This is a genomic window from Natronobiforma cellulositropha, from assembly GCF_025629245.1.
GTDB lineage: Archaea > Halobacteriota > Halobacteria > Halobacteriales > Natrialbaceae > Natronobiforma > Natronobiforma cellulositropha.
On record NZ_JANZXN010000017.1, the window covers coordinates 1 to 56631 of the forward strand.

The window sequence follows — 56631 nt, forward strand, 5'->3', positions numbered from 1 at the left end:
CGACGAACAGGTCCTCGAGGTCGACCCACCACTCGAGCGCGAGCCGGACACCACGCTCCAGCTCGTGGCGTTACCCTCCGGCTCGCTCGAGGTGTTCCGTCGGCTGCTGGTCCACCACCTCGGCTGTCAGATCCGCGATTGTTATCTCGAGATGGGTGTCGAACCACCTGAAGCCTTCCGCCTCCTGGGCCACGGCTTCTACGACTCCGCCCAGCGCTACCGTCTGCTCGAGCGCTACGAACCCTACTTCGACTTCGAGGCGGACATTCCCGGCTACCGAACGGTCGACATCGGCCAACCGCGATAACCCGTGGCGAGCAGCGAACACTCGAGAAACCAGTGAGGGTACGACACATCCAGGTCCGGTACTTGAGCGCGAGGCCGACGAGGTGTAAAACAAGGCGTTCAGGTCGGACGATAGGTGCGCTCTCGAGTGCGCTACTCGGCGAGGAAGTCTGGCGCGCTGCGTTTCTCGTCGCGCTCTGCCTCGAGATGAGCACGGAACGCGTCGACCTCGACGTCGTACTCCTGCTGTTCGAAGCGGTCGCGCACGGAGATGTTGCCGGCCTCTTCCTCGTTGTCGCCGACGATGATCTGGTAGGGGACGCGGTCGTCGTGGGCGGCGCGGATCTTGCGCTCGAGGGTGGCGTCGCGGCCGTCGACCTCGACGCGGAAGTCGTCGAACTCGTTGGCGACGCGGTGGGCGTAGCCCAGCGAGGCGTCGGAGATGGGGAGGACGCGCACCTGTTCGGGGGCCAGCCAGAACGGGAAGTTGCCCTCGTAGTGCTCGATGAGCATCATGAAGAAGCGCTCGTAGCTGCCGTAGAGCGCCCGGTGGATCATCACCGGCCGGTGGTCCTCGTTGTCCTCGCCGACGTACGAGAGGTCGAAGCGCTCGGGCATGTTGAAGTCGAGCTGGACGGTCGGGCCGTCCCAGCTCCGCCCGATGGCGTCTTTGAACGCGAAGTCGATCTTCGGGCCGTAGAACGCGCCGTCGCCCGCCTCCAGGTCGTACTCGTAGCCGCGTTTCTCGAGGACGGACTCGAGCTGTTCTTCGGCTCGCTCCCAGATCTCGTCGCTCCCGACGCTCTTCTCGGGGCGGGTGGCGAGTGCCATCTCGTACTCTAAGTCGAACGTCTCTAAGACGTCGACGATCATGTCCATGATCTGTTCGACCTCGCGTTCGATCTGGTCGGCGCGGACGAAGAGGTGGCCGTCGTCGATGGTGAACGCCCAGACCCGCGAGAGACCGGAGAGTTCGCCGCGCTGTTCTTTCCGGTACACCTTGCCGTTCTCGGCGTAGCGGATCGGCAGGTCGCGGTAGGACCAGGAGTGGTCCTGGAAGATGGCGGCGTGGCCGGGGCAGTTCATCGGCTTCAGGCCGAACTCGTCGTCGCCGACGTCGAAGATGAACATGTCGTCGGCGTAGTTCTCGTAGTGGCCCGAGCGGTGCCAGAGATCGGTCTTGAAGACGTGGGGCGTCTCGACGTAGTCGTAGTCGGCCGCCACGTTGAGGTCCTCGACGAAGCGCTCGAGTTCGCGCAGGATGGTCTTCCCCGGTGGGTGATACAGCGGCAGTCCGGGACCGGTCACGTCCTGGATCGAGAAGAGATCCATCTCGCGGCCGATCTTGCGGTGGTCGCGTTCTGCGGCCTGTTCCCGGCGCTCGAGGAACTCCTCGAGGTCGGACTCGCTCTCGAAGGCGGTGCCGTAGATGCGCGTCTGCATCGGGTTCTCCTCGTCACCGCGCCAGTAGGCACCGGCGATGTCGAGGAGGTCGACGACGCCGATCTCGCCGGTCGATTCGACGTGGGGGCCCGCACAGAGGTCCTCCCACTCGCCCTGTTTGTAGAAGGTGACGGTCTCGCCCGCCTCGGCGAGTTCCTCGAGTAACTCGAGTTTGTAGGGTTCGTCGGCGAGACGCTCGCGGGCGTCTTCGATCGAGACCTCCTCGCGGACGATGTCGTAGTCGGCTTCGAGGATGTCCTCGATCTCGCGCTCGAGCGTTTTCAGGTCGCTCTCGTCGATCTCGAGGTCGTCGAAGTCGTAGTAGAAGCCGTCGTCGGTCGGTGGCCCGATGGCGAGTTTGGCGTCCTCGAAGTGGCGCTCGACCGCCTGGGCGAGACAGTGGGCGGCGGAGTGGCGCATCACGTCGAGGTACTCCGCCGACCCGTCGGTGACGATCTCGAGGCTGACGCCGTCGTAGACGGGCTGTTCTTTCGCGACGAGGTCGCCGTCGAGTTTGCCGGCGACCGTGTCGCGGCCGAGACCGGGACCGATCTCGTAGGCGCAGTCTTCGACCGTTGCACCCGCGTCGACCGCGAGTTCCGAGCCGTCGGGGAGGACGACCGTCAGGTGTGGCTGTGAGTCTGATTCTGACATAGCTATGAGTGTGGTGGCTGTGAACCGTCCGGTGGGGTGTCCATCACGGATACCGTCCGCTGGTCGGATGTGAGCGACACAGCGTACGGTAGGTGTGAATTAGAAGCGGGCGAGCGGCCCTGTAAAGTAGACACCTACCATCGTGGTACGTGGTAATCTCGAGTGGGATAAAAGCATTGTGATGGCCTGCCGTCGGGTGGTCGGCTGTGAGTACACCGTCGCCGCTCAGGCGACGTAACTGTCGACCCACTCCTGGAGTCCGACGGCGAGGACGAACAACAGCGCCAGGAACTCGGCCGATTTCGCCACCAGCGCGGCGCTGTCCTCCCGGAACGCCTCGCCGAGCTGTTCGATCAGCGCCGGACTGTGGTCGTGGTGGCCGTGGTCGCCGTGGTCGTGGCTGTGCTCGAGACCGAGGTACTCGAGCGGCAGCAGTGACTCGGTGTAGCCGAGGAAGTGCCAGTCGACGTAGAACGCGAGCGCGAGGAAGGTGAGACCGCCCGCGAGCGCCATGGCGTACTGGCGGGCGAGGTAGCCGGTCGCGAAGCCGCCGACGACGAGGTAGGCGGCGAGGGCGAAGGCGACGAACGCGAGTGAGAGCGCCGCTCCCTCGAGTCCAGAACGCAGTGCCTCGAGTAGCCCGGCCGCGCCGAGGGCGAGGTGGACGGTCGCAGTGACGAGGACGAGCGCGCCGGCGAGTGTGAGGAGCGTCTGGCGGGCGTTCGCTGCCTCGAACGGCCGCCAGTAGAGCACGCCGAGGGTGAAGACGAACGCGAGCGTCGAGAGCGCGTACGCCTGCGAGTAGAGCGTGGCCGTGAGCGCGGTCGTCGTCCCCGCGCCGGAGACGAACGCGACGATCAGGGGGAAACTACAGCCGACACAGGAGAAGACGCCGACGAGTCCCACGGACGCCTCGCCGGTGGCGTCGAGAATCGTCACGTACAGCAGGTAGGCGAGGGCGATGAAGCCGATCAGGAGGTACGGCGAAACCGTCGAGACGAGATACGGGCCGGAGTAGACGAGCGCCGGCCCGTAGCCCGGTGGGACCGCCGTCGCGACCTCGAGTCCGTAGGCGAAGTCGGCGAACGCCGGCGTAACCTCGTGGCCCATGAAGCGGTGGCCCCGCCCGACGAGACCGCCGAAGTAGGCGAGTACGAGGAAGTAGGCGGCCGCTATCGCGCCGGCAGCGGTGCGTTTTCGCCCGCTCGCTGCTGGTGGGTCCGTCCGCCACACCGCCCAGATGCTGAGGTTGATCCAGACGAACGGGTAGACGTGGAAGGCCATCAACTGGGCGTTCGCGACCGTCACGTAGGTCCAGATGAGCAGCGCTTCTGCGAAGAGGATACTCGCCCAGACGACCGCTGAAAACGGCGTCGGCGACCAGCGAACGAGTGCGTTCGAAGCTGCCATCGATCGCTCGTCCATTCGGCGAGCAAACCCATAAGCGACCGCATTTCGACCCGTCGTCGTTCCCCACTCGAGGGCGGTGAAGACGGCTCGAGCGTATCGAATTCGGCCGCTTTGACACGGATACCGAACCCGTTCGGGTCGCCTCGGCGCGGCTGTCGGACGAGCGCCGTCAGTCCCGTCCGGCGTCGGCCAGCAACGCGCTCGCAGTCACGAGCGCGTCGACCTCGACGCCCGCCTCCTCGATGGCTTCACGGCCACCCTCTTCGCGGTCGACGACGACGAGCGCGCGCTCGACGGTCGCCCCGGCCGCCCGCAGCGCCTCGACGGCGTCGATCAGGCTGGTTCCCGTGGTGACGATGTCCTCGAGTACGACGACCTCCTCGCCCGCCTCGAGGTCGCCTTCGACCAGGTTGCCGGTGCCGTACTCCTTGCGCTGTTTGCGCGCGATGACGTAGGGGACGCCCGCGGCGACGCTCGTCGCGGCGGCGAGCGGGACGCCACCGAGGGCGACGCCCGCGAGTTTCGCGTCCTCCTCGAGTCGCTCGGCGAACGCCTCGGCGATCAGCGCGAGACACTGCGGATCGGTCTCGAAGAGGTACTTGTCCACGTAGTACTCGCTCGTCCCGCCGTGAGAGAGTTCGAACTCGCCGAAGCGGACGGCGTCGGCCGCCCGAAGCGCGTCGATGAGGTCCTGGTTCGCGGTCATCTGTCGTCCGGGAGGACCCGCTCGAGCGAGATAAGCAGTCTGAAACGCCCGCGACGCTACCAGGGTTCGTTCTTCAAGCCGAGCCAGTAGGCGGCGACGTTCGTCCCGACGTGGAGCACCGGCGTCATGATCACCACGACGAGGAGGACGCCGAGGGTGAACGTCTCGAGGAACCAGCCGGGTGCGACGACGAACGCGAGGGCGAGCGAGACGACGACGAAGTCGAGCTGGTCGACGCCGGGGAAGGGCGCACCGCGGTCGCGGCCGGTTCGGCGCTTGAGAAAGGAGGCGGTCATGTCGCCGAGCATCGCGCCGAGGGGGAGCGCGAGGACGACCTCGGGCGGGAAGGTCGGGAGGTCCTCGATTCCGGTCGCCGCTCCCACGTCGCCCGCGACCGCGTTGAGTGCGAGGGCGAGGACGGCCCCGACGGCGGTCCCGACGGCGGTCCCGCGCCAGGTCTTTCCGTCGCCGAGGAGGCGCTTTTCGTTCCAGGTTCGTCCGCCATCGATCGGTCTCCCACCCCCCGCGAGCACGGCCACGTTGTTGGGGACGTACGCTGGTAACATCGCCCAGAACGCGATCACGACTGTCTCGAGCACTGCCATATCCCTCGCAAGGAACCCGCCGGCCTTAACGGGGGATGGTTCGCGTGCGGCGACGCCTCGAGAACCGCCAACCCTCTTAGCGCTCGGGTGCAACTGTCGGCTGTGATTCCGCCCATCGCGAACCGGTTCGTCGCGGGGGAGACACCCGCGGAGGCGCTCGCCCACGCCGCCCGACTCGAGGAACGCGGCGTCTCCGCCATCGTCAACCTGCTCGGCGAGCACTACGACGACCCGGCGACGGTCGCTGCCGACGTCGCCGAGTACGAGCGGCTGATCGAGGACATCGCCGACGCGGGTCTCGACGCGACGGTTTCGGTCAAACCCAGCCAGCTCGGTCTCGACCTCGGTGCGACGGTTTTCGACGAGCACCTCGAGCGACTCGTCGAGTACGGCGTCGAACGCGGCGTCTTCGTCTGGGTCGACATGGAAGACCACACGACGACCGACGCCACGCTCGCGGCGTTCGAGAGGCTCGCGCGCGAACACGACGGCGGCGTCGGTGTCTGTCTGCAGGCGAACCTGAAACGCACCCGTGAGGACCTCGAGCGACTGGCCGACGTCCCGGGGAAGGTCCGTCTGGTCAAGGGTGCCTACGACGAACCGGCGGCGGTGGCTTTCACCGAGCAGGCGACGGTCAACCGGGTCTACCGCGAGTTGCTCGCGTACGCGCTCGAGACCTACGAGGGCGGCGTCGCGGTCGCCAGCCACGATCCGGCGCTGATCGAGTACGCGGCCGAACTGGCGGCCGAACACGACGCCGACCTCGAGTTTCAGCTGTTGATGGGCGTCCGCGAGGACGCTCAGTACGACCTCTCGAGCGAGTACCCGGTGTATCAGTACGTCCCCTACGGCTCCCGGTGGAAGTCCTACTTCTACCGGCGCGTCAGAGAGCGCCGCGAGAACCTGTGGTTCGCGCTGCGAGCGATCGTGGGCCGATAAAGGGAAGGGCTCATATCCCCGTGGTGTGAGTCTGGGCACATGACGTCGTGGAAACGGGACTTCGCGAGCGGGCTCATCGTCCTCGGCCCGATTCTCGTCTCCCTCTACATCATCTACTGGCTGTACGGATTCCTCGCCGGGATCACCCCCGGAGTGATCCTCGACGCCAACTCCCTCGAGTGGCTCATCGCGGGCGAGAGTGCGCAGGCAGAACAGGCGCGCGGACACCTCGCACAGCTCTTGCGCGTCATCGTGGTCATCACCGTCTTCATCATCCTCACCCTCTCCGTGGGCTATCTGATGCGCACGACCATCGGCGGTCTCGTCGAGCGGATGGTCGACGACGTCGCCAACCGGGTCCCCGGTCTCCGCGTCGTCTACAACGCCTCGAAGATGGCCGCTGAGACCGCCTTCGGCGAGCAGGACTCGTTGCAGTCGCCGGTCAAACTCGAGACCTGGAACGGGCTCCGGATGACGGCGTTCAAGACCGGGAAAATCGCAGACGACGGCCGCGAAGTGCTCTTCTTGCCGACCTCGCCGAACATCACGACGGGCTTCGTCATCGAGGTCGAATCCCACCGGATCACCGAACTCGACGAGGACGTCGAAGAGGCGCTCACCCGCGTCCTCAGCGCTGGCTTCGGTGACGCCGACCGGACCAAACGCGGCATGGATGCCGGCGTCCCCATCGACGTCGTCGACGACCGCGTCTCGGAGTTCGAAGAGGTCGTCGACGAGCACACCGCGACGGCACAGGACGTCCTCGACGAGAAGACCGGCCGCGTCACGGAAGTCGGGGACGGTCCCTCGAAGAAGGGCGAAGACGACTGACCGCAGCGCCTTCTGGCTTCGCTCGAGTGGACGACTCCCTTACCGGAGGTCCCGAGCTTCTTCCTGGCTGAGATAACAGCCACAGGAGGCCTGGATGGTGAACGGGCCGGTGGCGGTCACGCCGACGACCACGCTCTCACAGCGGGGACAGCGCGGCGGGTTCCACTCCTCGCCGCCCCAGCGGTCGTACTCCTCGCTCATCGACGTCGCTCCGTGGGGGTTGCTTGAGCGGTTGCAGGGTCTACTCGCGTGCGCGAGGCGATGGCAGGTGCTTGAGCGCGTGAATCGGTGGCCAACACGCGAGCGCGTGGCTGGCTGTCGGTTCCCTGTGCGCGCAACTGGTTGTCGACTTCTCGAGTGGTCCGCCGGGACCGTGTGGCCGGCCCTCGAGTGAGAGACTGGTCTCCTCGAGTGAGAGGGTTGGGACTCCGAGAACCGGCGTTTCGCGGGCTGTACGGTGCGTTTGCGAGGCTTTTAAGTTCGCGTGGTTGGTACTGAATCATGGCTTCAAATCCATCTCTGGATGTGGAAGCCACGCCTCGGGTGCTGGTACCACCCGGGGCACTTTCTGTGCGTGCCCCACCTCGACGGCGGGCGTCGCTTCCAGGTGTGACTTTCACGAAGTCCTACATATAATTTCTGGAAATGGGTGGTGGTGATGAAGCGGGTGTCTGGCTCACCTGTACTGGGTACTCTGGACGGCCAAACAGAAGTTTGACACCGTGCTCGTTGACAAATCACGCCTGAGATCCGGTTACTTCAGGATGCTTTATGGGCGACTGTCATTGAATTGAATGTCTGGTTTGGAAGGTATTTTCTTGCCTATTTTGACAGACTGTCCGATAGACTTTATCGATTAAAACCGGAATTGGATTGATTATCTATGACCGAAAGACTGAGTAGTCTATCACCTCCACTGGCCTGTTATGTCTGATGAATCTGGTGAACCGGGATTGCTCTCAGATTCTTCCTTGGAAAAGCCGGAAGATGATCAACTAGGATACAATGATTTTGCGAAGGATATCGCAGGCTCAATCACTTCTGAAGTACCCCGAGAAGACTTCATTGTCGGGATTTACGGCCCTTGGGGGTCCGGAAAAAGTACGGTTCTCAACTTTGTCGAATATTATCTCAAACAGGATGAGGAACCACCTGCTGTTATTCGTTTTAATCCGTGGTGATTCTCCGGGCAGGAAGACTTGCTTGAACGGTTTTTTGCTCAGTTAGAGTCTGGGTTAGAAAAAGAGGATGGATTCGGAAAGGTTAAAATACAGATCTCAAACCTTTCCGCAGCACTTTCAAACATTCCCTTGTCAGCAGTTACGGGTGTCCCATCCCAGAGATTGCTGCAGTACCTGTCGCAAAGGCTGGACCCTACCCCAAAGAATGCGGAAGAGCTGAAAGAAGATATTTCTAATTCTCTTAAAGATACTAACCGTAGAATTGTTGTGTTTCTTGATGATATTGATCGGTTGACTGAGGATGAAATGGCGCAGATGTTTCGACTTGTGAAAAGCGTAGCTGACTTCCCTAATGTAACCTATGTCTTGGCTTTCGACCACGAAATCGTTACTAACGCACTGGAAAGAGAACATGTAGTTCGGAACGGTGAGGAGTACCTCAACAAGATTATACAGTTACCTCAGCACCTTCCTGTACCTGAGACGGGTGCCCTTGATCAGTTTTTTGTAGAACGTCTTCTTCAGATTGTTGGTGATCAGGTAATTGGTATCAATGAACATCACTGGCAAAGGGTCTATGGAGACGGAATCCTACCGACTTTGAATACGCCAAGAGATGCTGTCAGACTTTCTAACTCGGTGCGTGCTTCGTATAGGCGTCTTGAGGATGAAGTGAACTTTATTGATTTGGTCGCTGTTGAAACATTGCGAATCTTCCACACAGATGCTTACGAGTATATTCGCAAACATCCTAGTGAATTCGTAAATAAAGTTGGGACACGCCGGTTGCGGGATGAGGATGACTACTCCAGATTTTTGGAAAACCATGTCTCGGGAAATTCTGAACGAGTAGAAGGGATTCTCACATATCTTTTCCCACGGTTTGACACTGGGCCCTCGTTCATGGGATCACGATATAATGAAGATCACAGTACATTCCGTAAACGGAAACGGATCTGTCATCCAGAGATGTTCCCCTTCTACTTCCGTCAGACAGTTCCTCAAGGGGAACTTACCACGATCGAAATGGAAACGGCTCTCTCTGTTTCTGATGATTCTGAGGCATTTGCTGAGGAATTGAGACGGTTATCGAGAGAGGATGGTATAGATGGTCGATCAAAGGCGAATACGTTCCTAAAACGGTTTACCGACTATACAGATGATATTTCAGACGATAATATTGGTGGAGTGGTAGGGGCGTTATTGCTTGTTGGGGATGAGTTGTGTTCTGTTGATCCATCCAAAAGTATTATGGACGATGGAACACTCAACCAGATCAACCGGATTTTGCGGGAGTTACTCAGAAGGGTTGAGAACCGTGATGAACGGCTGGCATTGCTTGAACAAAGCGTTAGAGAGGGCAACTCGCCATACGTATCAAGCCATGTCACTGCTAACATTTACCGAGAACATGGCGAGTTCGGTGGTGAAAGCATCGAAGAGGATGAACGGTCGCTGAATTACAATCAACTCGAAGAACTTACCTTAGCTGTGGTTGAGAAGATTAGGGAGATAAGTGAGGAAGGTGAACTGCTGGAGACACCGAACCTTGATATTTTAATTGCGAGATGGATGAAATGGGATGACTCAGAGAAACCCGTTGAATGGGTTGAACAAAACACCCAGGAGCCCGATGATCTACTATTCTTTCTCAGCCACTACGTTAGCCAAGGATGGTATGCTTCACAGGCTGAAAGAGGTGAACAACAGTACTTCGACCCCAAAAAGCTGGTCCCCTTCTTCGAACTTACCGAACTAGAATACAGGTTAGACCAGCTTGAAAATGAGGAGCTAGATGATTGGGAACAGTTGACTATTGAACTATTCAAGAAAGGGAAAGAAATGTTGGATAATGGTCGTGAACCCGGTGATTTCTCCGCATGGCGTTTTGACAGATAGAACGTGAAGTGTCGCGATTCTCTTTTAATAATATCTTTGCCGTGGTGAATCATTAGACGGGGGTCATTTCACTGTTTGATGGGACGTGTGATATTGTAGACGATCCATATCTGATAGATGTCATGTGGCTCACGATACCAGGTTCGCGCACGCACGGCGTCGCCGAGCGTACGCTTGATCACCAAGAAAGCGCTTTTTAACCATAGATGCCCTCAATCCGCACGTTATGCGCGTGATCGGTGGGCGGGCCTATTGATGCATGATCAGCGGTCTAACGCCTTCTTCTCATAGTTTCAGAAATCGCATTCTGTTCACAGACAGCTGCAAACTGATTGACGACCGCTCGTAGACTCTCGAGCCCACGACATCGGCCACGACCGCACCGATCCTCAAACGTATGTGAACCACTCGTCGTACTCGTCGGTACGGCGTTCGACGACCTCGAAGAAACGCTGCTGGATCGCTTCGGTGACCGGACCTCTCGAGCCGCTGCCGATCTCGACGTTGTCGACCTGGCGGATGGGGGTGACCTCGGCGGCCGAGCCGGTGAAGAACAGTTCGTCTGCGGTGTTGAGTTCGCCGCGAGAGAGTGAGACGGAGTCGTAGACGTCGTAGCCGAGGTCGCGTGCGAGGGTGATCACGGTGTCGCGGGTGATGCCGTCGAGGATGGACTCGGAGAGACCGGGTGTGTAGATGTCGCCGTCGCGGACCAGAAAGAGGTTCTCGCCGGGACCTTCGGCGACGTTGCCCTCCTTGTTGAGGACGATGGCTTCGGCGTAGCCGTAGCGGCGGGCTTCCTCACCGGCGAGGAGGCTGTTGACGTAGAGACCGGTCGTCTTCGCGTTCGTCGGGACCTGACTCGAGGAGTGTTTCCGCCAGGAGGAGACCATCACCTCGATACCCTCTTCGAGTGCCTCCTCGCCGAGGTAGGCTCCCCAGGGCCAGACGGCGATGGCGGTGCGCGTCGGACAGTCGCGGGGACTGACGCCGAGGGAGTCGTAGCCGTAGAAGGCGATGGGGCGGATGTAACACGACTCTACGTTCTGTCGGCGGATCAGCTCGAGGGTGGCGTCGGTGAGTTCCTCGTGGCTGTGGGCGATCTCCATCTCGTAGGGTTTGGCCGACTGAAACAGCCGTTCGACGTGTTCGTCCCAGCGAAAGAGCGCGGGACCCTCTTCGGTGTCGTAACAGCGTGCGCCCTCGAAGACGCCGGTGCCGTAGTGCAGTCCGTGTGTGAGAACGTGTATCTGTGCGTCTTCCCACGGGACGAACTCGCCGTCCATCCAGATCGTGTCGACGTCCATCTCGTCGAATCCCATACGCGGGCTGAGGGTCGCCTCTGTAATGAACGTTCTCGAATCGTGTGAGCGAATCCCGTACCCGCCGAACCCGCGAGGGTGAGACCTCAGGCGAGGCGGTCGGTGATCTCGCTGCCCTCGAGGTAGACGAACCCGTTGCGGGCGGCGTAGGCGCGGGCGTCGGTCGGGGTGAGCGCCTCGCCGGTCCGGTCGTCGAGCATTTCACAGACGACGACGGCTGGCTCGAGGTCGGCGGCGTCGGCGAGGGCGAGACCGAGTTCGGTGTGGCCCTCCCGCGAGGCGGCCAGCCCCGGTGCGCCTCTCAGGAGGTGGACGTGGCCGGGGACGCGAAACGCGGCGCTGAAGTCGGTCTCGTCGGGACTCGCGGCGGCCTCAGCGAGCGCACGGATCGTGAGCGCCCGGTCGTTGTCGGTGATGCCGGTGTAGGTGTCGCGGTGGTTGACCGTGAGCGAGAACGACGAGCGCTCGTCGTAGCCGATGTCGTGGGCACCGGTCGCGGGGTGGTCGACCTCTTCCCAGTAGAACGGGAGACCGAACGCGTCGGCGACCGCGTCGGTGAGCGCGACGCAGACGAGACCGCCGGCGTCGTTTCGCAGGCGGGCGACCGCGTCGGGTGTGACGGCCGCGGCGGGGTAGATCAGGTCCGTCTCGCCCTCCCTGTCGGCGGCGTCGTGGACGAGGACGGGGTCGCCCGAGCGCATCGCCTCGAGTGCGTCCTCGAGTGAGTCGCCCGTCGAGACGGTCGGTGGCGTATCCGTACCGATCGCGGACGAACTCGCGTGGGCGTCGTGGTCGCCGTCGGCGTGTGGGCCGGTCATGTTAGCGGTCCCCGACGGTGATCGTCACGTGGTCGCCGTCGGTCAACGTGAGTACTTCGCGCAGTTTCTCGGGGGCGATCACCTCGAGCTGGTCGTCGTCGTGGTGGGTCCGTTCGGGAGCGATGGTGTGGGCGCGCTCGTAGACCTCGCCGGCGGCCGTCTCGACGGTCGCGGGGTGGCAGACGGCGGGACCGTAGGTCCGGTCCTCGCTCTCCCAGCCGTCGATCGGAATCGGATCGAACGAGGAGACGGCGCTGCGCCGGCGCACGCTGTCCTCGCGCAGGGCGACGTTGAGCGTGCCTGGATACGGCTCGTAACCCAGGCGCGCGTCGAACTGTGAGCGATAGCCCGGCAGCGAGATGTAGTGGCGACCCTCACCCATCCCGCTCGTGACGGTTCCCTCGAGTGTGACGTCGGTGTCGGCTTCGAAGATCCGGCGGTAGTCTTCGTACTCGCCCCGGAGTGCGCCTTCGCCCTCGTCGGTGATGGCGATCCACTGGCCGTCGCTCACCGTATCGCGGGTGAGATAGCCGGCCGACTCGAGACGTTGGAGGCGACGCGAGGCCGTCTGGTTCGACGCCTCGAGTCGCTCGGCGAGTCCGGCACAGGAGAGCTTGACGTCGCCGTCGAGACCGCCGTCGAGCGCGAGGAGTTTTAGGACGGCCAGTTCGTCGTGGCCGACCGCCGACGTAGTCACAGGCATACCAACGCGTTCGCTCGCGTCTCGTATAAGCATACCGAATGTGGAGAGCATACCGGATTCGAGATGGAGTGGCCGACTCCGGGTTCGTATCGCTCGTTTCTCGAGGGCGGCGAAAAAGCCACCGGTCGGTCTCGGTAGCTGAATCGTTCACGGCATCGGAACACCGCGAACGCCCGTTTCGCCGGTCAGTCGCCGGTCACCGGGTCGCGCGCCCAGAACTCGCTGTCTTTCTTCAGCTTCGGTACCCAGGTGTCGCTCGTCTTCGAGAGCAGCGCGACGCGCGAGGCGGGGACGCCCTTCAACTCGGTGTGTGCTGGCATGTGCTCCTGGACCTCGCGGGTGAAGGCCATCACCTCCTCGTGGTCGGGCATCGAAGAGCGCCCGAGCCGCCCGCGCGAGTGGCCGATGTGCATGTAGGCTTTGAGTTCGACGAAGTCCGGCTCGGCGCGCTGGTAGAGCGCCGCGTACCAGTCCGGACTGTGCATGTTCTCACCCTTGACCAGCGTCGTCCGCAACACCGTTCGCGTCTCCTCTTTTTCGGCGAGAATATCCATCGTCTCGAGGAGTTTCTCCCAGGCGTCGTCTTCCATCGCCTTCACCACCTGATCGAAGGTGTGGCGCTCGGGGGCGTCGACGCTGACGTAGAGCTGTGTGGGATCACACTCACGGATCACGTCTGGCCGGGTGCCGTTCGAGACGAGGAAGGTGGTGATGTCCCGGTCGTGAAACGCCTCGAGTAGCTCCGGTAAGTAGGGGTAGAGCGTCGGCTCGCCATCGAGGCTGATGGCGACGTGGCGGGGTTCCATCGACTCCTCGAAGACCTCGCGGGGGACTTCCTCGTTGCCGCCGAAGCCCGAGAGGAGTTTCTTCTGGAGGGTGATGGAGGCGTCGACGACCGCCTCCGGGTCGTCCCACTCGACGCCCTCGAGTTCGTAGGCGTGGCCGTTGTGGTCGCGCCAGCAGAAGACACAGCGCTCGTTACAGCGCACCACGGGCGTCATCTGGATGCAGCGGTGGGACTCGATGCCGTAGTAGATGTTCTTGTAACACTTGCCCTCCCCGCGCAGGGCGTTGGCGGTCCACCCGCAGGTCTGGGCTGCGGTGTGGTTCTCGCTGTGGTAGTTCGGACTCGTGACCTGCTTCGGCCCGCCCTCACTGCCGCCCCCGTCGTCTCGCTCGGCGTCGACACCGGTCTCGACGCGCGAATCGGCGGAATCGCTCATGAGTGCCCGCTTGGCGCGGCGCGGACAAAAGGCGTGTGGTGTTCTCTCGCGTCTCGGTGGTCACCCGCTCTCGGCTCCGCTCGAGCCTCCTCCAACCACTCGTCCGCTCTCAGCGCGCTCGAGTCTCCATCACTCGTCGTCCGCTCGCGTCTCCCCCGACTCGCGACTATCGCCGCCGTCACCGCCGGTCGGGTCGCCGGGGAGCCAGCCCGGTTCGGCCGGGTCGTCCCCTTCGCCGACGACCTCCCGCTCGAAGCCGTAGAGGACGAGACCGGTGTTGGCGGTCATGATGATGCCGGTCATCGGCGCAGTCGGCACGAACGCGTAGAGGGAGACGCCGACGAGGACGGGAACGGCGGCGACCGCGGCCCACAGCCGTGGCCGGCCGATCGCTTCCCGCTTCGCGTCCCAGCGGACGACCGCGAAGACGGCGAGCGTCCCCACTATCCCCAGCGCGATGGCAACGGTCGAACTCACCATGAGTGGGAGTAGGGGCGTCAGTACAGATGCGTGCTCCGGTTGGCGGTCGCCGACCGCTCACCTCGATACACCTATTGGCAGGGTGTCCGTTCTCCGACGTATGCTCTCGAGAGAAAATGCGGTCGTCGTCGCGGCGGGTCTCACGACCGTCGTCGCGCTGGCTGCACTCGTCGCCGTCGAAGCGACCACCGGTCTCCTGGACGAGTGGTTCGCCGTCGCCGCGTTCGTGCTGGTGGTGCTGTTCGGGTTCGTGCTCCCGCAGGTGTACCTGCTGCGCGTCGACCGGACGACCTCTCGAACGTCCAGGCTTGGCGTCGTCACCCTCATGCTGGTCCTGCTCGCAGGGGCGTTCTCGAACGCCGCTTCCGGAACGGCAGTGGTCGCCATCTGGCTGTTCGCCGTCGCCACGGCCGCGGTGATCTTCCTCGTCGAGGCCCGCGCGGGCTACCGCGAGACCACCGGGGACACCGTCGCCTGACTACACTCCGCCGCGAACCCGCTCGAGCGCTGCCAGCGTCCCGTCCGCGTGAGCAGCCTCGAGCACCTCGTCTGCGGCCTCGCTCGCGGCCGCGTCCGCATTCGCTACGGCGAAGCTCCGCCCGACGACCTCGAAGGTGGAGACGTCGTTGATCGAGTCGCCGACGGCGACCGCCGTCGAGAGGTCGATACCGACGGTCTCGGCGACCGTCTTCACCCCCTCGCCTTTGCTCACGGTGGGGTCTTTCAGGTGGTAGGCGTAGCCGGTGTCGATCACCTCGAGCCCGTGTGCGGTGGCGGCCTCGCGCAGGGGCTCGAGTGGCTGCTCGCGGCTGATGGCGAGTTCGGTCTCGCGCCAGCGGTTGACGGTGTCGTCGGGACCCCAGCCGAGGTCGTAGCCCGCATCTCGATAACTCTCGACGACCGACTCCGCCCGTTCGCGGTCGGCGGTGACCGAGACGGCGTCGCCGGTGTAGACGATCCCGCCGTTCTCGGCGACGACGAGTTCGGGAAGTGCGAGGAAGTGACAGAGCGCGATCGGGTAGGGGAAGGCCTTCCCGGTGGCGATGACGACCGGGGCGTCCCACTCGTGCAGTGGGTCGAAGATACGCGGGTCGATGCCCCAGCCAGCGGGGCGGGTGAGCGTCCCGTCGATGTCGAGGACGAGCGGCGGATCGGTGGCCATACCCGTCTCTACGTCGCGCGGTGGAAAACGACGGCGATGTCGGCAGGCGGTGTGTCGATCTCGAGCCGTTCTGTCACTGGTGGGTTCGACAACTACGGACCACGCTCCGCTGGATGAGTCAGTCGTTGCTTCTTCCACCCACGAAATTATGCGTGCTGGGTCCGTACTGACTGGCATGGGGACAGACAGCTACGCTGATGAAACTACGGTCGGCGACCGTGGCTCGGTACCCGTCCCTGCAGAGATTCGTGACCGGTTCGACATCCAACCGGGGGACAAGATCAGGTGGCGACTTACCGACGACGGAGACATCGAACTCGAGGTCGTCAACCAGCGCTTCGGTGCGTTCGAGGGCTTCGAACCGATCGATATCGGTGAAACGAACGCTGCTGATGAACACAATCTCTCGGGTGCACAGTAGATGGGCACAGCCCTCGTCGACTCGAGTGTACTGATCGGTGCTGTGAGTGCTCGTGATACACACCACGAGAATGCGGCGGCAATACTCCACGGCGTCGACCGTGGTGAGCTTCCAACCGGCTTCGTCACGAACTACGCGCTCACGGAAACGCTGAATTTCATTCACGAGCGAGTCGGCCACGATACTGCGACAGGATTTCTCGACCGGCTGATCGAGAGCGCAGGGTTCGAACTCGTGCACGCCCCTGAACGTGACTTCCACACTGGTCGGTCACTGTTTCGCAAACACACCTCACTCGCGTTCGGTGATGCGACGATGGTCGCCTACATGAAACGCAGTGGTATCGATCATATATACAGCTTCGATGATGACTTCGACGCCGTCGACGGTATCGTCCGACTGAACGTCGCTACCAATCCGTTCGATTGATACAGTCCACTCGAGCGAGCGCGTCCGATACCGTTCACGCGTCGTCTCGAGCCCAGCCTCGAGCGCAGTCGACGGCGTCGCCCCAGCGCTCGTAGCGCCGGTCTGCGACCGCCTCGTCCATCGTCGGCTCGAACCGGCGGTCGGCCGTCCAGTTCGCGCGTAGTTCCTCGAGACTCTCCCAGTAGCCGGCGGCGAGGCCAGCGGCGTAGGCCGCCCCGAGGGCGGTCGTCTCGTCGACGACGGGGCGGACGATCCCACAGCCGAGGGCGTCGGCCTGGAGCTGACACAGGAAGCTGTTCTTCACCGCACCGCCGTCGACTTTCAGCGCGTCGATCTCGATACCCGAGTCGGCTTCCATCGCCTCGACCACGTCGCGGGTCTGGTAGGCGATCGACTCGAGCGTCGCGCGCACGAGGTGTTCCTTCCGGGTGCCGCGGGTCATGCCGACGATGGTGCCGCGGGCGCGTCCGTCCCAGTGGGGTGCGCCGAGACCGGTGAACGCCGGGACCAGGTAGACGCCGTCGCTCGAGTCGACGCTCCGGGCGAGCGCTTCGGTCGCCGCCGGCTCGTCGATCAGGTCGACGTCGACCAGCCACTCGATGGCTGCGCCGGTGACGAAGATCGATCCCTCGAGTGCGTACTGGAGCGGCTCGCCCGACCGCTGGAAGGCGACGGTCGTCAGGAGACCGTGTTCCGAGGTGACCGCCTCCTCGCCGGTGTGCTGGAGGAGGAAGGAGCCGGTGCCGTAGGTGTTTTTGGCCTCACCGGCGTCGAAGCAGGCCTGGCCGAACAGCGCCGCCTGCTGGTCGCCGAGTGCGCCAGTCACCGGCACCGACGCGCCGAGGAAGCCGTCGGGGTCGGTCGAGCCGTAGGTCTCCTCGTCGCTCGAGGGGCGGACCTCGGGCATCATCGCGCGCGGAATCGAGAACTCCGCGAGCAGGTCGTCGTCCCACGCGCCGGTGTGGATGTCGAAACACATGGTGCGCGAGGCGTTGGTCACCTCGGTGACGTGCTCGCCGGTCAGCTTGTAGATGAGCCAGCTATCGATCGTTCCGAAGACGACCTCGCCCGCACGCGCCCGGTCGCGGACGTCCTGGGGCCGGGCGCGCTCGAGTTTGATCGGGTCGGCGTTCTCGAGCAGCCACTCGACTTTCGTCGCCGAGAAGTAGGCGTCGGGCTCGAGACCGGTTTTCTCCCGGATCGTCTCGCTCAGGCTGTCGGTCTCGAGCCGTTCGACGCGCTCGGTGGTCCGTCGGTCCTGCCAGACGATGGCGTTGTAGACCGGCTTCCCGGTGGCGACGTCCCACAGCACGGTCGTCTCGCGCTGGTTGGTGACGCCGAGCGCTTCGAGCTGGCCCGCGTCGATTCCGCCCGCCTCGAGCGCCTCGCTCACGACGCGTTTGGTGTTCGCCCAGATCTCGAGGGGGTCGTGTTCGACCCAGCCGGGTTCGGGGTAGTGCTGTTCGTGGGTCTCGTAGGCGCTCGAGACGACCGCTCCGGCGCGGTCGAACACCATGAAGCGCGTGCCGGTCGTTCCCTGGTCGATCGCGCCGACGTAGGTCTCTTCGCTCACGGGTATCGTTCAGCGCTTCGTTCGCCGACAGGGTAAAGCACGCGGCGGCCGTCGATTTCGACGACCAGATGGAACGATCGACGACCGACGTGCTCGTCCTCGGCGGTGGCTCGACCGGCTGTGGCATCGCCCGCGACCTCGCCCTGCGCGGACTCGAGGTGACGCTCGTCGAGCGGGGGAACCTGACCCACGGCACGACGGGCCGGATGCACGGCCTGCTCCACAGCGGCGGCCGGTACGCGGTGTCGGATCGGGCGAGCGCCCGCGAGTGCATCGCAGAGAACCGGATTCTACGCGAGATCGCGGGCCACTGCGTCGAGCAGACGGGCGGACTGTTCGTCAAGCGGCCCGAAGACCCGGACGACTACTTCGAGCAGAAACTTCGAGGCTGTCGCGACTGTGGTATTCCGGCCGAGGTGCTTTCAGGAACCGAGGCGCGGGCGCTTGAGCCGTATCTCGCCCCCGACGTCGAGCGCGCGATTCGGGTCCCCGACGGCGCGGTCGACCCCTTCCGCCTCTGCGTCGCGAACGCGATGGACGCCGAAGCCCACGGTGCACGGATCGAGACCCACGCCGAGGTTGTCGACCTCCTGCGGGAGGGTGAGGAGGTCACCGGTGTGCGCGTCCGCCACGACTCCGGGCCTGGCAAACGGACCCACCTGCGGCCGGGGACGACCGAGGAGATCACCGCCGACTACGTCGTCAACGCCACCGGCGCGTGGGCCGGGAACGTCGCCGCCCTCGCGGACCTCGAGGTCGCGGTCCGTCCCTCGAAGGGCGTGATGACGATCATGAACGTCCGGCAGGTCGACACCGTGATCAACCGCTGTCGGCCCAAGGGTGACGCAGACATCATCGTCCCCCACGAGACGACGGCGATTCTGGGGACGACCGACGAGGAGGTCTCCGACCCCGACGACTACCCCGAGGAGCGCTGGGAGGTCGACCTGGTGATCGACCAGCTGGCCGAACTCGTGCCCATCCTCCGCGAGGCGCGGACCATCCGCTCGTTCTGGGGAGTGCGCCCGCTGTACGAACCGCCCGGCACCGCCACCGTCGACCCAACGGACATCACCCGCGACTTCTTCCTGCTCGACCACGCCGAGCGCGACGGCGTCACGGGTATCGCGAGCATCGTCGGCGGGAAGTTCACCACCTACCGGGCGATGGCCGAGGAGATCGCCGACCACGTCTGTGCGGCCCTCGGCGTCAGTGCCCGGTGTGAGACGGCCGAACGGCCCTTGCCGGGCAGTGAGAACCTCGAGTCCGTTCTCGAGCGCATGGACGCGTTCGGTCTCCGCTCGCCCATCGCCCGCCGGAGCGCGGACCGACTCGGAAGCCGCGCACCCGATGTCCTCGAGTGCGACGGCCCGAATCCGGTGCTCTGTGACTGTGAGGGCGTCACCCGTGCGGAGGTTCGCGACGCCATCGCGGCGTCGGGGACGGACCTGAACGCGGTGCGCATCCGGACGCGCGCCTCGATGGGCAACTGCCAGGGCGGCTTCTGCTGTCGCGAACTGGCCCAGGAACTGCACCCGGACCACGGCCACGAGGTCACGATGGCGGCGCTCGCCGACCTCTTCACCGAGCGCTGGAAGGGCCAGCGCCACGCGCTCTGGGGTGAACAGCTCTCACAGGCGATGCTCACCTACGCCCTCCACGCGGCGACGCTCAACCGCGACCGGGCCGACGACGGGCCGCTCGAGTTCGGGACCTTCGACGCGGGACCGGACCGCGGGGGCGAGACGGGCGTCCCGGTGGCCGACGGCGGGCCGGAGGGCAGCGGGCCGCACGGCCGCGAGCGGACGCGAGGTGGTCGCGGTGGCGATTGAGGACGACGTGCTGGTAGTCGGCGGCGGTCTCGCCGGGCTGACGGCGGCGCTGGCTGCGGCCGACACCGGCGCTCGCGTCCGCCTCATCTCGCACAAGCGGAGCACGCTCCGCCACGCGAGCGGGCTGATCGACGTCCTTGGCTACGGGCCGGACGGGCGGGGACCGCTCGTCGATCCCTTCGAGGCGCTCGAGTCGCTGCCCGAGACGCATCCGTACGCACGCGTCGGGTCCGAGATCGTCCGCGAGGCGCTCCACTTTTTCGACGCGGTCGTCGGCGACGCCTACGGTGGCTGTCACACGACGGCGAACGCGCTCGTGCCGACGGCCGACGGGACGGTGAAACCGACCGCGCGCTACCCGGCGAGTGTGGCGGCGGGACTCGCGAGCGACGCGCGGGCGACGCTGCTCGTCGGCTTCGAGACGGTCACTGATCTGAATGCGCCGCTGGTCGCCGCCGGACTCGAGGCGAGCGGCGTTCCGTTCCCCGTCCGCGGTGAGACGGTTCCGTTCCCGGGCGGTCTCCGGGACGACGCCACGCGGACCCGCTACGCGCGTGCGCTGGACCAGGACGAACGCGTCGAAGCTGGCAGCGTCCGCGTCCGGACCGCACTCGCCGAGGCGATCCGTTCGCTGCTGCGCCCCGCAGACCGCCGTCTCGGCCTGCCCGCGCTCCTCGGTCTCGAGAACGCCGCCGTCGTCCGCCGTGACCTCGAAGAGCGCCTCGGCGTCGCCGTGTTCGAACTGCCGACCGGCCCGCCGAGCCTGCCGGGTGAGCGCCTCGAGCGCCTGCTGTTCGACGCGCTCGAGGCGGCGGGTGTCAGGGTGACGACGGGCGTGCCGGTCGTCGATTTCGAGACCGAGTCGGACGACCCGACTCGGATCGCGCGCGTCTTCGTCGACAGAAACGGCGCGCGGGTGCCCCACCGGGCGTACGAGTACGTCCTCGCGACGGGCGGTCTCGTCGGCAAGGGGATCCGCTCCTCCCGAGCGGGTGTCCGTGAACCCGTCTTCGGCTGTCCCGTCGCTCACCCCGACGAGCGAATCGAGTGGTCCGCCGCCGCGCCGTTCGGCGAGCACGCCTTCGCCAGGTTCGGTCTCGAGACCGATGGGTGGCTGCGGCCGCTCGAGACCGACGGCTCGCCGGTGTTCGCGAACTTGCGCGCGGCGGGGGCGGTCCTCGGCGGCTACGACTTCCCCGCCGAGTGTTCCGGGAGCGGCGTCTCGCTCGCGACAGGCTACGCCGCGGGTCGGGAGGCGGGCCTGGAGGTGAGCGCGTAGATGAGCGACGCTGATCGGTTCTCCGAGACGGACCGCTCGAGCGACGCCTCCGACCCGGTTTCGGTGTTTCCCGACGCCGAGTCGATGGACCTCCGTCCGGGTGCCGACGACTGTTACAAGTGTTCGACCTGCGACAGCGTCTGTCCCGTCGCGGCCGTCGACGACGACTTTCCGGGACCGAAGTTCCAGGGACCGGAGCAGTGGCGACTCGAGCGCCACGACGACCGCGAGATCGATCCCTCCGTCTCCGCGTGTTCGAACTGTATGCGCTGTGACGACGCCTGCCCCTCGGAGGTTCCGCTCTCGCAGATGCACAACACGGCGCGGGCGGCCTACGTCGAGGGGAACGTCCCGCGGCTCTCGCGGACCTACCTGCGCAACCGGCTGCTCTCGAACTACGGCCGACTGGCGTGGCTCGGGAGCAAACTCCCCCGACTCACCAATTTCGTGATGGGGCTGTCGGTCACTGGCTGGATCAACGAGCACGTACTCGGGATCACGAGCGAGCGCGAGTTTCCGACGTTCGCGACCGAGACGTTCCGCGCGTGGTGGCGTCGCCGCGGCGGCGCGCAGGTCGAGAACGCGAACAAGCGCGTCGCCTACTTCCACGGCGACTACGCCAACTACAACACGCCGGCGGTGGCGAAGGCGCTGGTGCGCGTCTACGAACACTTCGGCTACGAGGTGGTCGTCCCGCCCCAGCGCTGTTCGGGGACGCCGATGTTCGCCAACGGCATGCTCGGAGACGCCCGGCGTGCGGCGCGGTTCAACGTCGAGACGCTCGCCGACCTCGTCGCCGACGGCTGTGCGGTGATCTGTTCGTGTACCTCCTGTTCGATGGCGCTGCGCCAGGAGTACCCCGAACTCTTCGACTTCGAGCGAACCGAACTCGTCGCGGCGAACACCTACGACGCCCTCGAGTACCTGCGGATCAACGAGGACCTCGAGTCCGCACTCGAGGGGACGGAAACTGACGCCTTCGCCGGACTCGCCTACCACGCGCCGTGTCACGCGCGCAACCAGGGACTCGACGGGCAGGCGCTCGAGGTCCTCGAGTCGGTCGAGGGCGTCGACGCCGAGGACGTCGGCGACTCCTGTTCGGGCATCTCGGGGACCTACGGCTGGAAGCGCGAGCGCTACGAGACCTCGATGGCTATCGGCGAGGAGATGTTCCGCCACATGGCGCGCGCGGACGCCGACGCCGGTCTCACGGAGTGTCCGACCTGCGCGATGCAGATGCACCACGGCACCGGCTACGAGATTCACCACCCGCTCGAGGTGCTCGAGGCGGCGCTCTCGACACCGGACGGCCGGTGATAGGCCGGCCGCTACAGTACCCACCCGGTGAGATAATAACTAACTGTCATTTCCTCCGGTTACTTTTTTCCGAGTTTGCATCTGTGATTCGACAGCTGTGCGTCTCGAAACGGCCGCCTCGCTCGCCGGCCACCACCACTACAGCCGGCGTATAACTGAGGGTTATGGCCGGATAGTTTTTAGTAACCCGGTAGAATGGAAGTGATAGTGAGGACGAGGTTCAGGATTGCATGGTGATCGAATTCGACGGCACGAGAAAGCCAACGGGGCTCGAGGTGTACGATCCGATTGAGCAGCGGCGGTTACACGTTCGCACCCCGACTGCGGTTTCGCCGACGCCAGCCGACGGGAGGCAGTTCTGCCACCCGGTCGATACGGCGTGTTCGATCGAGACGGACTCGATCGTCTTCGACCAGTTGTACGGGGTGCACATCCACGACGAGGACGGACAGTCGTTGTGTAGTCTCAGCGCGAACGACTCGGCCAGGTTCGAGGAGGACGCCCGGTTTCTCGGGTTGAGCGGCCCGATCAGAGTCTACACGCGACTCGAGACGACCGGGCTCGTCGAGACGGGCATCGGCTCGATTCACGTCACGTTCGACGAGCCGACGACCGTGACGATCGGTGCGCGCTCGCTGCACGAACAGCCAGCCGAGACGATCACGACGACGGACGAGCCGGCGGCGACGATGCAGGCGGTCTCGGCGCTCTCGTCGGCGCTGAAGACGACTTCCCCGGAACGGGCCTGGCCGACGCTTCGCGGCCACCCGCCGCTGATCGAACGCGGTGATCGTCTCGAGATTCCCTCGACGCTCGAACAGCCAACGACGAACGTTACGATCGAGGTTCCGGCGACCTATCAGGACATCTACGCCGTCTCACCGCTGGCGTTCTTCCTCGGTGCAGAGATCCGCGAGAGTGAGTATCCGGCGATCGTCACCGACGTCGCGACGTACGACCTCGCGCTGGGTATGCGACTCGAGGACGACGTCGCCCGGACGCTCAAACACATCTTCTTACTCGAGTGTCTCGTCCGAACCGAGGGTCTCTATCGCGACGATCTCAGAGAGCGCCACCTGCTCGAAGACGAACTGCCCTTCGACTTCTTCGATACCTACCACGCCTCGCTCACCGACCGTCTCGAGGCGTACCTCTCGGTACCGTTCGACCTCGTCGAAGCGCACATTCCGCGCTGGCCGCTGACCGCGCACGTTCCCTCGACGCCCGAGGGCGTCGAGTTGCTCCCGTTCGTGGTGAACGAACTCGGCATCGTCCGTGAACCTCGCGGGACGCGCATCGACGCGCTCAGTGAGATGCCGTCCCCCGAGGTCGCCGACGCGGGATTCGTCCGCTCTGCAGCGCCGCTCTCCCGGTCGGCTGACCTCCAGCGGGCACCCGTGTTCGGTCCCGACGACGGTGCCCCAACGGATCTCGTCGTCCCCGCCGTCACCGACGAGTCGATCGAACACGCCTGGTTCGGCAGCCAGGTGCCGCGGGGTGCCTCGAAAGCGACGATCGAAGCCTACCAGAACCAACTCGATCGCCAGCAGCGGACCCAGTCGATCGAGATCTTGCTGGTCTGTAACGACGCGCGGATGCTCGACGAACACGACGTCCTCGACGACGCCTACGGCACGCGGGATACGTTACCGTTCGACATTCACTCCGAGTTCGGCGTGTCGACGGACGACCTCGCCTCGTTGCTGACCGACGGCGGCTACGACTTCCTCCACTACATCGGCCACGCGACGCCGGAGGGAATCCAGTGTCCCGACGGCAACCTCGACGTTCGGACCCTCCCGTCTGTCGACCTCGGCGTCTTCTTCCTCAACGCGTGTCAGTCCTACGAACAGGGTCTCGCACTGGCAGAACGCGGTGCTTTCGGCGGCGTCGCGACCCTCGGCGACATCGTCAACGAACACGCCGTCGAGACCGGCGAGACGATGGCGCGACTGCTCAACCTCGGCTTCCCACTGCGTGCGGCCCTCGAGATGGCCAAAGAGACGACGACCATCGGTGACCAGTACCTCATCGTCGGTGACGGCTCGGCCGACATCGCCCAGACCGACGGCGGCGTCCCCTCGATCATCGAGGTCTCGGATACCCCCTCCGGCTACGACTTCGTGTTGCGGTCGTACTCGACGAAGGAGTTCCGTGTCGGTGCTGCGAGTGAGGTCAACCTCGAGCCAGCGACGCAGAAGTACCTCTCTCCGGGGCGCGTCGACGTGACGGACGTCCAGACGGGCGAGGCACACTCGTATCTGACGTGGACGAACGGTCCCGTCCTCAAACACGAGTCGCTGGTGTGGAACGATGGCCTTCGCTCGCTCGATATCTGTTGATCCGGTCGGTTTCTCGGACCCGGCTTCGTCTCTAGTAGCCACTGCAAGTCTGTGCACACCTGGTCGCCAGACGGATCGGCGATCAGTGTGTAAATCGTTGCAGTTGTTACTCGCGCTCGGTGGTGGTTTCGACGTAGAGTGAATCGCTGTAGAATGCAGCCCGCGTTCGGTAGCCGTCTCTCGTGTGATGATCGCCTTCGTTTAGGGCCCAACGAACGTGCACTGACACCCTGCGCTCGCCGCGCCGGCCTGGCTGAGCAGCAGCATGATCGCGAACAGTGCGCCGATCATTCGTGGGTGCGATGCGAGTCGGGTGGTCAGCTTGTCATTGTCTGCCATTGCATTCTAACGATTATTGCCAATGGTAATCAATCTATCTAAAAAATTCTGCCAATTAGAAGATGATTATAATTATTAATCGCGGAGAATCCTCTCCGACACGTACTCTGGGCGAACTGTCTACACGAAAACAGTGTGTGCTAATAAAATGAACGGCCGTTTCCCCCAGCCGGCTGTCAGGCGTACGCCAGGTCGTCCGTGTAGTGGTCGACGAGTAACACCGCCGCACAGCCGACTACCGCAGCGAGCGCAGCGACCTCGAGCGAGCCGCCGGCGGTCTGGCCGAGGTTGTCGGGGTCCGTGACCTCCATCGCCGGAAACCTGAGCGCACCGACCATCAGGCTCACCAGGAAGGCGAGCGTCGCTTCGCGGTAGCGATCCAGTGCCCGCTCGATCAGGTGGGCCATCGTGATGAGTCCGATCACCGCGCCGACGCCGAAGATGGCCACCGTCGTCCCCGACTCGAGAACTGGCGTGAGTGACCCGCCGTTGGCGACGGCGAGCAGGCCGTCGGTGAAGTCGCGAAGCGTCCCCGTGAGGTACTCGTACTGGCCGAGGATCAACAGGAAGAACGCGCCGGAGACGCCCGGGAGCACCATCGCACAGATGGCGATCGCGCCGGTGACGAAGATCACGAGCGGACCGTGTGGCGCTTCAGAGCCGGTGAGTCCAGTGATGAGAAACGCCAGCGTGACGCCGACGGCCGAGACCGCAATCCGCCCCGGCGTCCACGATCCGACCTCACGGTAGAGGACGATCGCCGACGCCGCGATGAGACCGAAGAAGAACGCGTACGTCGGCACGGGATACCCCTCCGCGGCGCTCGCCATCACCCGCGAGAGGACGACGACCGCCGTCGCGATACCCAGACCGAGCGAGAGCAAGAAGAAGACGTCCATCCGCTCGAGTTCCTCCTGGAGCGCCTCGCGTTCGTCCGTCCGGTGTGCTCGTAGCGCTGGCGCCAGCCCTCGCGGATCGAACGCCGTGATCGCCCGGATCAGCCGGTCGTAGATGCCGAGGATGAGTGCGATTGTCCCGCCCGAGACGCCGGGGACGACGTCCGCCGCCCCCATCAAAAACCCCTTCAGATAGACTCCGAGCGGCCCTCGCATGTACGCGAGTGTAATCTACCTGCCGCCAAAAGCGTTCTCACCTGCCTCGATTCGTGCGTGCCGTCCCCGAGTGAGACGAAGCCCGCTCGTCCACCTACCCGGCCAGGGGAGTGAGCGCTCCGGCGGGCTCGGCTTCGCCCGCCTCGCCCTCTGCGTCACCGACTGCATCCTCGTCCGGTGTGGGTTCTACAGGTCCGACCTCTTCGGGTGCGTCCGTCTCCTCTTCGGTCGGATCGTCGACCGTCTCGTCGGTCTCCTCGAGCGTGACGTCGATCGTCTCACCGTCGATCACGGCGGTCTCCGGCACCTCCGTTTCGCCGGAGTAGTGAAGCTCGAGCATGCCGTTCTCGTCCGGCGTCGCGACGGCGACCTCGTACGCCGAGAGCGCCTCGACGCTGCTGTCGGTGTAGCCGTCCTCGACGCCGAGTTCGTCGTCCGTCGCGTACGGCACCGTCAGCTCGAAGCTGCCGTCGTCCTCGACCTCGGCCTCTTGGATGTAGACGAACGTCCGGCCGGGGGCGGTCTCGAGTTCGACGACTGCGTAGGCGGTCGCGTCCTCGACGGCGTCGACGGAGCCGGTGAGCGTCGCGCCCTCGACACGCTCGAAGGTCTTCACCGAGGAGACGACCTGTGGGTTGTAGATGTACTCACTCTGGCTCACCGGGCTCAGCTGCTGGGCCTGTCGGACCAGGTCGTACTGTGTACTGATCTCCGCGGCGTCACCGGACCAGGTGCCGTTCGTCCCTGACAGTTGCTCGAGTCGGAACGACTGGAGCGGATTCGGCAGGAACCCTTGTTGGGTGGCCGTCAGCATCGAGGTGACGGCAGCGTAGTCGTCTGTTTCGTGGACGAGCCGGTAGTGCTCGAGCCCGGTCGCGTCGTCGAGATACAGCGAGGCGAGCATCGTCTCCTCGTACTGCTCGTTCGGTCCGGGGAGGGTGAGCGGCTCTTCGCCGAAGGTGTACTGCCCGTCCTCGACGTAGCTCTCGTAGTCGGGTCCGGTCCACTGAGTGATCGCTCCGAACTTCCCGCCAGCCATCTTGTGGTCGATCATCACGTAGCGAATCTCCTCGTGGGAGCCGCCGTCGCCGATGGCGTCTCGGAGCTGATCGTCCGTCTGGTCGCTCACCGACCCGCCTTCGGCGATGGCGTCGAGGATCAACTCGGCGCGCTCTTCGCTCGTCGCCGTGAGGTAGGCTGCCGAGGAGGCGGCGTTCGACTGGAACGGATTCGAGTGTGGAATCCGTTCACCCTGGACCGTTATCAGGTGGCCGTAGTCCCACCACGAGAGCACGCCGTACGCCCCGACCGGATAGTCGAAGGTGCCGTCTTCGGGGTACTCGTAGGTGCCGTAGTACTCGAGTTCGGAGGCGTTGTCAGCCCCGGCCCAGTCGCCGACCTCGGGGGTGTTCTCGAGCAGCCAGTGGTTCGCCTCTTCCCACGCCATCGCGTCGTCGCTCGGGTGCATGTTGGCACCACGGTCCCACACCGGGGCGGCCGCGACCGGCGGCAACAGCGGTGCGAACAGCATGACGACGACGAGGAAGACGGCGATCACCTGGTAGGTCTCGACGTTTCTGATCGCCTCGACGTTTCGCTCGAGGTCGAGATAGCGGACCACGTCGCTGATGAAGACGGCGTTGACGACGGCGACCGCGAGGACGAGGTAGTAGGCGAAACGCGTCTGGGTCGTCGACATGCTGATCAGAAAGAGCGACCAGACGACGATCAGGGTGTGTTCGGCGCGGAACTCCCGACCGAGCCACGGGCGTGCGAGGAGGAGTGCGAGTCCGGCGAGGAACGTGTAGAAGGCCATGCCGAACTCGTCGAAGACGTGCTGTGGGTAGCTGTCGGGTGGCTGCGCCTCCGCGATGGTCGCCGTGCCCGTTCCGGGATCGAGTGGGAGGAGCCGGCTGGTGACGTTTCGGGCGATCGAACTGAAGAGATCGGGAGTGGCGAGCGCCATCACGACGAACGCGACGGTGATCAGCCCGACGATGGTGACGGGATAGTAGGTGCGTGGCACCTCGTGGCGGTCCCACTGTCGGGCCAACCAGGCCATGAACACACAGCCGAACGCGACGAGAAACGCCGTCGCGGGCTGGAGAAAGCCGAAACTCGTCGCGTTCATCGTCGGCAGTTCGATCAACGCGATGGTGAACAGTCCGGTCGTTCCAAGACTCGTCACCCCGACGAACGCGACGTGGTCGGGGGAGGTGCCGCGGAAGTACTCGAGACTGAGGTGGACGGTGAAAAACGCCGCGAGGATGCCGACGAACACGACGCCCGGCGGCCAGACCCAGATGTACAGCGAAATGGAGATTCCCGCGAGGACGCTGAACAGCGCCGGTTTCTTCAGTGCATCGAGTTCGTTGGTGACGAGTAACTCGTAAATCGGTTTCTCTTGCTCTGCGACACGCAACGCGACCATCATCGCCAGCACCGACAGCGCCATGAACAGCACTTCGGCGACGTGGTGCTGGAGTTGGCCCGTCGTCGACCGGAAGAAGAAGGTCCCCGGCGCGAGCGCGAGAAGCAGTACGGAGACGAGTCCACCGAGTGTCCCACCCAGACGGCGGCCGATGGCGAAGACCGGGAGCGCTACCAGTGCTCCGAGAACCGGAATCGCGACCAGTGACACGGTGTAGAGGAGTTCTGTGCTCGGGTCACCGAGACCGACGACCATCGCAGCGGTGACGATCAACTGGTCGAAGAGCGTGCCGAACTGCCCGACGTATCGCCCGGACGGAAAACTCGTCCAGATCTCGAACGGCATCGTCTGCGGATAGTTCTCGCTCGTCCACTGGACCGTCCGCCAGTGGTACCACGAGTCGACTGCAGCCAGTGCGGGCGTCCCGTCCTCCGTAGTGAAGTTATCGTACGACCGCATCCGCGTCCAGAACATAAAGAGCATCACGACCCCCAGAACTGGGAGGTGATACCACGACTCCCACGTCTCGAGGACCGAGCGAGATCGCTCCCCTTCGGTCCCCTCTTCGAGACGCTCAGTGTCAGTACTCATTAGCACTCACCAGAAGCAAATAGGGAATAAGCCTTGTCATCTATCCGCGGAGTGTTCATGAGGGGGCGGTTAGTCGATTTGTCGGTCGGTGTCCGCCTCGACCACCGCTGTCGGAACACCGATGCGTATCGGTCCAGTACCCGCTCGGGCGTCGTCCGTCGGGGATCCGTTCGGATCGAGTACAGGTGACCGCGAGATTTTTGTAGGGTGACTCGTATGTGCGCAGTAGATGGATCTGGTTCTGGCTGCGGCCGTCGTACTGTTTTTCGTGACTGTTACTCCGTACACTCTCTACGCTGCCCTCTATTTGTGGCACCGCCCTCGTGGCTCGCCGGTCTCGAAACACGAGACCGAACCGACCGTCAGCATCGTCCTCCCGACGTTCAACGAGGCGAGCATCGTCGAGCGAAAACTCGAGGACCTCTGTGCGCTCGAGTATCCGACCGAGAAGGTCGAGGTCGTCGTCGTCGACTCGAGCGACGACGAGACGCCCGCGATCATCGAGGAGTTCTTCACTGTGCCCGAGACGCCAGCACTGACGCTGATCAGAGAGGACGAACGGCGCGGTCTCGCACTGGCGTTGAACGACGCCTACGCCGCCGCGAGCAACGATGTCGTCGTCAAGACCGACTGTGACTCGTTGCTCGCCTCCGACGCCCTCCGCGAGGCGGTCGCGAACCTCGCCGATCCGGAGGTGGCGGCCGTGACTGGGCGCAACGCCGAAGTGCTCGGAGAGAGCGACGTCGAAACCGGCTACCGGGGCGTACAGGCAGCCATCCAGCAACTCGAGTCCCACCTCGATTCGACGCTCATCTTCCACGGGCCGTTCTCCGCGTTCGAGAACGACGCCATCGTACCGATCGATCCGAACTCGCTGGCGGACGACACCGAACTCGCGTTGAAGATCCGTCGAAACGGTGGCCGCGTCGTATTCGATCCGGCGATCCGGTACAAAGAGGCCTCACACTCCGGTTTCGTCAAGCGACGCAAACAGAAGGATCGCCGCGGAATGGGGCTGATTCGGCTCCTGGTACAACACCGCGATGCGCTCGGCCGCTACGGAAACTACGGCCGGGTCGTCCTCCCGTTCAACTGGTGGTTCATGATCGTCTCGCCGTGGCTGGTCGCGCTCACGCTCTTGGTGGGCGTCGTTGCCGGCTTCTCGACGCTCGGTATCGGTGGTCTCGCCCCTGCCCTCGCACTCGTCGGCTTCGTCTGGCTCGGACAGCGGGATGCGCTCGGTCCGCTCGGACCGATCTACGCCATCTTCGACACGCAGGTTTCGCTCGCCGCAGCGAGTGTCGCCTTGCTTCGCGGCGGTGCAGACGGCACCTGGGAGGTCGACACCGAACTCCGCGACGCGTTCGAATGATCGTCACACTCGTCACCCCGCGCTATCCACCGCACACCGGTGGCGTCGAAACGCACGTCGAGGCGGTGGCAACGCGCCTCACGGAGCGCGGCCACGAGGTCACCGTCTGCACTGCCGATGCGTCGGAGCCGCTTCCCCGCCGAGAACACCGTGACGGCGTCACCGTTCTCCGCCACCGTTCTCTCGCACCCGGCGGTGCGTTCCACGTCTCGCCGACGATCACGGCCACGGTTCGCCGCCTCGAGAGCGACGTCGTCCACGCGCACAACTACCACTCACTGCCGCTCGCCGCCGCCGCACTCGGCATCAGCGACGAGCGTTTCGTCGTCACGCCACACTACCACGGACACAGTGCGAGTCGCGTTCGGAACGCACTGTTGCGGGCCTACCGCCCGCTCGGAAAACGCGCGCTCGAGCGGGCGACGCGCGTCGTCGCCGTGAGTGGCTGGGAACGTTCGCTCCTCGAGACACACTTCGGCGTCGACCCGGTCGTCGTTCCGAACGGCCTGGAGGTCGCCCGGTTTCGAGACGCCACTCCCGAACACCGCGACCGGCCGTACCTCCTCTGTGTCGGCCGCCTCGAGGCGTACAAACGCGTTCAGGACGCGGTGTATGCGCTCGCTCACCTCGACGGCTACGACCTCGTCGTCGCGGGTGACGGTCCGGCCCGCCCCGCACTCGAGGGCCTCGCCGACGAACGCGGGCTCGGCGACCGAGTGACGTTCCTCGGACGCGTCCCCGACGACCGCCTCCCCGGCCTGTACGCCGGTGCCGACGCGTTCGTCCACCTCTCCCGGTTCGAGGCGTACGGGCTGACCGTCGCCGAGGCGCTCGCCGCGGGCACGCCGTGTGTCGTTCGGGCCGAAGGCGCTCTCGGTGACTGGCTCGAGTACGACGGCGTCGTCGGCGTCACCGATGCGACGCCGGATGCGGTCGCCGCTGCCTGTCGACGGGCGACTGACGCGACTCCCGTCTCGCCGTCGGTGCTGCCGACCTGGGACGACGTGACGGACCGACTGCTGGAGGTCTACAGTGGCTGATCTCACCGTCGCGCTGCTCACGCCGTGGAACGTCGCTGGCGGCATCGCGACCTACGCTCGGCGCTTCGTGGACGCACTCGAGACCCGTGGCGTCGACGTTCGGCCGGTGGGGATCACCGACCGGGACGCGTCCAGTCCGCTCGCGTTTCGGGACCTCCCTTCGCAGGTACCGGCCGAGACCGACCTCGTTCACGTCCAGTTCGAAGCGGGGCTGTTCGGTCACCTCGGTGTTCGTGGCGTGGGCGCACCGGCGTTCTTCCGTGCGCTCGCTCGCGGACCTCACCCCGTCGTGACGACGCTCCACGAGGTACACCGAACGCACGACCACCGTGGACCGGTCGGCGACCGGATCCTCCGCGTCCGTGATACGATCCTCGAGCGATTCACTCTCGCTGCATCGGCCGCCACCGTCGTTCACACACGGGAGGCTGCCGCCGTCCTGCGCGAGCGCCACGGAACTGGCCACCACATCGAACGATATCTCCACCCAGTCGAGGTCGACGCGACCCCGCGCGGGCGCGAGGAGGCGAAGGCGGCACTCGGACTCAATGGTGAGGTCTTCCTGACGTTCGGCTGGGTAGAGCGGAAGAAGCGTTACGAGGACGTGATCCGTGTGCTACCCTCGTTTCCCGACGCAACGTATCTGATCGCTGGCGGGCCGCGACCGGGGGAGGGGGAGGCGGTCCTCGAGTCGGTGTTCGACGTCGCGAGCGACCTCGGCGTCCGTGATCGGGTACGCGCACTCGGATACGTCGACGACGAAGCGGTTCCGACGGTACTCAGCGCCGCCGATGCCGTCGTCTTGCCCTACGAGCGCGTGAGCCAGAGCGGCGTCGTCAACGACGCACTCGCCTACCGCCGGCCCGTCGTCACGACGGCGCTCCCCGCGTTCGAGGAACTGCAGACGGCGTACGACTGCCTGCGAACCTACCGGACGCGAGCGCAACTCGTAGGCCACCTCGAGGCGACGCTCTCCGCCCCATCGCCGTCTCCGTCGCTCGCATCGGCCATCGACGCCTACCTCGAGGAGAACTCGTGGGGATCGTTCGCCGAGCGTTCGGTCGAACTCTACGAGTCGGTCCGCACGTCGGCCGACCGTCCGTGATGTCGGCCAGGTTGCTCACAGGCCCGTGCCCTTTTATGCGCTCGATGGAAACCACAGAGCAGATGTCGGCCGAACCCGCCCGCTCGCTGTCCGTCCTCCTCGTGAACGATTACTCAGACGTCGCTGGCGGCGCGGAAGAGCAACTCCACCGCGAGGCGGCGTTGCTCGAGTCGGCCGGTCACGATGTCGCTTCCGTTGGCTTCGCTCGCCCGAGCGAGAACCGTCCAGCCGAGACCGATTACGTCCTCTTCGAGTCCGACCACCGTCCCACGCGAATCCTCCAGAAAGTCGCCGTCAAGCCGGGAATCTACCGCGGCTTGCGCTCGGTGCTCGAGCGCGTCGACCCGGACGTCGTCCACATTCACAAGAACATCAATTATCCGGTGACCGTCCTGACTGCCTGCCGTGAGTACCCCATCGTGAAGACCCACCACGACTACACGAACGTCTGTCCGTCGGGCTGGGCGGCCTACGCCGATACGTACCAGGTCTGTCCCGGTGGTCCCGGCGCGAAGTGCGTCCGCCACGGCTGTACATCCGCCGCCGAACTGGCGGGATTTCACCTCCCTCGCCACCAGGTAAAACGCCGTCTGCAGGCGCGCTACGTCGACCAGCACCTCGCGCCGAGTCGCCGCCTGAGCGAGTACCTCGAGCGGTTCGGCTACGCCGTCGAGACGGTTCCGTACCCGCTATTCTCACCTGAGGTGGAACCGAACGTCGGTCCCGGCGAGGGCCGGTTCACGTTCGCCGGCCGTCTCACCGAGGAGAAGGGCGTTCACGTCCTCCTCCACGCCGTCGCGCACGCGAGCGAGGACCTCGGTGTCGACGTGCCGGTCGGTATCGCAGGCGACGGTCCCGAACGCGAGGAACTCGAGCGACTCGCTGCCCACCTCGGAGTCGACCACCTCGTCGAGTTCTACGGCCACCTCGACCACGCCGACCTCGTCGACGTCTACCGCCGGAGCAGGGCGGTCGTCGTCCCCTCGTTGTGGATGGAGAACTTCCCGAACGTCGTCATCGAGTCGCTCTCACTCGCCCGGCCCGTGATCGGCAGCGACCGCGGTGGCATTCCAGAACTGCTGGCCGACGGCGACCACGGCGCGGTCTACCCGGCGCTCGAGCACGAGGCGCTCGCCGACCGACTGGTCGCGTTCCTCGAGAACCCCGACCTCGCGACCGAGCGCGGGGCTTGCGGACGCGAGTACGTCCTCGAACACCTCGCTGAGGCGCGCGTCCGTGAACAACTCGAGACCGTCCTCTACGCGGCCGTATCCGGCTGAACGCGCCACCACTGCTCAGTGATAGAGCGCGTCCCAGAGGTCGTACATCGCGTAGGCGGCGCTCTCGTCGTCGGTCGCGTCGACGCGCTCGAGGAGGGGTGTTCGACCGACGGTGGGACCGTTCTCGAGCGCCAGAAAGAGACCGGTGCTGACGCTCGCCCGGACGCTGTCCTCGCCGAGATACGGCAGACACCGAACGAGTGTCCGTCTCGTCACGCTGTCGGACCTCGCCAGGCGATAGACGTTCCAGGCCAGTTGTTTCGGTCGTCGGCGCGTCCTCGCCAGGTGAGCGAGCGCTGGCGCGATTCCGTCGAACTCCCTGTCGAACTCCGCCTCGAGAACGTGCGTGAAGACGGTCGCGGTGAGCGAGGCGTAGCGCTCGACCGTCTCGTCCGAGACGTCGACCGTTCGCTCGGGTTCGTACTTCCGCGTGAGGGCCTCGCCTGCGAGGGCACAGATGTCGTCGGCTCGCGGCAGTCCCGTCAGTGTCTCGTCCGCCACTAACTGCTCGAGGAGGTCGTACTTTCCGCGGTAGGTCGGCTCGAAGCGCCCCTGGGCCAACAGCAGGCTGTCGGTCCACGCCAGTGCGAGTTTCGTCACCTGATTCTCGAGGTACGCCCTCGAGCGCCCGGCCTGTAGCCCACCCAGCAGGCCGGCCAACCGGTTCGAGAGGAGGACGACGGCCTCGTAGGTCGGGATGTCCGTCGGCTCGAAGGCGGGGACGAGTTCGAGGATATCCGGATCGCCGTAGATCGGTACGGAGCCGTACTTGAGATCGTAGTTGAAGATGGTTGGACGGGAACGCTCGAGGTCCGCTCGCGAGGTCACCATCACGTCGACGAAGTCGATGCCGAGTTCCTCTGCCAGCGCGTCCGCTCGGCGCTCGAGCCACGCGACGTCACACGAGGCACCCTCCTCCGGCACGACGATCAGGTCGTAGTCGTTGACCGGCACCCAGCTGTCGGGGGTTCGTTCGACGGATCCCTCCTCGCGTCCGAAGCTTCCGGAGAGGACGAACGTTCCCTCGCAGTGGTCTGAGAACGTCTCGACGATCGTCTCGAGGTCGCGACGTACCCGCCGCTCGCTCGCCTCGCCCCGAGGCGTGTACCGGTGAGTCTGTATCAGGCTAGCGTCTCGTCCCATCGTAGAATCCCACCTGCTCTGCGGTCCTGACGAACGGTGCGCGTACGAGGTCGACGATGCTCCACTCGCGCGGGTTTCTGCCGAAGTGGAGGTAGTCGAGACCGACTTCGCGAACGACGTTTCGCGGTATCGCCAACGGGGACGGGCGTGTTCCGTCTATGTCACGCTCTGCGCGCCCCTGGTTTACGTTCCGCCTGTAGGCGTCTCGGAGACTCTCGCGGTGTTCGTGAAAGACCGGGGCCGTCGGAACGTATCTGATCGCGTACCCCCGTTGCTGCATCTCGCGTGCCCAGAGTCGGTCCTCGGAGTACGAGACCTCCTCGTCGAACGGCACCCGCTCCCAGCACTCACGTCTCACCAGCGAGTTCGCGTTCGAGAAGAACGGGTCCCGACGCTGGAGGCGTTCGTCCGTCCCGAAGACCGCCTCGAGGCTGCGCCGCTCGAGCGGGTCTCCCTGCTCGCTGACGACCTGTCGGCCGTAGGCGGCCGCCGTTTCGGGATCGTCGAGCGCCGCCACGAGGTTCTCGAGCCACGCCGTCGTCGTGGGGACGGCGTGCGCGCTCAGGATGCAACACAGGTCGCTCTCGGTGTGTTCGATGCCGACGTTGATCCCGTAGCCGTAGGTGAACTCGTCCGGGTGCATGTCGACGACCGTCGCCCCGTACTCGGCGGCGATGTCGCGGGTCCCGTCCGTCGAGTGGCAGTCGACGACGACGACCTCGGCGGGTGGGTGGCGCTGTCGGTCGATCATCGAGAGCGTCTCGCCGATCATCTCGGCTTCGTTTCGCGCTCGGATCACGATCCCGACGTCTCCGCTGGTCTCACTCATCACCCTCACCGCCCGACGCGTGCGTCTGTGCTGGCTCGACGAGGCTCGTCCCCTCGCTCGTCTCCGGTGTCGGCAACCCGAGAAGGTCGAGCGTGGTCGGGAACAGGTCGACCATGGCGACCTCCTCGAAGCCTACGAGTCGACGACCCGGTGCGTGTACCAGCAACCCACCCTGGTCGTCGATCACCTCCGGTGCGTAGCCGTGCATTCCCGCGACGGTTTGCCCGCCCCGGTGAAAGTAGTTCGGTTCGATCACCGTTCCCGGTTCGACGAGGACGAACAGGTCGCCGTAGCGGTCGTCACCGAACCGGATCCGGTACCGGCGTTCGTCGTCCTCGTCGAGGATGCGACTGGCTGGCAGCGACCGGACCACTTCGCTCACCGCCTCGCGGGTCGCCTCGTCGTCGAACCAGAAGCGGGCGATCGTCGAGTCGAGAAAGAGGTCGAAGCCGTCGCCCGGCTGGAGACCTGCCGCCTCGAGCGCGCCGAGGACGTCGATCGTCGACTCGACGCCGACCATTCCGTGGTCGCCGAACAACACGAGGTTGACCGTCTCGTAGTGGGCGTCGTAGTGGGTGTATACCGCCTCGACCAGCCTATCGACGCGCTCGAGTCCGCCGTCGATTTCGTCGGCGTCGGGTCCGTGTGCGTGTCCGAGTCCGTCCAGTTGCGAGAGGTGGAGGTAGACGAACGACGGCCGTCTCGAGGCGGCCTCCATACACGACTCGGCACACGCCTCGTCGGAGTCGTACCCCGTCGTCAGCGGCCAGCCGAAGTACGCCCACTCGCGGTCGCTCGCACGCAAGCAGTCGAACACCGTCTGCTGTTCGACGTAGTGTTCGTGCCACGGTAGTTCCTTCTCGGCGAAGTCGAACCGGTGCAGTTCGTCGAGCGGCACGTCGGCGGGGGTGGCGTACTCCGCGAGCGCCGAGTGAGGCGTCCGGTACCTGACGTAGCGCTCGAGTCCTCGCCTGATGGCCCAGTCGACGATCCGTCGGTTGTCGAACCAGGCCGGCACGTATCGGGCGACCGAGAAGGGCGCCTCTGCGGTGTGCTCGGCCGTTCGAAACATCGTGCTAATCCCGCTGGTCTCGGGATAGAGACCGGCGAAGAAGGCCGGTCTGACCTGGAAGCCGAACGGTTCCCGGACGCGACCGTACGCGCCCTCGTCGGCGAGTGCGGCGATGAAAGGCGTCCGCTCGGGGCTGGGGTAGTCGTTTCTGAACGCGTCGACCAGGATCACGAGAGTGACCGACGCGTCGCTCGCCGTCGGTTCGCTCACGTGCGCACCCCCGCGTTCGCGGCCTGCTCCCAGGCGGAGACGAACGTCTCGGCGACCCGCTCTTTCGAGAAGCGCTCGAGGACGGCCGCCCTCGCATTCGCTCCGAGTTCTGCGCGCAACTGTGGATCGTCGACGAGCGTCCGCACCGCGTCGGCGATTCCCGCTGCCGATCGCTCCTCGACGAGCATTCCGTCGACGCCGTCTCTCACGACCCACGGAATCGCCCCCGACTCGCTCGCGACGACCGGGAGCCCGGCGCTCATCGCTTCGGCGTAGACGACGCCGAAGTACTCCTCCCAGCGCTCAGTTCGCAGCGAGTGGAGCGCGAAGATATCCGCCTGTCGGTACCGCTCGTGAATCCGGGCGTGGTCGACGACGCCGTGGAGTGTTACCTGCTCTGTTAGCCCCGCGGCGTCGAGGCGTCGCTCGAGGTCCCCTCGCAACGGCCCGTCGCCGACGACCTCCCACTCGAGGTCGACACCGTCGTCTACGAGCGTCGTGATCGCTTCGAGGAGGTACTCGTAGCCCTTCCGCTGCTCGAGCCGTCCGATCGTGAGGACCGTGATCGGTCCCGTCCGATCCGTCCGGTCGGTCGCCGGTGGTGCGAACACGTCGGTGTCGATCGGGTGGCCGGGGTAGACCACCCGCTCACTCTCGGTCTCGAGCAGCCCCAGCCGCTGGAACCGCTCGGCCGCGAGCGGTGTGATACAGAGGATGGAACCGGCAGCGTCCATCACCTCGCGTGCGCGCCGGTCGTTCACGGGAGTCGACAGTGTCAACGTGACTGACGAGCCACAGACGATGCCCGCTTCGAGGCGGCGTGCGCCTTCGAGTGCCCGCCACGCGTACGGATAGAGCGTCGGATCGGAGGTCTCGACGACGTCGTAGTCGCCGTCCGCGAGGACCGCACCGAGTGACGAGTAATCGCTCGAGACGAAGTCGTATCGCGAGGTGACCTTGTTGAATCCCTTTCTCGCGAGACAGCGCACCCGGTCTCTCGCATCCGGTCGTACCTCGACGACGGAGAGCGTATCACTCTGTAATCCGTTTCGTCGGTCCGCGACGACATCGATCGTCACGTCGGACGTCGCACAGATGTGCTCGTAACAGCGCAACTGCGCGTCGAACGACGTGTTGTTTCTGGCTGGCACGGGTCTCGCGATGGCGACGTTCATTAGTCGATATCTCGACAGTGGTGGCTCCACCTCTTACCCATTACGGCGAGGGGATGGCCGTCACGGGCGGTGTTCGAGGAGCGCCTCGAGCGCGTCGTACCAGTAATCGGTCGTTGGCCCGTCCCGTCTCGTGATTCGCGTGAGAATGTGAAAGACGACCACGCCGCCGGGAAACGTCCCTCGCTCGAAGACGAGCGGGCCCGCATCGCTCGCGTACGCGTTCGCAATCGCCCCGCCAGTCCCAGTGTTCCGGACTATCTCCTCGAGGACGCCGGTGTCGCCAGTGTTCGCGGCGTGGGTGGCGAACAGTTTGACGAAATCGCCCACCGCGTAGTCGACCTTGCTGTCTTCCCAGTCGAGTATCTGGACGCCGTCAGCCGTCGCAAGGAGGTTTCCGACGTGGAAGTCGCCGTGGACGCGACAGCGCCTGAGCGACGGTGGCAACTCGAGTTGATCGAGCAGGTCCAGCGCGCGTTCGACCACCGGGTCGTCGTCCCAGCCGCGCTCGCGTACGGTCGTCTCGAGGTGCCGTTGCGCCTCGTTCATCGCCACGGTCGTCGACGGCTCGCGGCTGTACAGCGCACACAGCGACCGCAGTGCAGGCCGAATCGCGTCCCAGCCGGCGACCGGACCAGTGAGTTCTCGCCCCGCGAGGTAGCGCTCGACGAGGTACGGGTACGCGTCGTTCGTCTCGAGTACTGGCGGCGTGTGAACCGTCTCGGGCAGTCGCGTTCTGAGGTCGATCTCCCGTCGGAGTGCGGCCGCGGCCGACCCGTCCGCCCGCTCGCGCGGGAACGTCACCACCCGCTCGCCGTCGAAGTCGATGCCGGTCGTCCGGTAGCCGATGCAGAACAGATCGAACGCCGTCTCCGCTGGCACCACAACTGGGCACGCGGAGAACGACCACACCAGTCGGCTCGCTGCCGGATACGCCGAGAGTGCGCCCATCGCTGTCGAGGCGAACCGCGCGGGTAGCCCGGGACCATCGATCCGGGTCGAGAGAAAGCGCAGTGCCTCCCGGTTCGGCCGAAAGAGATATCGGTAGGTCCCGGGCTTCCAGGAGAGGTACGTCCGCTCGACGGTCGTCTCTCCGTACGCCGCCGAGAACCGCTCGAGTTCCTCAGTCTCGCTCATTCGCGTTTCCCCTCTGCGCTCGCTGCCGGCCGGTGTCGGCCATCTCTCTCGAGTGGTCACGGTCGGCCCAAAGAGATGCCGGTTCGCCTGCGGGTTACCCCGGCAACTCGAGGCCGACGTTCCGGTTGACGGTCGTCCTGAACGTCCGCGAGATGGCGTAGAGGACGGCGAAGTAGACGCCAGCACCGACCGTGACGAGCACGAGCGTGAGGAGGATGTTGTGTCCGACGAGTCCGTAGCTCGACTCGAGGTGGAGACCGCCGTAGACGGAGGGGACCATCGCGAGGGCGGCGATCCACTGGTGGGCAATCATCGTGTAGGGAACGCGAAAGTGCACCGCCCGGCGGAGGTAGACGAAGGCGACGCAGAGGGCGACGAACGCCGAGAGACCGGTGGCGACCGCCGCACCGATCCAGCCGAACGCGTAGACGAGGGCGACGTTGAAGACGACGTTCGCGACGATGAACGTCGTGTTGACGCGGAACGCGAGGTCGGGCCGGTCGATCGCGTTCAGGCTGTTTCCGAGCTGTTTCTGATAGCTGTAGACGAGCAAGGCGGCGAGCAAGATGGTCAGGACGGTCGCTCCGACGCGGAACTCGTCGCCGTAGATTCTGAGGATGCGCTCGCCGAGTAGTGCGCCGCCGACGAAACCGGGGATCATCACCAGCCCCGCGTACGCGATCGAGTCGGTGATGAGTGCAGAGACACCGTCGTCGTCGGCTTCGGCGGCGCGTTTGCTGATTTCCGGGAACAGCGTCGCACTGACCGACGAGCCGAAGAGGTCGAGGAACTTCGATATCGTCCACGCGACGGAGTAGATGCCGACCAGACCTGCGGGGACGAACACCCCCAGCACGAGTATATCAACATTCTTGAACGTCTGCGAGGTCACCGAGCCGAGCCAGGAGAACTTCGCGTACTCGAAGAGACTCCGAAAGTGCCTGAGCGCGGGCTTTCGAAAGCGAATCGTGACGAACGACAGCCCGACGACGACGGCGACTGCCGCGCCGAGAACGTACCCGAAGAGCATGCCGGTCAGTCCATAGCCAGCGACGACGAGTCCGACCTGGATGACGCTCCGACTCGCGACCTTGATCGGTGACAACAGTCCCGCGAGGTGAACCAGGTGGTTCCCCATGAGGACGGCACTGACGAGCGACTGGGCCAGCCCTACGAGCATGAGCAGGACGATGAACTCGCCGACGGAGAGACCGATGTACGCCGTCAGCTGTTCGTCGAACACCAGGACGAAACCGATCAACACGGTGAACAACGCAGCCATCAGGATCGCTCCCGCAGTGAAGTACGCCTCCCGTTCCTCGCCCTCACTGATCCGCTTGGTCGTCGCCGTCGAGACGCCCATCGTCCCGCCGAGTTTCAGCCACGAGGCGACCGCCAGGACGAGTGCGTAGAAGCCGAGTACCTCCGCTCCGAGTTCTCTGGCGAAGTAGATCGTCGCCAGGAACCCGATCGCCGACGCGAGCGCTGACGACCCGAAGTGTACGACCGAGGTTTGACCGAGTCTCATTGTCCTGTTCACCGCGCCCGGCGACCACTGGCCGGCGTTTTCGCCGAGTGACCGCTTACTGAACCCGTCCCCACCCTGCGGCCATAAGTGTGCTCATCGATACGTTCGCTGGAGCGTGTCCGTTCGACGCCTACTATAGTAGCCACTGCAAGTCAGTGCACACCTGATCGCCAGACGGGTCGGCGATCAGTGTGTAACTCGTTGCAGTTGTCACTATAGCCGCTGTCACTGCTCGCACTCTCTGCGAACGATCCGTCTGATGAGCCGCCCATCTGTCCACTTCGTGAGCTGAAACCCTCGCTTCAAACCGTCGTCCTCGACGTACCGATTCAGCATGTGACAGTAGTAGTAGAGCCGAAGCGATCGATACGCCGTCGCGCGAGGGTCGACCGGTATGCCCGTCGAGTCGTACCCGGCCCAGAACGCCTCGAGCAGTCGCCGTCGCTGTCCGTCCCGCGCGTACGGCAATCGCCCCGTCATGAGCGTGACGCCGATGTCTGCCTTCACGAGGTCGCTCGCGAAGAGACGGTCGGCGAACGCCACGTCGATCAGGTCGACGTCGCCGCCGCAGTAGTAGATGTTGTGTGGACTCAGGTCGCAGTGACTCGTCGCCACGGCGAACTCGACCCCACCCAGTCGCTCGAGGCGCTCGCGAACGGTCGCCGTGACCGCAGACCCGAGACCGAGGTGCTCGAGCGACGCACGGACCTCCTCGAGCCGCTGGTCGTGGGGTGCGATTGTCGCCACTGGAACCGACTCGCGTCGCGTCGCGGCGTGTAGCGTCCCGACCGTCTCGCCGATCGTTGCGAACGCCGATTCGAGACCTGCCCGTTGCAGCCGCCAGATTCCGGGGAGCAACGCGAACGGGAGAACCGTCGAGAGCGGTCTCCCCCGCGCGGGATGGCTGACGAGCAGGGACGGCGTACCGTCGAGGACGCTCGTGGTCGGCGTCTCGATGTCGACGCGACCCAGCACCTCGCGGACGGTCTGTGCGCGCTCGCCTCGGACGGTGCGAACGTACAGTTCCGCCGGCAGGTCGTCGTTGTCAACGCTCACACGGTAGACGACGTCGAACGGCCCTGACTTCTCGGCGACGACGGTCGCTGTGTCGGCCGCGATATCGGCCGCCGCCAGCCGACTCGCGATCTCTTCGCTCGTCGGCCGGTGGGTGGGGGTCGTCGACTCGTGAGCGTCTGTCATCGGTGTCGTCGCACTCGTCGGTGCGTGCTGGTTTGTTTCATTCCCCACCTCTCGAAAGCGCTTTCGATACATCGGCGCGCCCGTGCCGACCTCGAGCGAGACCGTCGGGTGCACCTGTCACAGTGTGGGGAAACGATGCACTTTACTCGGTGGTGTCGTTGGTGACGGCTATGAAAGCGGTGATTCCGGCGGCGGGCCAGGGGACGCGCCTCTTCCCACACACGCACACGAAACCGAAAGCCATGGTTAGGCTGGCGGGACAGCCGATTCTCGGCCACATTCTCGAGAGCCTCGCGGAGACGGACATCTCGGAGGTGATCGTCATCGTGGGGACCTCGATGCAGACACAGATCCTCGAGTACGCACTCGACGCGTACGGAGAGGTCTTCGAGTTCACCTTCGTCGAACAGGCTTCCGCGGAAGGTCTCGGCCACAGCATCTATCAGGCGCGCGAGGCGATCGACGGCGAGCCGATTCTCATCACCCTCGGCGACATGCTCTTCGAGAACGGTCACGCCAGGTTCCTCGAGATTCACCGTCAGGACGACGCACACGACGGGAGCATCGGCGTCAAGCGTGTGGTCGAACCCAGCCACTACGGCGTCGTCGAAGTCGACGGCGACGACGTCGTGAACCTCGTCGAGAAACCCGACGATCCTCCCTCGGATCTGGCGATCAGCGGCGTCTACGTCGTCGAGCGAACCGACGCGTTGATGGATGCCCTCGGGCACCTCATCGAGAACGACCTTCGGGGTGCAGGCGGGGAGTTCCAACTCACTGACGCCCTCCAGCGGATCATCGACGACGGGGTGACCCTCCGGACGTTCGAAGTCGACGAGTGGTACGACTGTGGGCGACCGGAGACCCTCCTCGAGGCGAACCGGGTCCTGCTCTCGCGAGACTCTCAGACCAGCGACGAGACCTGTGATAACTCCGTGATTATCCCACCGGTCGACTTCGGCCGTGGGGTCACGGTAACGGGTAGTATCGTCGGTCCCAACGTCAGTATCGACGACGGCACACACGTCGAGACGTCTATCGTTACGGACAGTATCATCGGCGAGGCGGCGTCGATCGAACAGATCAATCTCACCGAGAGCATCGTTGGCGACTTCGCGGAGGTGTGTGGTCAGCCGACGAATCTGAACCTCGGCGACAACAGTTCGATCAACCTATGATGGGGAGACCACACGCACTCGTCACCGGCGGCGCAGGCTTCGTCGGCAGCCACCTCGTCGACTCGTTGCTCGCCGACGGCTACCAGGTTACCTCCCTCGACAACTTTGGGAGCGGCCGCGCGACGAACCTCGAGCACGTCGACTCAGAGCGGTTTCGAAGCCTCGACCACGACGTCTCGGAGCCATTCCCGGACCTCGGTCCCGTCGACTCCGTCTACCACTTCGCTTCCCGAGCGAGTCCGGCCGACTTCGAGACGCACGCCGTCGAAATCGCCCGAACGAACAGCCTCGGAACGGCGAACGCGCTCGAGTGCGCCCGCGAACACGACGCGACGGTGATCCTCGCGTCGACAAGCGAAGTGTACGGTGAACCAGAGGTCCACCCACAACCCGAGTCGTACAACGGCAACGTCACGGTTCGTGGGCCGCGCGCGCCGTACGACGAGAGCAAACGCTTCTCCGAGGCGCTCGCCGTCGCCTACGAACAGCAGTACGGCGTCGATACCAGGACCGTCAGGATCTTCAACACCTACGGCCCGCGGATGTCGCCGACCGACGGGCGGGTAATTCCGAACTTCGTCTCTCAGGCGCTCCGTGGTGACGACCTGACCGTCTACGGTGACGGCTCCCAGACGAGGAGTTTCTGCTACGTTTCCGATCTCGTCGCGGGTATCCGAGCGTTCGCCGACGCCCCCACCGACGCCGCCGGTGAGGTTCTCAACGTCGGCAGCCCCGACGAAGTCACGATTTCGGCGCTCGCAGAACTCGTCCTCGAGGTGATCGAGACGGACTCGAGCGTCCGGTACGAACCGCTGCCACAGGACGATCCGACGATACGCCGTCCGGACCTCTCGCGGATCGAACAGCTCCTCGAGTGGACTCCGACCGTCGACCTCGAGACGGGTCTCGAGCGGACGGTCGAGGCGTTTCGCGACGAACTCGACGGCGACGACTAGGTCGGCCCGGCCGGCAGGGTCACCCGCCCGCTCGCTGGCCGCTCACCGGAGGCTGTTGAGTCGTTCGAACCGTGGCGTTTTTGCTCGGTCGTCGAGTGTGCTCCGTCATGACTCACGTTCTCGTCACCGGTGGTGCGGGCTTCGTCGGTAGTCACGTCGTCGACCACCTGGTCGACGCCGGGTACGACGTCACCGTCGTCGACAACCTCACGGACCAAGTTCACGACGGGAAGCCCGAGTACCTCAACGACGACGCGACGTACGTCTGGGGTGACGTTCGAGACCGGGACCTGATGACCGACCTCCTGACCGAGGCGGACGTGTTGAACCACCAGGCCAGCGCGGTCGGCGTCGGCCAGTCGATGTACGAGATCGAGCGGTACGTCGAAGTGAATACGCTCGCGACCGCCAGACTCCTCGACATCCTCGTCACCGAAGAGATCGACCTCGAGAAACTGGTCGTCGCCTCTTCGATGTCGCTCTACGGCGAAGGTGCCTACTACTGTCCGGACTGTGACGCCGCTCGCTACCCGACGCGTCGCCGCGAGCGCGACATGGCCGACGGCGTCTGGGAACACCGCTGTGAGCGCTGTGAGGGCGCCCTCGAGGCACGCCCGACGAGCGAGGAGAAACCCCTGGACAGCACCAGTGTCTACGCGATCACGAAACGGGACCAGGAAGACCTCTGTCGCGCGGTCGGTCGAGCCTACGACATCCCGACCGTCGCGCTCCGCTACTTCAATATCTACGGCAGTCGGCAGTCGCTCGATAACCCCTACACCGGCGTCTGCGCCATCTTCTCGAGTCGGATCAAAAACGGCAATCCACCCCTGTTGTTCGAAGATGGTGCACAGTCGCGCGACTTCGTACACGTTAGCGACGTCGCCCGTGCGAACGTCGCCGCGGTGGAGGCACCGATCGCCGACGAGGCGATCAACGTCGGCACCGGGAACCCGCACACCATCCGCGACATCGCGGACGCGTTGATCGACGAGTACGGCGCGAGCGACACCGTCGAACCCGAGGTCGCTGACGACTTTCGGGCGGGTGATATCCGTCACTGTTACGCCGACACCAGCCGGGCCGAACGGCTCCTTGAGTTCACCGCCAGCGTCTCACTGCGTGACGGTATCGAGGAACTCGTCGGCTGGGCCGAAACCCGGGAGGCCGAGGACAACTTCGAAGACGCTCACGACGAACTCAAACAGCGAGGCCTGATCCGCGACTCCTGATCGGGACGAAAACGGCTAACTGACTCGAGGCTCCCGTAACCATATGCACGTCTCTATCGTCGGCAGCGGCTACGTCGGCACGACGGTCGCCGCCTGTCTCGCGGAACTGGGCCACGAGGTCGTCAACGTCGAGATCGACGACGACATCGTCGAGGCGATCAACGCGGGCGAGACGCCGATCCACGAGCCCGGACTCGCCGACCTGCTCGCCGACCACGCTGGCTCCCGTCTGCGGGCGACGACCGACTACGACGCCGTCGTCGACACCGACCTCACCGTCCTGTGTCTGCCGACGCCACAGGACGACGACGGCGCGCTCGACCTCGAGATCACGCGCGCAGGCGCTCGGTCGCTCGGGGAGGCGCTCGCGGCGACAGACGGAGCGCACCTCGTCGTCGTCAAGAGTACGGTGCTCCCCGGAACGACCGAGGGGGTCGTCGGCTCGATCGTCGCCGAGACGTCGGGAAAACGCGTCGGTGAGGACCTCCACCTCGCGATGAACCCCGAGTTCCTCCGGATGAGTACCGCCGTGACGGACTTCCTCGAGCCCGACAAGGTCGTCCTCGGGACCGAGACCGACCACGCCGGCGCGACCCTCCGCGACCTCTACGCGCCGATCCTCGAGCGCCCCGAGACCCACCTCGTCGAGACCGGAATCCGTGAGGCAGAACTCATCAAGTACGCGAACAACGCCTTCCTCGCCGCGAAGGTGTCGCTGGCGAACGAACTGGGGAACGTCTCGAAGGCCTACGGCGCGGACGCTTACGAGGTGCTCGAGGCGGTTGGGCTCGACGATCGGATCTCGGCGCGCTTTCTCCGCTCGGGGCTGGGCTGGGGTGGCTCCTGTTTCCCGAAGGACGTCAACGCGCTGCGTGCCGGTGCGCGCGAGCAGGGCTACGACCCCGAACTCCTGGATGCCGTCGTGGCGGTCAACGATCGCCAGCCGGTCGCGCTGGTCGACCGTCTCGAGGGCCACCTCTCACTCGAGGGGGCGCGCGTCGCCGTCCTCGGCCTGGCGTTCAAACCCGGCACGGACGACGTGCGAGCGTCGCGTGCGCTCGACGTGATCGAACACCTGCGCGAGCGCGGGGCGAGTGTCGTCGCCTACGACCCGGTTGCGATGGAGAACGTCAGGACTCGCTATCCCGCACTCGAGGTCGAGTACGCCGAGTCGGCAGCGGCCGCACTCGAGGGGGCCGACGCCTGCGTCGTCGCGACCGACTGGCCGGCGTTCGACGACCTCGCGTTCGACGGCATGGCGCGTCGGATCGTCGTCGACGGTCGTCGGATCGCCGTCGACGAGGACGCACTCGAGGTCTACGAGGGGCTGACCTGGTGAGCCCATGAACGGCGACGCAGTCGACCAGTAACCTTTTGCGCTTCGAGGGGAACTCCCTGACGATGAACGACGACGCGGTGGGGTCGGCTTCGTTCTTGCGGACCGATGGGGCGAGTGCCGTCGACGACGCCGAAATTTCTGCAACCGCTGTCTGCGTCCTGATTCCGACGCTCAACGAGGCGGCGACGATCGGCGCGGTGATCGACGGCTTCACCGCCGAAGGCTACCCGAACGTCTTCGTCGTCGACGGCGACTCCGACGACGAGACGCGCGAAATCGCCCGCGAACGCGGCGCGCGCGTCATGACCCAGTCGGGCAGCGGCAAGGGCCAGGCCGTCCGCGAGGCGCTCGAGTACGTCGACGTGCCCTACGTGTTGATGGTCGACGGCGACGGCACCTACGATCCGGCGGACGCGGCGGCGATGCTCGAGCCACTCGCAGACGGGTACGAACACGTGATCGGCAACCGCTTTGCGAACATGGAGACCGACGCGATGCGACGGCTCAACGGCGTCGGCAACCGGCTGATCAACGGGGCCTTTCGCTTCATCCACGGCAGCGATTACGACGACATCCTCTCGGGCTACCGGGCGTTTACGACCGACTCGTTCCGCAAACTCTCGCTCTCGGCGGAGGGCTTTACGATCGAGACGGAACTCGCCGTCGAGTGTGTCAAACACGACATCGATACGACGGTCGTCCCGATCAGCTACCGCTCGCGGCCGGACGACTCGGAGACGAACCTCCACCCCGTCTGGGACGGCGGGACGATCATCTTGACACTCTACTCGCTGGCGAAGACGCACAATCCGCTGTTTTACTTCGGCAGCCTCGGCGTCACGGCCATCGTCTCGGGGGCGCTCGTCGCCCTCTACGTCCTCTCACAGTGGGTCTGGTACGGACGCGGCCACGAGATTCTCGCGCTCGTCGCCGCTGCGGGCATCCTCCTCGGCGTCCAACTGCTGATGTTCGGCGTCCTCTCCGATATGATCGTCTCGCTCCACCGCGAACAGCGCCGCCGCCTCGAGCGAATCGCTCGCGAGGACGAGCGACGGCGCTAACCGTGGGTCTTCGGTGGCCGTCTGCACGTCGCTCAGAACGGCAGGAGTGAGCGGACCTGTCCGATGACGCCGCGGCCGTGTCGTTTCCGGTACTCCTCGAACGCCGGGTGGAGCGCGTTCAGCAGATCGATCTCGCTCGAGAACTCCGCCTGGTCGACCTGCTCGAGAATCTCGCCCACTTCGACGGTATTTCCGTGTACGTCGTAGGCGACCGCCGTCTCGCCGAGGGCGGCCGCGACGTCCGCTCTGGTCGCGGGAAACGAGAGGTCCGCTGTCTCGAGGTGTGGCTCTAACGCCGCGATACCGAACTCGATACCGCCTGCGTCGTCGTCTCCGCCGTTCGTCGGTGGTCGGACGCCCATGCGGGGAGCCTACGAAGTCGGCCATAAAAACGCCTGTGGAGTCGTCCGGCGGTGGGTTCACGCCGCAGGGGGCGTCCTCCCGGGTCCCGACAGTCCTATACCGCCTCCGACGGAGGTGTCTACCATGACCGAGTACACCACGGTCTCGATTCCGAAGGACCTCGCCGCCCGCGTCGAGGAGACGATCGAAGGAACGAGCTTTCAGAGCACGAGCGACCTCGTGCGCTTCCTCCTGCGCAGTATCGTTATTCAACACCAGCGAAGCGGCCAGCTCACCGAAGCGGAGTTCGAAGAGATCACCGAGCAGCTGAAGGGACTGGGCTATCTCGACTGAGCGGCCAGACGCGAGTCGGAGCGCTCGCTCACGAGAACCGTTCTGCTGACCTGCCCGCTCACGAGAACCGTTCTTCTGGCGGCTCTGCGTCGAGCAACTCGAGCGGCTGGCGTCGCCCGCGCCGGTCGAACGCGCGAATCGACGTCGGGTCGGCCGACCACGGCGGAACCGCGACGAAGATCACCTGCGCTAAGTGGTCGCGTTTCGAGACCGAGAGCTCGCCCATCGGGTGGGAGACGAACCGCCCCTGGGTCTGTCTGGCGGGCGTCGAGAGGTCGACGCCGAAGACGGCGTTGACGGGATTTCCGGGGTCGGGGAGGAAGAAGTCGGTGAACACCGGTGTCTCGGCGGGCAGCGCCCCGACGGATTCGCCGGTGAGTTCGCCCGCTCGTGTCACCGAGAGCCCCGTCGTCATCGACTCCGGATCGGCGTCGCTCGCGAGGTCGAGCAAGACGTCGATCAGGCCGCGCGTCGCGTACACCACACACTCCATAGACGCTCGGTACAGTTAGTCCTATCCCGCCCGCGGCTCGCGTTTCGCCCTCGAGACCGATCGCGCTGATTGCCCCACACCGCCTCAGAACGGGAGCATCGACACCGCGTTCTTCGCGTACAGCCGTGGCAGCCGCCGCCGCGATCCCGAGAGCGCTTCTCTGAGCGCTACCCTCGCCCCGCGGGTCACGGCCGGGCCGTGGCCGACCAGGACCCGCTCGAGCGGGCGGCCGGGTTCGGCGACGAAGGGCTCGAGTGCGTCTCGCGGTGGGAACGCCCGCCGCATCGGGTGGACGCCGAGGCGTTCGTTCCCGGTGCGGAAGTAGGCGGCCGTCCCGACGGATTCGGGGACCAGCAGCGTCCGGTGGGCGGGATCGTAGAGCGCGACCTCCTGCCAGAACCGACTGTCGCGGACGATGTGCGCCTCGATGCCCGTCTCCCCGAGTTCGCTCTCGAAGCGGCCGATCGGCGTCTCGGCGGGCAGGTCCTCGGCGACGCCGTCGAAGAACTCCGGCAGGTAGACCGGGCAGTCGTGGCGCTTCGCGAGCGCCGCGGCGTCGCGTTTGTGTCGGTCGAGACAGACCACGACGCCCGCGACCGGTCCCAACTCGGCGAGGTGGTCGTCGAGACCCGCCGCGTCGACGGGGTCGACCACCCACACCTCGCCGTTGGCTGCCAGTGCGTGACTCGCCCGTTGCATCGTCTCGTCGGGGTGGGCGATCCAGCTGAACCCACCGTCGAACACCTCGATCTCCCGGAGTGACCCCTCCTGGTCGTCGACACGGAGTGCCATACCCGTACACTCGAGCGTCGCCCGTATAAGCGGCGTCCCAAACCGGGCCGACGGCTCCCGACCGTTTGTATCGCTCGAGCGCGTAGACGCCCTATGCTCACGCGACTCGCCTGGCTCGCACTCGAGGTGAAGTACCTCGACCCGGCCCGGTCGTTCTACGCCGGGACGCTCGCGCTCCCCGTGCTCGAGGAGCACGCCCACGAGGCGACTTTCGCCGCGGGGGAGACGGCCCTCGTGCTCAGACGGCCGACGGCCGTCCCACGCGGCGGTCTCCACACGCACTTCGCGTGTTCGATTCCCGCCGCCGAGTACGACGCGTGGTGGGACCGGCTCTCCGCCGAGGGCTACGAACTCGAGGAGGTGCGCTTCGGGGAAACCCGCTCGCTCTACTGTTACGACCCCGACGGCAACTGCGTCGAACTCGGCGAGTCCACCGTCGACGGCCCGGGTATCGACGGCGTCTTCGAGGTCGCTCTCGAGGTCGAATCGCTCGAGCGGGCTGAAGCGTACTACCGCGCCCTCGGCTTCGAGCCGGTCGACCGCGGTGAAACACGCCGTCGGGTCCGCCTCGGGGGACCGGTGGCGCTCGAACTCTGGGAGCCACAGCTGGGCATCGCCGACGCACGCGGCGGCGTCCACGTCGACCTCGGCTTCGAGACCGACGACCTCGAGCGGGTCGAGGCGGCGCTCGAGGGACGGAGCCGTTCGCTCGAGCGCCGGCAGGGTGAGTTGATCGCGCGCGACGGTGACGGCCACCACCTGACGGTTCGACTGGGGGACTCGAGTGAGTGAGTCGTTCTCGCGCGGTGGCGCGGAGACGTGTCAGAGTCGGCTGGTGTCGACGTCGACCTCCGGCGGGGAGACGACCAGGAAGCCCCGGAAGTGGACGAGGTTGCCGCCCGCGTCTTTGATCTCGCGGGCGAAGCCTGCGGCGCGCTGGTTGACGTCTCCCTCGACACAGAGGACGAGGACGTCCCCCGCTTCGACCGATTCGATCCACTCTTCGGGCGGCGTCGTCCCGTCGAGAATCCCGAGGACGATGCCGCCGTCGAACTCCGTTTCGTCGTCACCGGCGATGTGTTCCTCGACCGCTCTGAGGTCGAGTCCGAAGTCGCTCATACGCCGTCGCTCGAAGCGAGACGAGAAAAACGTTCGCCTCGAGTGATCAGATCTGACGTTCCGCCAGCCAGCGCTCCGTCCGTCGCCGAAACGACACGTCGTGTGCGGCCGTCACTCGGCGGGGAAGTCCTTTCGGAACCCGCGGAACTCGGTCCGGTGGGCCTCCTCGTCGGTGAGGGCGGTGACGGCTACGTCTTCGGTCACCGGGTCGTTCGCCTCGTCTGCGGCCTCGATCAGCGCGTGGTAGGTCTCGATGGCCTCCGCTTCGGCCTCGAGTACGCCGTCGATCACCGAGCGGACGTCGGTGGTGTCCTCGGGTGGCTGGAGGCTCGCCTGGCGCGCGTCGAACGCCTCCGACCCCGGAATCGGCTGCTCGAGCTGTTTGAGTCGCTGGCCCAGAATCCGGGCGTGTTCGAGTTCCTCGTCGACGTCGGCGGCGAGGCTCTCTTTGACCTCTTCGGCGTGGACGCCGTCGAGGGTGATCGCGTTCGAGAGGTAGTTCATCACCGTCTCGAGTTCGTCGAGGTACGCCCGCGTCAGGAGTTCGGTTACGTCGTCACTGGTCATACGCTAGCGCCTCCCACGAGCAGCGCTATAGTACTCACACCCGGCGCGGCGTGACGAACGTCCACCTGGGCGGCGCGCGCGAGGTCTCGAGCGTGAAAATCGCAACATTTTCGGCGAAAATATCCCGGACTGCGGCCGGTGAGCCACGCTCGAGGGGACGACCACGGCGAGTGAACTAAGGACCTTCTAGGCAATTTAGGCCGTTTACGTCGGCCGATTCGGCCGCTCGTCGGCGGGTTCGGTCTCGAGCCGTCGGGGGGTCTCACAGCGCCAGTTTTATATATGCTGTCTCTCCTCGGTTATCAGTACAATGTCGACACCAGACGACACTGGCTCTGAGACCCCTCAGGGCGGTCGAGTTCTTCCAGGGAACATTAGATTCCACTGACGAAATCGAGACCGCACGTGTCTTCGATACGACGCTCCGGGACGGCGAGCAGTCGCCCGGAACGTCGTTCTCCTACGACGATAAGCGCGAGATAGCCTCGATCTTAGACGAGATGGGGACCCACGTCATCGAGGCTGGCTTCCCGGTCAACTCCGACGCGGAGTTCGAGGCCGTTCGCGACATCGCAGAGAGCACCTCTACGACGACCTGCGGGTTGGCCCGCGTCGTCGAGAAGGACATCGAAGCCGCGCTCGACTCGGGCGTCGAACTGGTTCACATCTTCGTGAGCACCAGCGACGTTCAGATCGAAGACTCGATGCACTCGACTCGAGAAGACGTAGTACAGCGCGCAGTCCAGTCGGTCGAACGCGTCCGCGAGGCGGGCGCAGCGTGTATGTTCTCGCCGATGGACGCGACCCGAACGGACGAGCCGTTCCTGATGGACGTGATCGACCAGGTCACCGAGGCGGGAACGGACTGGATCAACATCCCCGACACCTGTGGGGTCGCGACGCCGCGGCGCTTCTACGACCTGATCGAGAAGGTCTGTGACCGCACCACGGCGAGAATCGACGTCCACACACACGACGACTTCGGACTGGCGACCGCCAACGCCCTGGCGGGAATCGAAGCCGGTGCCGACCAGGCGCAGGTCTCGGTCAACAGCATCGGCGAGCGCGCGGGCAACGCCGCCTACGAGGAGTTCGTGATGGCCGTCGAGTCGCTCTACCAGGGCGACACCGGCATCGACACGACGCGCATCACCGAACTCTCGGCGATCGTCGCCGAGAAGAGCGGCGTCCCGACGCCGTCGAACAAGCCGGTCGTCGGCGCGAACGCCTTCTCTCACGAGAGTGGCATCCACGCCGCGGGCGTCATCGAGAACGCCGACACCTTCGAACCCGGCGTCATGACCCCCGAGATGGTCGGGGCTCAGCGCCGACTCGTCCTCGGCAAACACACCGGGACCCACTCGGTGCGCGAGCGCTTACTCGAGCGTGGCTACGAGCCAACCGAGGAGGAAGTCCGCGCGGTCACCCGCCGCGTCAAGGACTTCGGCGCGGAGAAGCGCCAGGTCACCGTGACCGACCTAGAGCGCTTCGCCGAGGACGAGGACATCGCGCGTCAGCGCGAGCGAGAGGAGGTGCGCGCCTGAGATGCGCCCCCCGTTTGCTTCCGGCCGTGAGCACCGGCTGGCGCTCTCCGGGGGCCCGTCACCGGGAACGGACCGCAAGGATTATATCCCTTGCCCTCGCTACGAACCAATCAATGACGCAGCGCACTCCCCGCTCGGCTCACACCGACGAGAGCGTTGCACTCGACTCGCTCGTTATCGTAGGGGCGTCCTAGCCCCACCAGTATCCACTCCGTCCCGATTTCGCACCGTTTTCAGAGCGCCGAGACTCGAGACACCCACGTCTCGAGTCGGTACGAGACCCAGCACAGCCACACCGAAGATGACACACACACGACCGTTAGACCACCGATGGCGCACGACAGCGCCGGGAGGACGCCGATGAGCGAACGCGCCGCGTCGGTCACCTCCCCCGACGATGGGGAACCGCACGACGAACGAGAGGCACACGAGTACGAGGAACGGGCTACAGCCAGCCCCGTCACGACGGGCGCAGAGGCGGTCATCCGCGCGCTCGAGAACGTCGGCGTCGAGTACGCCTTCGGCGTCCAGGGCGGGGCGATCATGCCCGTCTACGACGCGCTCTACCACTCCGACATCGAGCACGTGACGATGGCCCACGAACAGGGTGCCTCCCACGCCGCCGACGCCTACGGTATCGTCGCGGGCGAACCGGGCGTCTGTCTGGCGACCTCGGGACCGGGGGCGACGAACCTCGTCACCGGTATCGCCGACGCTGACATGGATTCCGATCCGATGATCGCGCTCACCGGTCAGGTTCCGACGGGAATGGTCGGCAACGACGCCTTCCAGGAGACCGACACCACGGGCGTGACGAAGCCGGTCACGAAGGCCAACACCTTCAGTTCGAACCCGGACACCGTCGGCGACGACGTCGGCGAGGCGTTCGCCCTCGCGAACACCGGCCGGCCGGGACCGACGCTGGTCGACCTCCCGAAGGACGTCACACTCGCCGAGACCGACAGCCAGCCGGGCCCGGCGCGGGTCCCCGACACCTACGAGGTGCAAGAGCGCGCCGACGACGACGTCGTCCGTGCGGCGGCCCGTCGGATCGAAGCGGCCGAACGCCCGATCATGCTCCTCGGCGGCGGCGTCATCAAAGGCGACGCCCACGAGGAGTGTCGCGCGTTCGCGATCGACCACGAGATTCCGGTCGTGACGACGATGCCCGGTCTCGGGGCGTTCCCCGAAGACCACGAACTCGCCATGGAGATGGCGGGCATGCACGGCACCGGCTACGCCAACATGGCGATCACTCACTGTGATACGATGGTCGCCGTCGGCACCCGCTTCGACGACCGCCTCACCGGCGGCATCGAGACCTTCGCGCCCGACGCGGAGATTATTCACGTCGACATCGACCCCGCCGAGATTTCGAAGAACATCCACGCGGAGTACCCGCTGGTCGGCGACGCCGCGACCGTCCTCGAGCAGCTCGCCGAGGCGGTCACCGAGTCGCCGAAGGCGACGAAGTGGCGCGCCCAGTGCCAGCAGTGGAAGTCGGAGTATCCGATGGCGTACCAGACGCCCGAGGACGAACCGCTCAAACCCGAGTTCGTCGTCGAGGCGCTCGACGCCGCGACGAGCGACCGGGCCATCGTCACCACCGGCGTCGGCCAGCACCAGATGTGGGCCTGCCAGTACTGGACCTTCACCGAGCCTCGAACCTGGGTCTCGAGTCACGGTCTCGGCACCATGGGCTACGGCATGCCCGCCGCCGTCGGGGCCCGCCTCGCCGCCGACGACGACCAGGAGGTCATCTGCATCGAGGGTGACGGCTCCTTCCTGATGACGCTCCAGGAACTCGCCGTCGCCGTCCGCGAACACCTGGACATCACGGTCGTCGTGCTCAACAACGAGTACATCGGCATGGTCCGCCAGTGGCAGGACGCCTTCTTCGACGGGCGTCACTCCGCCTCGGAGTACCACTGGTGTCCCGAGTTCGACACGCTCGCCGAAGCCTTCGGCGCGAAGGGCTTTCGCATCGACGAGTACGACGAGGTCGCAGAGACCATCGAGGCAGCGCTCGCCTACGACGGCCCGTCGGTGATCGACGCCCACATCGACCCGCGGGCGAACGTCTACCCGATGGTTCCAAGCGGCGGCGACAACGGCCAGTTCGCCCTCTCGGAGGACCAGCTATGACTGCCGACACTACTCACGACGGAACGCGAACGGGGTGGGACGCATGACCGGCGGACTCGAGGGCCCACCACCGGAAGAACGGCCCCGTCCGGCCGGACGGCGCAACTCCCAGGGAATCCGCATCGACCCCGAGGTCGAGGCCGAACCCGACACCCGGCGGACGGTGATCTCGGCGCTCGTGAAACACGAACCCGGCGTCCTCGCCGACGTCTCGGGGCTGTTCTCGAGACGCCAGTTCAACATCGAGAGCCTCACCGTCGGACCGACCGAAGACGACGAGCGCGCGCGGATCACGCTCGTCATCGAAGAGCCCGAACCCGGCATCGAGCAGGCGAAAAAACAGCTGCGAAAGCTCGTGCCCGTCATCTCGGTGCGCGAACTCGAGCCGGACGCGATGCGCCGGGAACTCATGTTGATCAAGGTCAACGCGACCCGGCCCGACCGCGTCGCCGCCGTCGCCGAGATGTACGGCGGCCAGACCGTCGATGCGACGCCGGAGACGGCGACGGTGCAGATCACCGGCAGCCGTCAGAAGATCGAGGCGGCCATCGAGACGTTCAGCCAGTTCGGGATCCGCGAGATTTCGCGGACCGGGACGACGGCGCTCGCCCGCGGTGTCGAAGACACCGCCGCACGGGAACGGCCGACCCCGACGTACGCCGAAGACGGAACACCTACTTCCCCTCAGACGACACCATCAGACGATGACTGACGAATTCACCACGCAGATCTACTACGAAGACGACGTAGACGAATCGTATCTCGAAGACACCACCGTCGCCGTCCTCGGCTACGGCAGTCAGGGCCACGCTCACGCGCTCAACATGAAAGAGAGCGGCGTCGACGTGCTCGTCGGGTTGCGCGAGGACTCCTCCTCGCGCGAGGCCGCCGAAGCCGAAGGACTCGAGGTCGGCACGCCCGCGGAAGTCGCCGCGAAGGCGCAGCTCATCTCCGTGCTCGTGCCCGACACGATCCAGGCTGCGGTCTACGACGAGATCGAACCGCACCTCGAAGACGGCGACACCCTCCAGTTCGCCCACGGGCTGAACATCCACTACAACCAGATCCAGCCGCCAGCGCACGTCGACGTGACGATG

General features: G+C 65.2%; 52 protein-coding genes and 2 pseudogenes (1 of these 54 only partly in view). 26 read left to right on the forward strand and 28 right to left on the reverse strand.

All coding sequences use genetic code 11. The features are described from left to right. A partial coding sequence (locus N0B15_RS08475; RefSeq protein ID WP_484549513.1) for a DUF7958 family protein occupies window positions 1–307 on the forward strand: 307 nt, incomplete at its 5' end. Between the two features lie 131 nt (window positions 308–438). Here N0B15_RS08475 and thrS read toward each other — a convergent pair. From thrS to N0B15_RS08495, 4 genes are all read right to left on the reverse strand, one after another. Continuing rightward, entirely contained in the window at window positions 439–2382 is a 1944-nt protein-coding gene (thrS, locus tag N0B15_RS08480) for a threonine--tRNA ligase (RefSeq protein WP_263019261.1), read from the reverse strand. Window positions 2383–2607: 225 nt separating this feature from the next. After that, complete coding sequence (locus tag N0B15_RS08485) at window positions 2608–3792, reverse strand: DUF7546 family protein (protein ID WP_263019262.1); 1185 nt, start codon at window positions 3790–3792, stop codon at window positions 2608–2610. A gap of 169 nt (window positions 3793–3961) precedes the next feature. Next, window positions 3962–4498, reverse strand: a complete 537-nt coding sequence (gene pyrE, locus N0B15_RS08490) for an orotate phosphoribosyltransferase (RefSeq protein ID WP_263019263.1) — start codon at window positions 4496–4498, stop codon at window positions 3962–3964. A 56-nt stretch (window positions 4499–4554) separates the two neighbouring features. Continuing rightward, window positions 4555–5103, reverse strand: a complete 549-nt coding sequence (locus N0B15_RS08495; protein WP_263019264.1) for a CDP-2,3-bis-(O-geranylgeranyl)-sn-glycerol synthase — start codon at window positions 5101–5103, stop codon at window positions 4555–4557. A gap of 102 nt (window positions 5104–5205) precedes the next feature. Between N0B15_RS08495 and N0B15_RS08500 the strand changes: the two genes are divergently transcribed. After that, window positions 5206–6042 (forward strand): proline dehydrogenase family protein, encoded by an 837-nt coding sequence (locus N0B15_RS08500; RefSeq protein WP_263019265.1) that lies wholly within the window; start codon window positions 5206–5208, stop codon window positions 6040–6042. 39 nt (window positions 6043–6081) lie between these two features. Beyond that, window positions 6082–6873: a DUF502 domain-containing protein gene (locus N0B15_RS08505; RefSeq protein WP_263019266.1), complete on the forward strand. Its 792-nt coding sequence runs from the start codon at window positions 6082–6084 to the stop codon at window positions 6871–6873. A gap of 39 nt (window positions 6874–6912) precedes the next feature. Here N0B15_RS08505 and N0B15_RS08510 read toward each other — a convergent pair whose 3' ends face one another. Next, window positions 6913–7074 carry a hypothetical protein gene (locus tag N0B15_RS08510; RefSeq protein WP_263019267.1) on the reverse strand — a complete coding sequence of 54 codons (162 nt, stop codon included), beginning with the start codon at window positions 7072–7074 and terminating at the stop codon, window positions 6913–6915. 725 nt (window positions 7075–7799) lie between these two features. Here N0B15_RS08510 and N0B15_RS08515 point away from each other — a divergent pair. Next, window positions 7800–9953 (forward strand): annotated as a pseudogene (locus N0B15_RS08515) (KAP family P-loop NTPase fold protein). A gap of 68 nt (window positions 9954–10021) precedes the next feature. Here the strand turns inward: N0B15_RS08515 and N0B15_RS08520 are convergent. The 6 genes and pseudogenes from N0B15_RS08520 to N0B15_RS08545 form a co-directional block, all read right to left on the reverse strand. Next, window positions 10022–10238: pseudogene (locus N0B15_RS08520) on the reverse strand (IS5/IS1182 family transposase); the annotation flags it as partial. Between the two features lie 104 nt (window positions 10239–10342). Next, window positions 10343–11272: a branched-chain amino acid transaminase gene (locus tag N0B15_RS08525; protein ID WP_263019268.1), complete on the reverse strand. Its 930-nt coding sequence runs from the start codon at window positions 11270–11272 to the stop codon at window positions 10343–10345. A gap of 86 nt (window positions 11273–11358) precedes the next feature. After that, on the reverse strand, window positions 11359–12090 hold the full coding sequence (gene ribB / locus N0B15_RS08530) for a 3,4-dihydroxy-2-butanone-4-phosphate synthase (protein WP_263019269.1): 732 nt from the start codon (window positions 12088–12090) through the stop codon (window positions 11359–11361). 1 nt (window position 12091) lies between these two features. Beyond that, entirely contained in the window at window positions 12092–12793 is a 702-nt protein-coding gene (locus N0B15_RS08535) for a CTP-dependent riboflavin kinase (protein ID WP_263019270.1), read from the reverse strand. Window positions 12794–12978: 185 nt separating this feature from the next. Then, window positions 12979–14016 (reverse strand): 4-demethylwyosine synthase TYW1, encoded by a 1038-nt coding sequence (gene twy1 / locus N0B15_RS08540; RefSeq protein ID WP_263019271.1) that lies wholly within the window; start codon window positions 14014–14016, stop codon window positions 12979–12981. 129 nt (window positions 14017–14145) lie between these two features. Continuing rightward, window positions 14146–14496 (reverse strand): hypothetical protein, encoded by a 351-nt coding sequence (locus N0B15_RS08545; protein WP_263019272.1) that lies wholly within the window; start codon window positions 14494–14496, stop codon window positions 14146–14148. Window positions 14497–14596: 100 nt separating this feature from the next. Here N0B15_RS08545 and N0B15_RS08550 point away from each other — a divergent pair, with 100 nt between their 5' ends. Next, window positions 14597–14974, forward strand: a complete 378-nt coding sequence (locus tag N0B15_RS08550) for a hypothetical protein (RefSeq protein ID WP_263019273.1) — start codon at window positions 14597–14599, stop codon at window positions 14972–14974. On the opposite strand, the gene N0B15_RS08555 is transcribed toward N0B15_RS08550, so the two are convergent. Next, window positions 14975–15658 carry an HAD-IIB family hydrolase gene (locus tag N0B15_RS08555; protein ID WP_263019274.1) on the reverse strand — a complete coding sequence of 228 codons (684 nt, stop codon included), beginning with the start codon at window positions 15656–15658 and terminating at the stop codon, window positions 14975–14977. Between the two features lie 175 nt (window positions 15659–15833). Between N0B15_RS08555 and N0B15_RS08560 the strand changes: the two genes are divergently transcribed. After that, window positions 15834–16079, forward strand: a complete 246-nt coding sequence (locus N0B15_RS08560) for an AbrB/MazE/SpoVT family DNA-binding domain-containing protein (protein WP_263019275.1) — start codon at window positions 15834–15836, stop codon at window positions 16077–16079. Continuing rightward, window positions 16080–16508 carry a type II toxin-antitoxin system VapC family toxin gene (locus tag N0B15_RS08565; RefSeq protein ID WP_263019276.1) on the forward strand — a complete coding sequence of 143 codons (429 nt, stop codon included), beginning with the start codon at window positions 16080–16082 and terminating at the stop codon, window positions 16506–16508. Window positions 16509–16542: 34 nt separating this feature from the next. Here N0B15_RS08565 and glpK read toward each other — a convergent pair whose 3' ends face one another. Beyond that, entirely contained in the window at window positions 16543–18081 is a 1539-nt protein-coding gene (glpK, locus tag N0B15_RS08570) for a glycerol kinase GlpK (protein WP_263019277.1), read from the reverse strand. 68 nt (window positions 18082–18149) lie between these two features. Here glpK and glpA point away from each other — a divergent pair, with 68 nt between their 5' ends. The 4 genes from glpA to N0B15_RS08590 all read left to right on the forward strand — a co-directional run bounded on the left by glpA (window position 18150) and on the right by N0B15_RS08590 (window position 24851). Next, entirely contained in the window at window positions 18150–19913 is a 1764-nt protein-coding gene (gene glpA, locus N0B15_RS08575) for an anaerobic glycerol-3-phosphate dehydrogenase subunit GlpA (RefSeq protein ID WP_263019278.1), read from the forward strand. Beyond that, a complete protein-coding gene (glpB, locus tag N0B15_RS08580; RefSeq protein ID WP_263019279.1) occupies window positions 19903–21192 on the forward strand; it encodes a glycerol-3-phosphate dehydrogenase subunit GlpB in 1290 nt (429 codons plus the stop codon). Before glpA ends, glpB begins: the two co-directional genes overlap by 11 nt. Beyond that, the gene (locus tag N0B15_RS08585) at window positions 21193–22509 is read left to right on the forward strand and encodes an anaerobic glycerol-3-phosphate dehydrogenase subunit C (protein WP_263019280.1); all 1317 of its coding nucleotides are present in this window, start codon (window positions 21193–21195) and stop codon (window positions 22507–22509) included. It begins immediately after the preceding gene. A 230-nt stretch (window positions 22510–22739) separates the two neighbouring features. Then, window positions 22740–24851 carry a hypothetical protein gene (locus N0B15_RS08590; protein ID WP_263019281.1) on the forward strand — a complete coding sequence of 704 codons (2112 nt, stop codon included), beginning with the start codon at window positions 22740–22742 and terminating at the stop codon, window positions 24849–24851. A 201-nt stretch (window positions 24852–25052) separates the two neighbouring features. Here N0B15_RS08590 and N0B15_RS18320 read toward each other — a convergent pair whose 3' ends face one another. From N0B15_RS18320 to N0B15_RS08600, 3 genes are all read right to left on the reverse strand, one after another. After that, a complete protein-coding gene (locus N0B15_RS18320) occupies window positions 25053–25190 on the reverse strand; it encodes a DUF7503 family protein (protein ID WP_425494219.1) in 138 nt (45 codons plus the stop codon). A gap of 176 nt (window positions 25191–25366) precedes the next feature. Continuing rightward, window positions 25367–26302 (reverse strand): DUF368 domain-containing protein, encoded by a 936-nt coding sequence (locus N0B15_RS08595; protein ID WP_263019282.1) that lies wholly within the window; start codon window positions 26300–26302, stop codon window positions 25367–25369. A 94-nt stretch (window positions 26303–26396) separates the two neighbouring features. After that, window positions 26397–29324 (reverse strand): oligosaccharyl transferase, archaeosortase A system-associated, encoded by a 2928-nt coding sequence (locus N0B15_RS08600; RefSeq protein WP_263019283.1) that lies wholly within the window; start codon window positions 29322–29324, stop codon window positions 26397–26399. 229 nt (window positions 29325–29553) lie between these two features. Between N0B15_RS08600 and N0B15_RS08605 the strand changes: the two genes are divergently transcribed. From N0B15_RS08605 to N0B15_RS08620, 4 genes are all read left to right on the forward strand, one after another. Beyond that, complete coding sequence (locus tag N0B15_RS08605) at window positions 29554–30696, forward strand: glycosyltransferase (protein WP_263019284.1); 1143 nt, start codon at window positions 29554–29556, stop codon at window positions 30694–30696. Further along, a complete protein-coding gene (locus tag N0B15_RS08610; protein WP_263019285.1) occupies window positions 30693–31736 on the forward strand; it encodes a glycosyltransferase family 4 protein in 1044 nt (347 codons plus the stop codon). Before N0B15_RS08605 ends, N0B15_RS08610 begins: the two co-directional genes overlap by 4 nt. Continuing rightward, window positions 31729–32841, forward strand: coding sequence for a glycosyltransferase (locus N0B15_RS08615; protein WP_263019286.1), 1113 nt, complete (start codon window positions 31729–31731; stop codon window positions 32839–32841). Before N0B15_RS08610 ends, N0B15_RS08615 begins: the two co-directional genes overlap by 8 nt. 62 nt (window positions 32842–32903) lie before the next feature. Next, on the forward strand, window positions 32904–34121 hold the full coding sequence (locus N0B15_RS08620) for a glycosyltransferase family 4 protein (RefSeq protein ID WP_263019287.1): 1218 nt from the start codon (window positions 32904–32906) through the stop codon (window positions 34119–34121). 15 nt (window positions 34122–34136) lie between these two features. Here N0B15_RS08620 and N0B15_RS08625 read toward each other — a convergent pair whose 3' ends face one another. The 7 genes from N0B15_RS08625 to N0B15_RS08655 form a co-directional block, all read right to left on the reverse strand. Beyond that, window positions 34137–35264: a hypothetical protein gene (locus N0B15_RS08625; RefSeq protein WP_263019288.1), complete on the reverse strand. Its 1128-nt coding sequence runs from the start codon at window positions 35262–35264 to the stop codon at window positions 34137–34139. Beyond that, window positions 35248–36093, reverse strand: a complete 846-nt coding sequence (locus N0B15_RS08630; protein WP_263019289.1) for a glycosyltransferase family 2 protein — start codon at window positions 36091–36093, stop codon at window positions 35248–35250. The genes N0B15_RS08625 and N0B15_RS08630 overlap by 17 nt, the downstream gene beginning before the upstream one ends. Then, window positions 36086–37375: an alkaline phosphatase family protein gene (locus N0B15_RS08635; RefSeq protein ID WP_263019290.1), complete on the reverse strand. Its 1290-nt coding sequence runs from the start codon at window positions 37373–37375 to the stop codon at window positions 36086–36088. Before N0B15_RS08635 ends, N0B15_RS08630 begins: the two co-directional genes overlap by 8 nt. Then, the gene (locus tag N0B15_RS08640; protein ID WP_263019291.1) at window positions 37372–38550 is read right to left on the reverse strand and encodes a glycosyltransferase family 4 protein; all 1179 of its coding nucleotides are present in this window, start codon (window positions 38548–38550) and stop codon (window positions 37372–37374) included. The genes N0B15_RS08635 and N0B15_RS08640 overlap by 4 nt, the downstream gene beginning before the upstream one ends. 60 nt (window positions 38551–38610) lie before the next feature. Beyond that, window positions 38611–39684 carry an aminoglycoside phosphotransferase family protein gene (locus tag N0B15_RS08645; protein WP_263019292.1) on the reverse strand — a complete coding sequence of 358 codons (1074 nt, stop codon included), beginning with the start codon at window positions 39682–39684 and terminating at the stop codon, window positions 38611–38613. 94 nt (window positions 39685–39778) lie between these two features. Beyond that, entirely contained in the window at window positions 39779–41212 is a 1434-nt protein-coding gene (locus tag N0B15_RS08650) for an oligosaccharide flippase family protein (RefSeq protein ID WP_263019293.1), read from the reverse strand. Window positions 41213–41437: 225 nt separating this feature from the next. Then, on the reverse strand, window positions 41438–42412 hold the full coding sequence (locus N0B15_RS08655) for an aminoglycoside phosphotransferase/kinase family protein (RefSeq protein WP_263019294.1): 975 nt from the start codon (window positions 42410–42412) through the stop codon (window positions 41438–41440). Between the two features lie 170 nt (window positions 42413–42582). On the opposite strand from N0B15_RS08655, the gene N0B15_RS08660 reads away from it, so the two are divergent. The 5 genes from N0B15_RS08660 (at window position 42583) to aglJ (ending at window position 48178) form a co-directional block, all read left to right on the forward strand. Further along, entirely contained in the window at window positions 42583–43590 is a 1008-nt protein-coding gene (locus tag N0B15_RS08660; protein ID WP_263019295.1) for a sugar phosphate nucleotidyltransferase, read from the forward strand. Beyond that, window positions 43590–44546 carry an NAD-dependent epimerase/dehydratase family protein gene (locus N0B15_RS08665; protein WP_425494222.1) on the forward strand — a complete coding sequence of 319 codons (957 nt, stop codon included), beginning with the start codon at window positions 43590–43592 and terminating at the stop codon, window positions 44544–44546. Before N0B15_RS08660 ends, N0B15_RS08665 begins: the two co-directional genes overlap by 1 nt. A 107-nt stretch (window positions 44547–44653) precedes the next feature. Next, the gene (locus tag N0B15_RS08670) at window positions 44654–45778 is read left to right on the forward strand and encodes an NAD-dependent epimerase/dehydratase family protein (RefSeq protein WP_263019297.1); all 1125 of its coding nucleotides are present in this window, start codon (window positions 44654–44656) and stop codon (window positions 45776–45778) included. Between the two features lie 43 nt (window positions 45779–45821). Further along, window positions 45822–47117 carry a UDP-glucose 6-dehydrogenase AglM gene (gene aglM, locus N0B15_RS08675; RefSeq protein ID WP_263019298.1) on the forward strand — a complete coding sequence of 432 codons (1296 nt, stop codon included), beginning with the start codon at window positions 45822–45824 and terminating at the stop codon, window positions 47115–47117. Between the two features lie 62 nt (window positions 47118–47179). Then, a complete protein-coding gene (gene aglJ / locus N0B15_RS08680) occupies window positions 47180–48178 on the forward strand; it encodes an S-layer glycoprotein N-glycosyltransferase AglJ (protein WP_263019299.1) in 999 nt (332 codons plus the stop codon). A gap of 32 nt (window positions 48179–48210) precedes the next feature. Here aglJ and N0B15_RS08685 read toward each other — a convergent pair whose 3' ends face one another. Further along, window positions 48211–48540: a DUF5789 family protein gene (locus N0B15_RS08685; RefSeq protein ID WP_263019300.1), complete on the reverse strand. Its 330-nt coding sequence runs from the start codon at window positions 48538–48540 to the stop codon at window positions 48211–48213. Between the two features lie 124 nt (window positions 48541–48664). On the opposite strand from N0B15_RS08685, the gene N0B15_RS08690 reads away from it, so the two are divergent. Beyond that, complete coding sequence (locus N0B15_RS08690; protein WP_263019301.1) at window positions 48665–48874, forward strand: ribbon-helix-helix domain-containing protein; 210 nt, start codon at window positions 48665–48667, stop codon at window positions 48872–48874. A gap of 58 nt (window positions 48875–48932) precedes the next feature. On the opposite strand, the gene N0B15_RS08695 is transcribed toward N0B15_RS08690, so the two are convergent. Then, window positions 48933–49358 carry a JAB/MPN domain protein-containing protein gene (locus N0B15_RS08695; protein ID WP_263019302.1) on the reverse strand — a complete coding sequence of 142 codons (426 nt, stop codon included), beginning with the start codon at window positions 49356–49358 and terminating at the stop codon, window positions 48933–48935. 93 nt (window positions 49359–49451) lie between these two features. Then, a complete protein-coding gene (locus N0B15_RS08700) occupies window positions 49452–50159 on the reverse strand; it encodes a hypothetical protein (protein WP_263019303.1) in 708 nt (235 codons plus the stop codon). A 93-nt stretch (window positions 50160–50252) separates the two neighbouring features. Here N0B15_RS08700 and N0B15_RS08705 point away from each other — a divergent pair, with 93 nt between their 5' ends. Further along, the gene (locus N0B15_RS08705) at window positions 50253–50951 is read left to right on the forward strand and encodes a VOC family protein (RefSeq protein WP_263019304.1); all 699 of its coding nucleotides are present in this window, start codon (window positions 50253–50255) and stop codon (window positions 50949–50951) included. 30 nt (window positions 50952–50981) lie between these two features. Here N0B15_RS08705 and N0B15_RS08710 read toward each other — a convergent pair whose 3' ends face one another. Together N0B15_RS08710 and N0B15_RS08715 are read right to left on the reverse strand one after the other, a co-directional pair. Continuing rightward, window positions 50982–51278 carry a DUF5779 family protein gene (locus N0B15_RS08710; protein ID WP_263019305.1) on the reverse strand — a complete coding sequence of 99 codons (297 nt, stop codon included), beginning with the start codon at window positions 51276–51278 and terminating at the stop codon, window positions 50982–50984. A 111-nt stretch (window positions 51279–51389) separates the two neighbouring features. Further along, on the reverse strand, window positions 51390–51845 hold the full coding sequence (locus tag N0B15_RS08715; protein ID WP_263019306.1) for a ferritin-like domain-containing protein: 456 nt from the start codon (window positions 51843–51845) through the stop codon (window positions 51390–51392). Between the two features lie 278 nt (window positions 51846–52123). Between N0B15_RS08715 and N0B15_RS08720 the strand changes: the two genes are divergently transcribed. The 4 genes from N0B15_RS08720 to ilvC all read left to right on the forward strand — a co-directional run. After that, the gene (locus tag N0B15_RS08720) at window positions 52124–53389 is read left to right on the forward strand and encodes a LeuA family protein (protein WP_425494223.1); all 1266 of its coding nucleotides are present in this window, start codon (window positions 52124–52126) and stop codon (window positions 53387–53389) included. A gap of 360 nt (window positions 53390–53749) precedes the next feature. Continuing rightward, entirely contained in the window at window positions 53750–55534 is a 1785-nt protein-coding gene (gene ilvB, locus N0B15_RS08725) for a biosynthetic-type acetolactate synthase large subunit (protein ID WP_263019307.1), read from the forward strand. Between the two features lie 43 nt (window positions 55535–55577). After that, a complete protein-coding gene (gene ilvN / locus N0B15_RS08730; protein WP_263019308.1) occupies window positions 55578–56246 on the forward strand; it encodes an acetolactate synthase small subunit in 669 nt (222 codons plus the stop codon). Next, window positions 56239–56631 carry the 5' portion of a ketol-acid reductoisomerase gene (ilvC, locus tag N0B15_RS08735; RefSeq protein ID WP_263019309.1) on the forward strand. It continues 651 nt past the right edge of the window, so the window shows 393 of its 1044 coding nt (coding positions 1–393); the start codon lies at window positions 56239–56241; its stop codon lies beyond the right edge, outside the window. The genes ilvN and ilvC overlap by 8 nt, the downstream gene beginning before the upstream one ends.

Excerpts from the sequence above, each read along its gene's own strand:
- N0B15_RS08630 (WP_263019289.1), bottom strand. The coding sequence starts at position 36,093 with ATGAGTGAGACCAGCGGAGACGTCGGGATCGTGATCCGAGCGCGAAAC.
- N0B15_RS08625 (WP_263019288.1), bottom strand. The coding sequence starts at position 35,264 with ATGGGACGAGACGCTAGCCTGATACAGACTCACCGGTACACGCCTCGG.
- N0B15_RS08605 (WP_263019284.1), top strand. The coding sequence starts at position 29,554 with ATGGATCTGGTTCTGGCTGCGGCCGTCGTACTGTTTTTCGTGACTGTT.
- N0B15_RS08645 (WP_263019292.1), bottom strand. The coding sequence starts at position 39,684 with ATGAGCGAGACTGAGGAACTCGAGCGGTTCTCGGCGGCGTACGGAGAG.
- N0B15_RS08510 (WP_263019267.1), bottom strand. The coding sequence starts at position 7,074 with ATGAGCGAGGAGTACGACCGCTGGGGCGGCGAGGAGTGGAACCCGCCG.
- N0B15_RS08560 (WP_263019275.1), top strand. The coding sequence starts at position 15,834 with ATGGGGACAGACAGCTACGCTGATGAAACTACGGTCGGCGACCGTGGC.
- aglJ (WP_263019299.1), top strand. The coding sequence starts at position 47,180 with ATGAACGACGACGCGGTGGGGTCGGCTTCGTTCTTGCGGACCGATGGG.
- N0B15_RS08600 (WP_263019283.1), bottom strand. The coding sequence starts at position 29,324 with ATGAGTACTGACACTGAGCGTCTCGAAGAGGGGACCGAAGGGGAGCGA.
- ilvB (WP_263019307.1), top strand. The coding sequence starts at position 53,750 with ATGAGCGAACGCGCCGCGTCGGTCACCTCCCCCGACGATGGGGAACCG.
- pyrE (WP_263019263.1), bottom strand. The coding sequence starts at position 4,498 with ATGACCGCGAACCAGGACCTCATCGACGCGCTTCGGGCGGCCGACGCC.
- N0B15_RS08525 (WP_263019268.1), bottom strand. The coding sequence starts at position 11,272 with ATGGGATTCGACGAGATGGACGTCGACACGATCTGGATGGACGGCGAG.
- N0B15_RS08715 (WP_263019306.1), bottom strand. The coding sequence starts at position 51,845 with ATGACCAGTGACGACGTAACCGAACTCCTGACGCGGGCGTACCTCGAC.
- N0B15_RS08590 (WP_263019281.1), top strand. The coding sequence starts at position 22,740 with ATGGTGATCGAATTCGACGGCACGAGAAAGCCAACGGGGCTCGAGGTG.
- N0B15_RS08495 (WP_263019264.1), bottom strand. The coding sequence starts at position 5,103 with ATGGCAGTGCTCGAGACAGTCGTGATCGCGTTCTGGGCGATGTTACCA.
- N0B15_RS08505 (WP_263019266.1), top strand. The coding sequence starts at position 6,082 with ATGACGTCGTGGAAACGGGACTTCGCGAGCGGGCTCATCGTCCTCGGC.
- glpA (WP_263019278.1), top strand. The coding sequence starts at position 18,150 with ATGGAACGATCGACGACCGACGTGCTCGTCCTCGGCGGTGGCTCGACC.
- N0B15_RS08610 (WP_263019285.1), top strand. The coding sequence starts at position 30,693 with ATGATCGTCACACTCGTCACCCCGCGCTATCCACCGCACACCGGTGGC.
- ilvN (WP_263019308.1), top strand. The coding sequence starts at position 55,578 with ATGACCGGCGGACTCGAGGGCCCACCACCGGAAGAACGGCCCCGTCCG.
- N0B15_RS08595 (WP_263019282.1), bottom strand. The coding sequence starts at position 26,302 with ATGCGAGGGCCGCTCGGAGTCTATCTGAAGGGGTTTTTGATGGGGGCG.
- thrS (WP_263019261.1), bottom strand. The coding sequence starts at position 2,382 with ATGTCAGAATCAGACTCACAGCCACACCTGACGGTCGTCCTCCCCGAC.
- N0B15_RS08660 (WP_263019295.1), top strand. The coding sequence starts at position 42,583 with ATGAAAGCGGTGATTCCGGCGGCGGGCCAGGGGACGCGCCTCTTCCCA.
- N0B15_RS08690 (WP_263019301.1), top strand. The coding sequence starts at position 48,665 with ATGACCGAGTACACCACGGTCTCGATTCCGAAGGACCTCGCCGCCCGC.
- N0B15_RS08565 (WP_263019276.1), top strand. The coding sequence starts at position 16,080 with ATGGGCACAGCCCTCGTCGACTCGAGTGTACTGATCGGTGCTGTGAGT.
- N0B15_RS08670 (WP_263019297.1), top strand. The coding sequence starts at position 44,654 with ATGACTCACGTTCTCGTCACCGGTGGTGCGGGCTTCGTCGGTAGTCAC.
- aglM (WP_263019298.1), top strand. The coding sequence starts at position 45,822 with ATGCACGTCTCTATCGTCGGCAGCGGCTACGTCGGCACGACGGTCGCC.
- N0B15_RS08555 (WP_263019274.1), bottom strand. The coding sequence starts at position 15,658 with ATGGCCACCGATCCGCCGCTCGTCCTCGACATCGACGGGACGCTCACC.
- N0B15_RS08700 (WP_263019303.1), bottom strand. The coding sequence starts at position 50,159 with ATGGCACTCCGTGTCGACGACCAGGAGGGGTCACTCCGGGAGATCGAG.
- N0B15_RS08655 (WP_263019294.1), bottom strand. The coding sequence starts at position 42,412 with ATGACAGACGCTCACGAGTCGACGACCCCCACCCACCGGCCGACGAGC.
- N0B15_RS08705 (WP_263019304.1), top strand. The coding sequence starts at position 50,253 with ATGCTCACGCGACTCGCCTGGCTCGCACTCGAGGTGAAGTACCTCGAC.
- ribB (WP_263019269.1), bottom strand. The coding sequence starts at position 12,090 with ATGACCGGCCCACACGCCGACGGCGACCACGACGCCCACGCGAGTTCG.
- twy1 (WP_263019271.1), bottom strand. The coding sequence starts at position 14,016 with ATGAGCGATTCCGCCGATTCGCGCGTCGAGACCGGTGTCGACGCCGAG.
- N0B15_RS08620 (WP_263019287.1), top strand. The coding sequence starts at position 32,904 with ATGTCGGCCGAACCCGCCCGCTCGCTGTCCGTCCTCCTCGTGAACGAT.
- N0B15_RS08545 (WP_263019272.1), bottom strand. The coding sequence starts at position 14,496 with ATGGTGAGTTCGACCGTTGCCATCGCGCTGGGGATAGTGGGGACGCTC.
- N0B15_RS08550 (WP_263019273.1), top strand. The coding sequence starts at position 14,597 with ATGCTCTCGAGAGAAAATGCGGTCGTCGTCGCGGCGGGTCTCACGACC.
- N0B15_RS18320 (WP_425494219.1), bottom strand. The coding sequence starts at position 25,190 with ATGGCAGACAATGACAAGCTGACCACCCGACTCGCATCGCACCCACGA.
- N0B15_RS08535 (WP_263019270.1), bottom strand. The coding sequence starts at position 12,793 with ATGCCTGTGACTACGTCGGCGGTCGGCCACGACGAACTGGCCGTCCTA.
- N0B15_RS08650 (WP_263019293.1), bottom strand. The coding sequence starts at position 41,212 with ATGAGACTCGGTCAAACCTCGGTCGTACACTTCGGGTCGTCAGCGCTC.
- N0B15_RS08485 (WP_263019262.1), bottom strand. The coding sequence starts at position 3,792 with ATGGCAGCTTCGAACGCACTCGTTCGCTGGTCGCCGACGCCGTTTTCA.
- N0B15_RS08640 (WP_263019291.1), bottom strand. The coding sequence starts at position 38,550 with ATGAACGTCGCCATCGCGAGACCCGTGCCAGCCAGAAACAACACGTCG.
- N0B15_RS08585 (WP_263019280.1), top strand. The coding sequence starts at position 21,193 with ATGAGCGACGCTGATCGGTTCTCCGAGACGGACCGCTCGAGCGACGCC.
- N0B15_RS08685 (WP_263019300.1), bottom strand. The coding sequence starts at position 48,540 with ATGGGCGTCCGACCACCGACGAACGGCGGAGACGACGACGCAGGCGGT.
- N0B15_RS08710 (WP_263019305.1), bottom strand. The coding sequence starts at position 51,278 with ATGAGCGACTTCGGACTCGACCTCAGAGCGGTCGAGGAACACATCGCC.
- N0B15_RS08665 (WP_425494222.1), top strand. The coding sequence starts at position 43,590 with ATGGGGAGACCACACGCACTCGTCACCGGCGGCGCAGGCTTCGTCGGC.